The sequence below is a fragment of the uncultured Limosilactobacillus sp. genome, assembly GCF_934202705.1.
GTDB lineage: Bacteria > Bacillota > Bacilli > Lactobacillales > Lactobacillaceae > Limosilactobacillus.
Map to the genome: position 1 here is coordinate 1 of NZ_CAKPYE010000003.1, position 57,671 is coordinate 57,671.

31 protein-coding genes, 2 tRNA genes and 1 other annotated feature (1 of these 34 running past the window's edge) are annotated in these 57,671 nt (G+C 43.4%); of the genes, 5 read left to right on the top strand and 28 right to left on the bottom strand.

Features of this window, described 5'->3' with window-relative positions; translation table 11 throughout:
- Window positions 1-84 precede the first annotated feature (84 nt).
- The 4 genes from Q0C76_RS02420 to Q0C76_RS02435 form a co-directional block, all read right to left on the bottom strand.
- The gene (locus tag Q0C76_RS02420) at window positions 85-954 is read right to left on the bottom strand and encodes an alpha/beta hydrolase (RefSeq protein ID WP_295729279.1); all 870 of its coding nucleotides are present in this window, start codon (window positions 952-954) and stop codon (window positions 85-87) included.
- A 1-nt stretch (window position 955) separates the two neighbouring features.
- Window positions 956-2,116, bottom strand: coding sequence for a cation:proton antiporter (locus Q0C76_RS02425; RefSeq protein WP_295729282.1), 1,161 nt, complete (start codon window positions 2,114-2,116; stop codon window positions 956-958).
- A 24-nt stretch (window positions 2,117-2,140) separates the two neighbouring features.
- Window positions 2,141-3,031, bottom strand: a complete 891-nt coding sequence (locus Q0C76_RS02430; protein ID WP_295729549.1) for an aldo/keto reductase — start codon at window positions 3,029-3,031, stop codon at window positions 2,141-2,143.
- Between the two features lie 94 nt (window positions 3,032-3,125).
- Window positions 3,126-3,214, bottom strand: a tRNA-Ser gene (locus tag Q0C76_RS02435).
- 153 nt (window positions 3,215-3,367) lie between these two features.
- On the opposite strand from Q0C76_RS02435, the gene Q0C76_RS02440 reads away from it, so the two are divergent.
- The 4 genes from Q0C76_RS02440 (at window position 3,368) to Q0C76_RS02455 (ending at window position 7,835) form a co-directional block, all read left to right on the top strand.
- Window positions 3,368-3,955 (top strand): hypothetical protein, encoded by a 588-nt coding sequence (locus Q0C76_RS02440; protein ID WP_295729285.1) that lies wholly within the window; start codon window positions 3,368-3,370, stop codon window positions 3,953-3,955.
- Window positions 3,956-4,065: 110 nt separating this feature from the next.
- Window positions 4,066-5,310 (top strand): glycosyltransferase family 8 protein, encoded by a 1,245-nt coding sequence (locus Q0C76_RS02445; RefSeq protein WP_295729288.1) that lies wholly within the window; start codon window positions 4,066-4,068, stop codon window positions 5,308-5,310.
- Window positions 5,311-5,332: 22 nt separating this feature from the next.
- Complete coding sequence (locus tag Q0C76_RS02450; RefSeq protein ID WP_295729290.1) at window positions 5,333-6,586, top strand: glycosyltransferase family 8 protein; 1,254 nt, start codon at window positions 5,333-5,335, stop codon at window positions 6,584-6,586.
- 4 nt (window positions 6,587-6,590) lie between these two features.
- On the top strand, window positions 6,591-7,835 hold the full coding sequence (locus tag Q0C76_RS02455; protein WP_295729292.1) for a glycosyltransferase family 8 protein: 1,245 nt from the start codon (window positions 6,591-6,593) through the stop codon (window positions 7,833-7,835).
- Between the two features lie 68 nt (window positions 7,836-7,903).
- On the opposite strand, the gene Q0C76_RS02460 is transcribed toward Q0C76_RS02455, so the two are convergent.
- The 19 genes from Q0C76_RS02460 to Q0C76_RS02550 all read right to left on the bottom strand — a co-directional run bounded on the left by Q0C76_RS02460 (window position 7,904) and on the right by Q0C76_RS02550 (window position 51,805).
- Window positions 7,904-8,518: a DUF1919 domain-containing protein gene (locus tag Q0C76_RS02460; RefSeq protein ID WP_295729294.1), complete on the bottom strand. Its 615-nt coding sequence runs from the start codon at window positions 8,516-8,518 to the stop codon at window positions 7,904-7,906.
- Window positions 8,508-9,374: a glycosyltransferase family A protein gene (locus Q0C76_RS02465; protein ID WP_295729297.1), complete on the bottom strand. Its 867-nt coding sequence runs from the start codon at window positions 9,372-9,374 to the stop codon at window positions 8,508-8,510. Before Q0C76_RS02465 ends, Q0C76_RS02460 begins: the two co-directional genes overlap by 11 nt.
- A gap of 13 nt (window positions 9,375-9,387) precedes the next feature.
- A complete protein-coding gene (locus Q0C76_RS02470) occupies window positions 9,388-10,398 on the bottom strand; it encodes a sugar transferase (protein WP_295729300.1) in 1,011 nt (336 codons plus the stop codon).
- Between the two features lie 11 nt (window positions 10,399-10,409).
- On the bottom strand, window positions 10,410-10,595 hold the full coding sequence (locus tag Q0C76_RS02475; RefSeq protein ID WP_295729303.1) for a hypothetical protein: 186 nt from the start codon (window positions 10,593-10,595) through the stop codon (window positions 10,410-10,412).
- Window positions 10,588-11,931: an accessory Sec system glycosylation chaperone GtfB gene (gtfB, locus tag Q0C76_RS02480; RefSeq protein WP_295729306.1), complete on the bottom strand. Its 1,344-nt coding sequence runs from the start codon at window positions 11,929-11,931 to the stop codon at window positions 10,588-10,590. Before gtfB ends, Q0C76_RS02475 begins: the two co-directional genes overlap by 8 nt.
- Window positions 11,924-13,459, bottom strand: a complete 1,536-nt coding sequence (gene gtfA, locus Q0C76_RS02485) for an accessory Sec system glycosyltransferase GtfA (RefSeq protein ID WP_295729309.1) — start codon at window positions 13,457-13,459, stop codon at window positions 11,924-11,926. Before gtfA ends, gtfB begins: the two co-directional genes overlap by 8 nt.
- Before the next feature lie 31 nt (window positions 13,460-13,490).
- Window positions 13,491-15,857, bottom strand: a complete 2,367-nt coding sequence (secA2, locus tag Q0C76_RS02490; protein ID WP_295729312.1) for an accessory Sec system translocase SecA2 — start codon at window positions 15,855-15,857, stop codon at window positions 13,491-13,493.
- Entirely contained in the window at window positions 15,850-16,761 is a 912-nt protein-coding gene (gene asp3 / locus Q0C76_RS02495) for an accessory Sec system protein Asp3 (protein ID WP_295729314.1), read from the bottom strand. The genes secA2 and asp3 overlap by 8 nt, the downstream gene beginning before the upstream one ends.
- Before the next feature lies 1 nt (window position 16,762).
- On the bottom strand, window positions 16,763-18,307 hold the full coding sequence (gene asp2, locus Q0C76_RS02500) for an accessory Sec system protein Asp2 (RefSeq protein ID WP_295729316.1): 1,545 nt from the start codon (window positions 18,305-18,307) through the stop codon (window positions 16,763-16,765).
- Entirely contained in the window at window positions 18,304-19,830 is a 1,527-nt protein-coding gene (gene asp1 / locus Q0C76_RS02505) for an accessory Sec system protein Asp1 (RefSeq protein WP_295729319.1), read from the bottom strand. The genes asp2 and asp1 overlap by 4 nt, the downstream gene beginning before the upstream one ends.
- 2 nt (window positions 19,831-19,832) lie before the next feature.
- Window positions 19,833-21,029, bottom strand: coding sequence for an accessory Sec system protein translocase subunit SecY2 (gene secY2 / locus Q0C76_RS02510; RefSeq protein WP_295729321.1), 1,197 nt, complete (start codon window positions 21,027-21,029; stop codon window positions 19,833-19,835).
- A 182-nt stretch (window positions 21,030-21,211) separates the two neighbouring features.
- Window positions 21,212-22,330 (bottom strand): mucin-binding protein, encoded by a 1,119-nt coding sequence (locus Q0C76_RS02515; RefSeq protein ID WP_295729324.1) that lies wholly within the window; start codon window positions 22,328-22,330, stop codon window positions 21,212-21,214.
- A gap of 161 nt (window positions 22,331-22,491) precedes the next feature.
- Complete coding sequence (locus tag Q0C76_RS02520; RefSeq protein WP_295729327.1) at window positions 22,492-41,565, bottom strand: serine-rich glycoprotein adhesin; 19,074 nt, start codon at window positions 41,563-41,565, stop codon at window positions 22,492-22,494.
- 503 nt (window positions 41,566-42,068) lie between these two features.
- On the bottom strand, window positions 42,069-47,831 hold the full coding sequence (locus Q0C76_RS02525; RefSeq protein ID WP_295729330.1) for a YSIRK-type signal peptide-containing protein: 5,763 nt from the start codon (window positions 47,829-47,831) through the stop codon (window positions 42,069-42,071).
- Between the two features lie 192 nt (window positions 47,832-48,023).
- A tRNA-Thr gene (locus Q0C76_RS02530) sits at window positions 48,024-48,097 on the bottom strand.
- A 96-nt stretch (window positions 48,098-48,193) separates the two neighbouring features.
- Window positions 48,194-49,327 carry an Rpn family recombination-promoting nuclease/putative transposase gene (locus Q0C76_RS02535; protein ID WP_295729332.1) on the bottom strand — a complete coding sequence of 378 codons (1,134 nt, stop codon included), beginning with the start codon at window positions 49,325-49,327 and terminating at the stop codon, window positions 48,194-48,196.
- Between the two features lie 91 nt (window positions 49,328-49,418).
- Entirely contained in the window at window positions 49,419-50,672 is a 1,254-nt protein-coding gene (locus Q0C76_RS02540; protein WP_295729334.1) for a D-alanyl-D-alanine carboxypeptidase family protein, read from the bottom strand.
- Between the two features lie 16 nt (window positions 50,673-50,688).
- A complete protein-coding gene (locus Q0C76_RS02545; protein WP_295729337.1) occupies window positions 50,689-51,198 on the bottom strand; it encodes a hypothetical protein in 510 nt (169 codons plus the stop codon).
- Window positions 51,199-51,202: 4 nt separating this feature from the next.
- Window positions 51,203-51,805, bottom strand: a complete 603-nt coding sequence (locus Q0C76_RS02550) for a phosphatase PAP2 family protein (protein WP_295729338.1) — start codon at window positions 51,803-51,805, stop codon at window positions 51,203-51,205.
- Between the two features lie 118 nt (window positions 51,806-51,923).
- Here Q0C76_RS02550 and Q0C76_RS02555 point away from each other — a divergent pair, with 118 nt between their 5' ends.
- A complete protein-coding gene (locus Q0C76_RS02555) occupies window positions 51,924-52,658 on the top strand; it encodes a gamma-glutamyl-gamma-aminobutyrate hydrolase family protein (RefSeq protein ID WP_295729341.1) in 735 nt (244 codons plus the stop codon).
- Window positions 52,659-52,698: 40 nt separating this feature from the next.
- On the opposite strand, the gene Q0C76_RS02560 is transcribed toward Q0C76_RS02555, so the two are convergent.
- From Q0C76_RS02560 to Q0C76_RS02580, 5 genes are all read right to left on the bottom strand, one after another.
- Window positions 52,699-54,039 (bottom strand): glutamate--cysteine ligase, encoded by a 1,341-nt coding sequence (locus tag Q0C76_RS02560; RefSeq protein ID WP_295729344.1) that lies wholly within the window; start codon window positions 54,037-54,039, stop codon window positions 52,699-52,701.
- A 208-nt stretch (window positions 54,040-54,247) separates the two neighbouring features.
- Window positions 54,248-55,261 (bottom strand): aspartate--ammonia ligase, encoded by a 1,014-nt coding sequence (gene asnA, locus Q0C76_RS02565; RefSeq protein WP_295729347.1) that lies wholly within the window; start codon window positions 55,259-55,261, stop codon window positions 54,248-54,250.
- Between the two features lie 62 nt (window positions 55,262-55,323).
- Window positions 55,324-55,571: a binding site (T-box leader), on the bottom strand.
- A 53-nt stretch (window positions 55,572-55,624) separates the two neighbouring features.
- Complete coding sequence (locus Q0C76_RS02570) at window positions 55,625-56,158, bottom strand: nucleoside 2-deoxyribosyltransferase (RefSeq protein WP_295729349.1); 534 nt, start codon at window positions 56,156-56,158, stop codon at window positions 55,625-55,627.
- A 78-nt stretch (window positions 56,159-56,236) separates the two neighbouring features.
- Window positions 56,237-57,406 (bottom strand): MFS transporter, encoded by a 1,170-nt coding sequence (locus Q0C76_RS02575; protein WP_295729352.1) that lies wholly within the window; start codon window positions 57,404-57,406, stop codon window positions 56,237-56,239.
- A 142-nt stretch (window positions 57,407-57,548) separates the two neighbouring features.
- Window positions 57,549-57,671, bottom strand: the 3' end of a protein-coding gene (locus tag Q0C76_RS02580) for an alpha/beta hydrolase (protein ID WP_295729354.1). The gene runs 738 nt beyond the window's last position; 123 of the gene's 861 nt are visible here — the last part of the coding sequence; its start codon lies beyond the right edge, outside the window — the gene reads right to left on this strand; the stop codon is at window positions 57,549-57,551.

Genomic DNA, 57,671 nt, shown 5'->3' on the forward strand with positions numbered 1-57,671 from the left:
AAAGGAAAATGGAGCTCAACGAAATCCGAAGATTTCATTGAACTCCATTCTTTATAAGAGACTTATGTCACAGCCCCCTTTTTATTAGACTGTTCGGTTCCACAGGAAACTATTGAGTAAGGCATTAACATCCGGATTCGAATGCAATCGGCTGTGGGAAGCCATCTTCCCTTTCATTTCCTGTTCTTGATAAGATTTCGCCCGTGGAGCAACTAGATACTTCAGCGATTGCGCAGACTGGATGGTCAGATCACCATCCGTTCCCTGACCTTTATTCCCATAAATATTAAGCACTGCTGCCGACCGAGGATAGGTTCTTCTCAACCGCTCTAAGTACCGGTATTGTTTCGTCACGTTATTCAACGGGCGACCATTTTTAGCTAACCGATCATGATTTTTATTTGTGTCCGCCATTACTAAGCCATTAAAATGACCAGCAATTGCGACTTGCTTATTGAGAATCGGCAATTGTCGATCATTGCCATACTGCCGCAGGTAATACATTATCGCCATATTTCCCATTGAATGACCAACTAAGTTAATTCGTTTAAAACGATAATGATTTTGCAAGGTCACAATGACGTTCCGCACCCAACGACCGTCAGTCCGGTAATTACCATTACGCGAATTATCAAAATTAACCTCCACGATTGGATTCTGACTGGCCGCCTTAATCTTGCCAGTTAATTTAACCTGCCCATTGGGCCGGACATTGGCGCGAATTACCGCATTGTTACTTGTGATGCCCTCTTTAACCGCACCATTAACCATGTATTCTTCAGCATGATAACTGCTGCCGTAACCATGAAAAAGGAAAGTTGGCGTTCCAATCTTGGGACGATGTTCTTGTGGTTGATAGGTCACCGTTCGGGCAAATAAGTGTCCGGTATAATAACTGACCCCAAGACTAGCAACCAGTAAAATGATGATTAACCACCACCAGCGTTTACGCATCTTAAACCTCCTCTGCTCGATGAACCCGATGTAGTGAATGCTTCAAAATAAATGGTGCTAAGATCGTAGCTAACACAATTACTGTGATGATATCCGAATAATATTTTTCGGAAAGTAAATGTGCTTGAAAGCCAATCTGAGCGGTAATTAAGGACATCTCACCACGAGCAATCATGCCGCTTCCAATAATGTAGCTGCTGTCCAGATTAAAACCAGTCAGCTTAGCTCCGCCACCACAACCAAGCAGTTTCGTTAAGCAAGCCAGTACCGTCATCATCAGAATAAACCATAGTGAATCAATGAAGTGGTCAAATCGCATGCTAAGACCGACGTTAACGAAGAAAATCGGAATAAACATCGCATACCCAATTGGCACGAAACTCCGGTTAATCACTTCCCTTTTCTGAGTATTAGCAATTGCGATCCCCGCGAAAAACGAGCCCACTGCGCCGCTTAAATGGACCGCATCAGCCAACGCCGCCATGCCCAGACAGAGAATCATGGCAACCACGCTCGGTGCAGCCGTTGTCAACAGGTCAGAACTGATTTCCATTAAGTACGGTGCTAACCACCGCACTAGTAGATAGGTTCCACCAAAGAAAACGACCTGTAAGAGAATCACCAGTGGCAAACTCAGCCGTTGACCAGATTGACCATTCATCATGCTGATCAAAATACTAAGGAGGAAGACACCACCAATATCATCGGCCACTGCAGCTCCTAAGATGGTAGCTCCTTCTTTGCTACCCAATTGATTATAATCGCGTAATACCGCAACCGAAATACTGACCGAAGTGGCTGAAAAAATCACCCCAATAAACAGGGATTCAAACCACTGCATTCCGTAAAGATCGGAGGCAATTCCCATGATGACAATCGGTAACAGCATGCCCATCAAAGCAACCACCACCGCTGGTTTCAAGTACCTCTTCAATAAACTCAGGTCACTTTCCAACCCCGCAATAAACATCAGGATAATGACCCCAATTTCTTGAAATTCGTTAATCATGTGGGTTTGGGTAATCCAGCCCAAAACTGCTGGCCCCATCACAATACCCACAACAATTTGCCCAATGACGTCAGGAACCCCAATGCGCATACTAAAATGCGCAACAATTTGGGTAATTAATAAAATAATGGCTAGCGTGGCGATAAAGTTCATAAAATCCTCCGTTGACTGATTAGCTTACCAGTTATCTGGCGTGGCGACATAGTCATCAACCCCATTTGGATTGCCTGACCATTTGAATTTGTCGTACCAAATTGCGTGTTGCTTCTGATCTAAAGCATCAATCATTAACATTTCCGTTGGGGTTAACGCAAAGTCAAAGACCGCCGCATTTTCTTGCATCCGTTGCTCATGGGTCGTCTTTGGAATCACCACCAACCCGTGTTGCAGACTCCAGCGGAGCTCAATTTGGGCCGTTGTTTTACCATGATGATCCGCAATCTTTTGAATTGTAGCATTCTTTAATAGTTTACCATTACCCAGCGGTGACCAGGCTTCCAGCTGAATTCCCTGTTGCTGGCAAAAGTCAACAATTGGCCGTTGTAAAATGCCTGGATTAAATTCGATCTGATTAATTGCTGGGACCACTTGAGCATGATCAATTAAATTGATCATCCGTCCATTATCAAAATTACAAACCCCGATTGCGCGTGCTTGACCATCTTGTAAAATGGCTTCCATTGCCCGCCAAGTTTCATTGAACTTACCATCAACCGGCCAGTGTTCCAGCAATAAGTCAACATGGTCAGTTTGCAGATTCTTCAGTTGGCCTTCAAAGCCACGGCGAACCCGGTCATAATCGCCTTGATCACCGTTAAAAATTTTCGTGGTTAAAAAGATCTGGTCGCGAGTGGTGATACCGTCTTGAATGGCCTCATGGATTCCTTGGCCAACCCCGGCTTCATTACCGTACTGTTTTGCAGTATCGATTAAAACATAACCATTGGCAAGCGCCGTCTTAACCATGGCTGTCGTCTGTTGTAACGGCGTCTTCCAAACTCCTAAACCTAGTTGGGGCATCTTAACCCCATTATTTAAATTGATTGTTGGTTGTAAATTTGCATTCATCATCGACACCTCCTTTATTTATTATATGATGAAATCATCTCAGTAACGAAAAAACTCAGGATAAGTTGATCACTTAACCTGAGTTTTTTGACAACGGAGAAGGAGGGATTTGAACCCTCGCGCCGCTTGTCGCGACCTACACCCTTAGCAGGGGCGCCTCTTCAGCCACTTGAGTACTTCCCCAAAATTTATATGATGTAGTGAGTATAACACATTTAATAGTTCTGATGTTAATTTTATTTTTCAAATAATCATTTAATAACAAAATATGAAAATCAGCATAAAATGAGTTAAAATGAAATAGTTTAGTTTAACTTTAATATTGGGAGCCATCTTATGATTTATCTAATTGTCTGTGCTTTTGCTAGTTTTATTCTCTTCGCCATTTTATTAATCCATCGTGCCCGTCAAATCACGAAAACTCAAAGTCTTAAAAATGCCGGTCACTTTACAGTCATCTTAAGCTGGCTATTATTAATCATTTTTTTTGCTAGCATTTCTGGGATTGCGTATGGTGCTACCTATCCAGCAACATTCGCTAAATTAGAACATCAAATTACTGGGCAAAAACTAGCCTCCCCCAAACCTCAGCGGTCAGCTAAAAAAGCTCACTATTCGCAGAGAAACCAGCAATCAGCTAAGCACGAAAGCACCAACTCCCATCGTCAAAAGTCTGACAACAGTGAAGTAACTTGGGATCCCACGGCACCAAAAATTAGCGGATCATACGTCAACATTCTTTTCAATGTCCCCAAAAATACCTCGGTGGTGATTCGCGGTCATGTCTATCATCAAAAATACGGTGAGATTTTAGCGGATCCCCAAACACAACGAGTAAGCATCCAGTTTAACTATACTGGAACTTATGACGTGATCATTAACCACAATGGTCAAGAAACAACGAAGATTCTTAAAATTAATTAATCAGCAGGCAGGTGGTCAAAGCACCTGCCTATTTTTTCAGCAATTATTTGTTATTCGGTGTAAAATAAAAATGTTTATTTAATCATTTTAGTCAAAGGAGCCTAACGACCTTGCTTCATCATTACCCTCATCAGCGTCTTAATATTGCTTTGGTAGCTGACTGGCAATATCAAATGCCCATGGAAACCACCATTAAGTCCATTGCATGTCACAATCGCAATTTTAGTATTTATATCCTGAATCCCGATATTCCCCGCGAATGGTTCCAGTCTACCAACACTCATTTAGCTCCTTTCAATAGTCAGGTTGTCGACATTAAGATCGATCCTGATCAGCTATCTAACCAACACTTGAGCCAACCGCATCTTAACCTCATGTCCAATGCGCGGTTACTAATCCCTGATTTGCTACCGGTTGATCGAGTCCTCTTTATGGACTGCGACCTCATTGTCCAACGATCATTATTACCACTATTCAATACAGACCTGCAGGATCACGCAGTGGCTGCGGTTCAAGAAGCAGACGGCGATAACTTCAATGCTGGTGTAATGCTGCTCAACTTGACGAAAATTCGCCAGCTCCCTAATATCGTCCAACGCCTCTTAAACTATGGCGAACGACCTGATCTTGACAATGGCGATGAAACAGTCATGAATCACTTCTTCCGTGATGATTTGGTAAAATTACCTGCAATTAATAATATGCAAGTTGGTTTAGAGAAACCGTGGGAAATTGCCGTGATGAATCAACAACCGGGCGCCCAGGAAAAGCTTAACCACCAACGTCAATTACTTGAACAATTGGATCAAGCGGTCATCGTCCATTACCTAACAAGTGTTAAGCCGTGGGCCACCGTCTCATACAGTCGGTGTCGTCAATTGTGGTGGCAATACCATGATCTCACTTGGTCGACCATTATTAACAGCGTTCCGGTTCCAAAATTGCAAAGTAGCTACCCACAATTACTGACTTGGACCGATACGGATAATTTACCAGCTTTAGAGCAGCTCATCAAAGCCATGCCGTCAACCACAATTGCCTTATGTGCAGGCGGTGAAGTTAGTCACTATTTAATTGGATTATTACGCTACCCCAATTTTCAGCTGTTTCCGGGGGTTTTAGACCATTTCTTGGATCAATTTGCGGATCACTGCCTAGCTTATCTAGATTTGAACGTTGGCAACAAAAATTATCGGCTTCTCCAAACACTAGTCGATCGTGGCTGCCCAATTTATAGTTTTGATAATGTTCAAACTGATCAGTTAAAAACATACTTTAATTACCATGTCTTTGCTGACCAAGATATTACCGCAGTTGTCAATGACCTTAATCACTTGCGCCATCCGCAACCATAATTTGGCGAAAGGAGAAGAAACTTTGTCAAAACATGACTACTCAGACATTCCGCTAACCATCGCCATGGTGGCTGACTGGCAATATGCGGTTCCTGTGGAAACGACCCTTAAATCAATTGCCTTTCACAACCGAAACGCCACCATTTACATTGTCAATCCGGACTTTCCTCGTGAATGGTTTCAACGAATCAATGCGAACCTCGCACCGCTCAATTTACAAGTAATTGACACCAAAATTAGTTTAGATCTTTTAAAGAATCAACACGTTAGTCAAATCCATATTGATGTCATGTCCAGTGCTCGTTTACTACTGCCCAATCTGTTGAGCTGCTCGCGCGTCCTTTACCTGGACTCAGATATCCTTGTTCACCAGTCATTAGCGCCACTTTTCAATGTTAATTTAAATGGCCATCTCATCGGTGCCGTTCCGGACATCTTTGATCATAGTATTTTTAATTCTGGGGTAATGGTGATGGATTTAGCGGGCCTGCGTAAATACCCCAGCCTTGTTAAACAAATGCTTGATTTTGGCACTAACCCTGATTTACCTGATGGCGACCAAACCGTGCTTAACCACTTTTTCGGTCAGGACTACCAACCATTGGCCGATCAATTTAATCTCCAAGTTGGTCTCGAATCGAACTGGGACTATGAATGGCACTACGCTCATGATCCTAACATTAAGTCTAACTATCAACGAATGGAAAAAGCTCTTGGTAATTTTGCTGATGCCGTGATTATCCATTACGTTTGCCCTGACAAACCATGGTCACTAGTTTCAACACCACGGTATCGCCAAAATTGGTGGCAATATTACCAACTGTCCTGGCACCAAATTGCGACCCAGCAACTGCCAGCCATCCAGAGCGAACTAGCGCCAGCTTTAATCTATACCCAAACTGACACTATCTACCATTGGGATCAGCTGGCACGCGACCTTCCCCAACTGGACATTAACATTTGTGCTCCAACCCCCGTCAGCAAACAAGCCGAATTGATGACCCGTTACCCGAATGTTCACGTTTTCCCACGAATTATCAGTTACCGGCTCTATCAATTTGTCAAAACTTGTTCATTTTACCTCGACCTGAATCTTGGCCCAAAGAACATTCCGTTAATGCGCCAACTGCTGGACCGTGGCTGCCCAATCTATGCAACCGAGTCCACCGTTACCAGAGAAATCCAAGACGCGGCGAATTACCATGTTTTCGCTGATCATGAAATTGATCATCTTATCCAAACCATCCAGCAACATTTAGCTAGTTCAAAGGAGTAACCTCATGAGTCTGATTAATATCGCTATGGTTGCAGATTGGCAATATAAAATGCCACTGGAAACCACTATTAAGTCAATCTTCTATCATAATCAACATGTTAACTTATACATCATTAATCCCGATATTCCCCAAGAATGGTTTCGCACCCTAAATCATTTTGCTGATCAACTTCATAGCCACCTGATCGATTGCAAATACGATCCCGCAACGCTGAAGAGCCAAACGATTAGCCTGGATCATGTTGACAGCACCTCTAGTGCACGCCTATTAATCCCTGATTTAGTCAAAGCTGATCGTGTCTTATACTTGGATGCAGACCTCATCGTCTGTCAAGACTTAACAACTTTATACCAGACAGAATTGGAGGATCATGCCGTTGCTGCCGTCACTGATTGGGGACAGCCAAGCGACTTTAACGCCGGAGTAATGCTCCTTAACCTCAAAAAGATTCGGGAAACAGCTAATATTACTCAGCAGATGCTCGATTTTGGGGCGCAACCAAATTTGCCCACCGGTGACCAAAGTGTTTATAATCACTTTTTTGGTGGTGATCGATACCTTCGCCTGCCTGCCGAGGATAATCTGCAAATGGGTCAAGAACAAAAAATTGCTAACTGGATTGCGAATGGCGTACCAAATGCTGATCACCTCATGGCGGAGATTCAAGATCACCTGAAATCAATGCCTGACGCGGTAATCGTACATTACCTTGGAGCAGCAAAACCCTGGAACATTATCTCCGTTTGTCGCCATCGGGATTTATGGTGGCAATATCATGACCTCGACTGGAACGAAGTCAGCCACCACGTTACTTTACCGGTCCCATTCAACAAGCAACAGCCTCAGTTACTGATCTATACCTATACTGATCAGTTAGCTCACCTGGATGAATTCATTCAGCATCTGCCAAATATTACTTTTAACATTTGTACTCCAGGCCTATTTAATGATCACTGGAATAAGCTCCTGCAGTACAGTAACGTTAATTTGTATTCGGTCGTGATGGATGATCAGCTAACCCAATTAAAGCATGATTGCCAGGCTTACTTAGATATTACTAAGGTGCCAGAAGAATACAAGGGAACTGCACTTTTAAAAGAACTGTTGGAACATGGCGTCCCGGTGTATAGCTTCAATGCTACCCAAACGCCAAGTTTGGTTGACCATGATCACTACCATGTCTTTGGTGATGATCAAGTCCACGAGTTAGAAACGGCACTGTTTAGTCAGTTAGTGCTAAATGATTAAGTAAAAGGAATAATTAAAGGTCTTCAATGTCCCGACTTTGCGCTGGACATTGAAGACCTTTTGATTATTTATTGATTTAAGAAATCAACGTAATTAAACTGTTCAAATTTTCGCTTTCCTAAGTAGTTATCGCTCAGGTACCAATCGGCCAGCCGACCTTGATCATTACAATTAGTAATGCAGAAAGCAGAATCAATTTCTGGATATGGTTGTCCCGTTAAAATAACCTTATGTGAATTCGTTAATTGATCAAATCGTTGTAAATCTGCCAAACTCGTACCATCGCAATCCGCTAAAATAAAATACAGATTATTATAATTAACTCGCTGGCTGCGCTCTTGCCACTTCAGCTTAGCAGTTTGAAAATCTGCATAATGAATAAAAAACAATCTGATTGCCTGAGTGCCTGCCCCTAACTGACCAACTGGATAGGGATATCCCGAATTACTAATTTCTACCAATTCAGCTTCAGTTAAGTAGTAACGCAAGTTAGTCACCAACTTTAAAAAATCGTGCGGTTGGATATCGAGATTGATCGTCGGTGATAAAAATCGTTGGTTGAGTTCATGGTAAATCAGCCCCGCCACACAATTCGAAGAAATAATCGAAAAATTCCGATTGTTAAGCTCCCGTTGGCGAATAATATTGGGTTGTTCAAAAAATTTAACTGGATTATTGATCATGAGCTTGTTCCTGACTCGCGGTCATTAATGACAGCGTTAATTTAGCAGTATGAAGGACTGCATACTGACCGGTCTGTTGTGCAAGTTGAACTGAACTGGTTAAGGTACGTTGAACCTCAGCTCTTAAAAATTCAATCGGTTGCTTCTTAAGAGTTAATAAACAGATTTCTTCCTGGAGATTTTGCAAATGATTGGTCAATTGAGCAAGCGACGGCTGATCGACCTTGAGTCGTGCGTAGTAGTAATTCATCGCTACAAAGCCGATTCGTTCGGCTTGCAGATAAACTTTCCACATCACCCGCTCATCATGATTCAAGTGTGAACGATCAAAAATGATGTTTTTAAATAGCCGGCGCTTGTATAGCGCACCCCATGAACGATTAAAATTAATCGGTAAGTTCTGTGAACCAATCTCGAGCCACTGCTGACTAGTATAAACTCCGTTGTATTGATTATAGTTATAATCAAGTTGTGGTCCTTGCTGATCACCGTCCACTTTAGTATATGAAGATTCAATAATATCACAGTGATTGCCCGTCATCGTTTGTTCAAGAACGAGTAAGTAATTGGGATCCAAATAGTGGTTAGCATTGACAAAAGTTAAATATGAACCACGAGCGACTTCTAGCCCGCGGTTTTTAGCATTGCCAACTCCAGCGTGATCTTCATGTAAAAGAATGATGCGTTGATCACGTTCCTTAAATTGTTCAGCAATGGCCAACGACCCATCGTCTGAACCATCATCAACAATAATGATTTCTATATCCCGATACGACTGGTTAACAATGCTTTGCAAACATTGTTTCAAATGTTTTTCTTCATTGTAAACAGGAATGATTACCGAGATCGTTGCCATAGATCCAACTCCCTTATTCATACAAAACCTTGAACACCGCTTCAATCAACAGCCGCTTGGTAAAGTACCCCTGACGAATCAAGTCTGCAAACTTATCCACTGACTGTTGCATCTCGGTATATTGATCCGCCGTTGTGGCTTTCACTTTCGCGACGGCCTCATCTAAACTATCGGCAACCAAGCCGAGGTTCTTGCGGCGAATCGTGTCAATTTCTGGAGTATCAGAGTTTACGATAATTGGAATCCCCGCAGCCAGGTAAGTACTAAGCTTATAAGAAGCATTGAGTTTCATGTACTCTTTCCAATATGGCTCTTCGCCCCAAACTAAGCCAAAGCCACCACTTTCACGAAGGGTTTGTAGAAGCCGCGGGTCGCCTTGCCAGCCGACAAAGTTAATATTCCGGTCTTTACCCCAATCTTGTTTGCTTTCAAATAACTGTAACTTCACATCATCGTGCGACCATTGTTTAACAAAATCAAATTTGTTGACGTCTCCCGCAAACTGAATCAGTGGTTTATACTCCGGCGTCACTGTCGGGTCAATGCTGCATGGATGATCCCACATATGTTGAATGACCGTTCGCTTGACCGTTAATCCATGATCACGCAGTACTTTCAATAATTTTTCAGAAGCGACAATCACCAAATCTGCTTGGTTATAGAAATTAATATAGCGATCAAATAGGTAACGATTGCCTTCAAACATCAATGGCACAAAGTCATGGATGAACATCACCTTTTTGACCCCTTGGTAGATATTGACCCGTTGCATGAATTGTTCATCCCATTCCAACGAATTCCATGATGGACTCTGGAAAACAACCACATCACCATAACCGAGCTTGGCAAGAATCCCATCAAAACGGGATGATAATGAATCCTGCGGTTCATTCGGGTAATTATAAAAGTAGATGCTGAGTTCATCAAAACCTAAGTCCTTGGCATAGGATGCTGAGACCTGCTGAGCAATCTGCGCAACACTTGCGTATGACATTCCATATAAATTCGTAATTAATGCCTTCACTATTTAACCTCCTAGAAAAGCGTGTAGACCATGGTTGCTAACACGATTGCTAACAAGATCAACATGATTAATTGTTGCCAAGCAAACGGTTGGCGTTCTTTTTTGTACGCCCGACGCTGTTCTTTTTCGACCTTGGCGAGACGTTGAAAAGCATGCTGGTGCACCAAATTATTTTCGTTTTTTGAATCTTTAGACATTGAATAATTCCTCAAACGCTTTTTGGTAATCTTCGGCATAGACGTCACTGGCTTCTTGACGTTGTTGATCAATCTTTTGCTTCATCAGATCAGGACTCACTAGTGAACCCTTAATTTGTCCGGCCATCGCTTGTGCACCTTCAGGGTTACTGTCAAAGATATTTTCTTGGGCCACGAACTTTGGCTCATGGATCGTATCTTTAAACCCGAGAATCAACATATTTTGTTCAAAGGCTCCCCGAACGGCATCTAAAATTTCATTTCCATGATTGATGTCTAAGTAAATATCACAATCTGCCACTAATTCTTTAATCTTATCAGGTAAGATTCCTGGATACATATGTGCGTTCGGATATTTGCCAATCGTCAACAGTTTTGATGACATTTCAGTAATGGCGGCCACATGGAACTGAATATTCGGCATCAGTTTCACTAGATTTTCCAGTTGTTCCACTTGATCTGTATTAGTGAATACTAAGGCATTTGGACGTAACTTATTTCCCCGCGGGTGCGGATAAATCATTCCTAAGTAACGAACATTGATGGAACTATCCTGTGGAATAATAGCTTGTTTGCTCGTCCAGTCACGATAGTCTTGGAAGACGATGTTTTTCGTCCGCAATGGATCCTTACTGTCAAACATCATCTTCATATTGCCTGGTAAATCATCACCCAATTTTTCATGCCAAAACAGGACATCAGTTCCCTCAGTTGCTGGTAATTGGAAGGACGTCCCAAATGATTTATCGAGAGTATTGTATAAGATATGATCTAATTTGTAGTGCTTTTCTTCCAAATAAAACTTAGTAAATGCTGACATATTCGGGAAGTGGCGCCGCCGTCCATTCACATCCATAAAGACGTCACCAGCGCGAAGGTTATTTGATAATACTTCGTTGCCATGCCGATCATAATAATTGGTCGTCACTGGTTGTCCATTATCGTAATAGGTTTTAGAAAACAGTTGTCCATGTTGACTGTAATGATCAACCCAGGTAATCTTGCCAAATTCATCAAACCATTGAACATCACGCACAAACCGGGTGTTGTTTCCTGCCGCATAGAGAATTCGCCCGCGGATCCGATCTAGGTCATAGATTGTGGCGTGGTCTGCTTTTCCCTCGTTCCGCCAGAAACGGGGAATTTTCACTTCATCAAAATACACTGGTTTCCGGTTCGACACCAAACCACAATACTCTTTCATTGGTGAATCAATTTCGTCCGGGGTGTAACCATCGTCATTAATGACCACCGTTGGGATTTGCAACTTAGCTACGCGCTCCGAAAAAAGTAAATCCCGTGACGGGCTATCAAACTTGTCAAATAAATTAATCATTACTCATTTTCTCCACTAAATTTTGCCATTCATGTGTAATATTATCGTCTAAGTATGGGGTTGCTAAATCATAGGAATGCTGACTATATGCATCCAGGTCTGCCTCCGTAAACATTTTGACAATGGCTGCTGCCAATTGATCAACCTTGGCATCTTCACTGGCTTTTTCATCATACGGAATCAGATAACCATTTTGCTGATCATCAATAAAGGTTGGGTTCCCATATGGAACATCAAAACCAATCATTGGCAGCCCTGAACCGACCGCTTCCATCAAACTGAGCCCAAACCCTTCGCTGGTTGAGGCAGCGATATAAGCACTGTATTTCACATAAATCTGGTCAAGGTTTTGCTGCCCCATCAGATGAATATAATCACCAGCATGGTTAAAATCGATCACATCTTGAATCCGTTTTTGGTCGCCACCTTGTCCGTAAATATCTAACGAAACATCCGGAACCTGCTCGTGGGCTTTTACCACCGCTTTGGCCAACCAATCAACGTGCTTTTCCGGTGCTAAACGAGAGGCCGTAATTAGTGAATGCGGCTTCCGTGGTGCCGTCGGCTTGGTTAATTGCTTTAAACTCCCCACTGGAATGGTAACGACTTTAGTGGTGGAATCTTCATAGCGCTTGAGCTGTTTCTGTAACATTTCCCGCTGTTGATCAGTAGAAACGATAAAGCAATCAACGTCATCACTGTACGTAAATTGATATTCGTAGAAGTTATTCCACAGGACATTACGATTATTTGTGAAGTGCTTGTCATAATGATCCGCGTGCACCACAATAATCAGCTTGGCTGGTCCGTGGTGTTCAAATAATAGCTGACCATTGATCAGTACGCCGCCATCATCTTGGCGGTCGATGATCAAAATGTCACCCTTCTGGAAGTTTAAGCGTTTGATAAATTCTTCATATAGTTCATTTTTGGAATAGTACAATTTATTCGGAAATTGGAACATTTCCCGATTGCCTTTAACGTACTGGGTGTAGGCTTTACTACCATCTTCATTATAAAATTCACGATAACTAACGTGATTTTGCTGACCATCACCGGAGTAGAACTCTGTAGCGTACTTGACATATGAGTATGCGGAGCGGCGAACTAATTGACCATTGGCAAAGTAGTTGGCCTGATCAATCGTTTGCTGTTCAGGATTACTAAAGCGAACGTTAATTACTAAACCCTCTTCTTGTGAAACGTATTGAACCGTTTTATGGTCATCCGCCACTTTTTTAGTAAAGTTCCGCTGATCAATCTGTTCATCCGCTTCAAACTTTGCTAGCGGATAAGTGGATGGTGCAATCTTCACATCCGTGAAAAATTGATAAAACCAGATAATTTGGTCATCCGCAAAACCGATATTCTTGGTTAACGCTTCAATATTGTCTTGCAAAATACAGTCAGAGAAAATAAATTTCGAATCAATCTTTGAGTTTCGAAAAACCTTCCCCCGATATGCTTGGGCATACTCAACCCCACTGGAGGCCCAACCAATCCCTAAATTGACACTATAAACAGTCATATCTAATTACTACTCCTTATAAACCTTATTACTAAAATAATACCACTAGTCGACCCTTGGAATCATGAGTAATTTTACACAATAACAAATTTTTAATAGCTAAGCGTCGGGCCTGGTGCAACATTTGGACATATGATCGCATGGCTGCTTGTTGCTCCAAGTAGCCAGGATCACGCCCCATCATTTGGAATGGTTGCAGGCGCGTGTGCAAATTCTCTAAATAATCAACTTCGTCAATCCAGCAACGATCCAACGCTGCCAATAATGATTTCCGATAAAACTGATTAATTTGTTTTGAATCATTATTGAGTTGACGACCCTTATCAGCTAAGATTTTATGACTTAATAGCTTTAAATAACGTTTGAAGACCGCTGTATTTTGGACCGCAACCGTTGGTACTTGCGTGATTTCATAAGAGAAATTATGGTTAACTAATTGTTGCGCCGCTTCTAACGTCCACTCATCTCGTTGCTCAATAAATGAATCAATTCCCCGGGATACCCAATCCTCAACGACCGCTTCCAGGTGCGCCGCTGACATTAACTTTTGACGCTCTGCATACAAATGATTTCTTTGAATTCGGATTCCAAAATCTGATTTATTCATTTGCTCACGACTCGCCGTTTCATTACCAGCTCGCCGTGCTTTTAACTCATGAAGGATCCAACGTAACCGTGGGCTGCGTAACTCTTTTTCCTTACCGTTGCGTTCGCGCTTCTTTAACAAGTGTCGATAGTACTTTTTAAAACGACCGGTACTGCCACCAGAAATGTAAGAGTCTTCTAGTGAAATAAAGTACTCACTCGTTCCCGGATCACCCTGTCGACCAGCACGACCCGATAATTGTTGTTCGACCCGATCAGGTAACATCTCAGTCCCAATCACTGCCAAACCGCCTAAGTCCGCAACTCCAGGTCCTAACTTGATGTCAGTTCCCCGACCGGCCATATTCGTGGCGACTGTAACAGCGCCCCGTTGACCAGCGTCCTTGACAATGGCCGCTTCTTGAACAGAGTTAAAGGCATTTAATACATTATGCGCGATCCCTTCATTCAACAAGATTTCCGAAAGAATTTCGGAATTTTCAACGGAACCAGCAACTAACAAGATTGGCCGTCCCTGTTCGTGCAACGCCTTGACTAACCCAATAGCATGGAGTAATTTCTCACGGGTCGTCAAGTAAATTTTCGGGCGATAGTCTTTCCGAATCGTGGGCTTATTAGTTGGAATCTGCACCACTTTTAATTTATAGATGTTCATAAATTCCGTGGCGTCACTTTTCGCGGTCCCGCTCATTCCAGCAATTTTATTAAACATTCCAAACAAGCTAGCGGCCGTTACTGAGGCAGAGGTCTTTTGGTTATCCGTAATTTGGACCCCTTCTTTTTGTTCCACTGCCTGGTGGAGACCAGTATTAACCTTAATTCCATGCTTTAGTCGGCCATCCGCTTCATCCAGTAAGACCACTTCACCATCAACGACGAGGTAGTCTTTGCCTTTGATCATGAAATAGTGTGCCCGTAAGGCGAGTGCAATATGCCGATAAAGTTCACGGTTAGCCGTAGAATACAAATCCTGAACACGGAAGTATTCTTCTGCCCGTTTCACACCATAGTAGGTGAGCCAGACCGCTTGCTCACTTCTCTTAACTTTAAAGTCATGGCCCTTTTGCAAAGTATTCACAAAGTTATCCGCAATCTCATAGATATTGGATTGTAGCTGTGGTGCACCGGCCACCACAAACGGTGTCGAAGCTCCATCCAATAGTACAGCATCCACTTCATCCACAATTGCGTAGTTAAACGGTCGCAAAAATTGGTCATCAAGACTGTTGGCTAGATTATTGAATAAATAATCAAATGCCACCGTACTTCCCGTGGAGTATAAAATGTCACTCTGGTACCACTTTCGTTTATGTTTAGGATCGGCCTTGCCCTTTTTACTATGTTCTGGAACAAAGCCAAGACTCACCGTTAACCCTAGCCACTCATAAACTGGTTTTAACTGTTTCTCATCTCGTTCAGCTAAATATTCACTTGTGGTTAAAAGAAAGGCGCCCTTTCCCGTCAGCGCATTTAAATATAAAGGCATCGTCGCGGTTAATGTCTTTCCTTCACCGGTCTTCATTTCGGCAATATTACCCTCATGCAAGACGACGGCACCCATTACTTGAACATCGTATGGATACATACCCAGAATCCGCCGGTCAGCCTCCCGCACTGTCGCAAAGGCCCGCGGTAAAATGGCATCCAGGCTTTTTCCTGCCGCTAATTGTTGTTTCAGGATGGCAGTCTGACTTTGTAATTCTTCATCACTCATCTTTGCCATCTTTTTCGACCAGCGATTGACCTTATGTAAGACATGGCGGACGTGCGCTAGTTTCATCTGGTTAACCATTCTTGCCACCCCAATTACGATTAATAGCCGAAAAAATTAGTTCCCAATCTGGTTCAAGCGCATTGGTCTTAATGATTGACGAAACTTGTCGCTGAACATATTGAAAAACATTTGCTGGCATACTGGCTTGTGAACGTTGGACCGCAGTAATGAAGGCGGTCTTAGGATGTTCCTCAATGCACGTTTTCAACTGCTCGCTAATTTTGGCATCAGTAACCACCACCCTGGCATTTTTTAATACCGGTTGGTCTAATAACTTGCTAAGGTAGCGACTTAACTGCTGCTGATTCAAATTATCTACCATGATTGGTAATAACGACAGGCCACGTGCGTACCGTACCAAGTCGGGAAAGTTGCTTTTATAACGCCGACCAGCTGGAAGCAACAGGATGGTTACTTGTTCACCCTCCTGACCAACTTGTTCCTGAATCCAAAAGCGCGAATTCGCCGCTGCAGGAACGGTCGCTAATGATAACTCCAAATCCGTAAAGTAGTAGTCGGTGGCCCCAGCATTCACAATCGTCAATTCATAGTTAGTCGCTGTCGACGGATAAACAAATGTAAAGGTCGTGTTCCGATAGTACTGCTCAAACACTTGATGTCCCTGCGGTCCAAAACAACGCACCCGATATAAAACGGTTTGCTCAGGAAACGCAGATCCATGAATTACAAACCGGTATTTGGCCCCTTGCTGAAGGAGCGGTAATTGTGGAACTGTCTTGGCGAATTGATAATTTTCGTGTGAATGCCAAAACATAATTGGATCACCCGGCGCCATTAAATCATTGTGCTGATGAACTTCACCATTGGCTTGAATTTGAACTTGTGACCCTGAAGCACCAAGTGTAAAGGCATTTGAATATTCAGGTGCCCAATAAATTTTATTAACTAACTGCTTCGTCACCTTACTTCACCTCACGTCCAAAATCATCATGCAGTACTTGATCCAGGCGGCGTTTAAACCAATTTGAAATTGCATAGGAATTATCGTTGTGTCGGCCAGGATAACCTTGATAAGCAAATTCTTCACTCGCTTTCACCGCTGGGGTTTGTGCAAATCTAGCAAATGATTGATCATCAAAATTATCACTCTTCATGTACGTTACAAATAATTTTGTCTGACTCAAGTCACACTCGCTTAACACGCGCCAATATGTATCATTCAACTGCTGCAGATCATGAATGTTCGATTCGTTGTTCATAATCCGCGTCACAATATCATAACTAGCTTGAAAATCATCGGGACGATGGAGTCGCCCACGCGCAGCAATATGCCCCAAATTAGCCAATAATTTTCCAACAATAATCGCTTTCGGTTGTAATGGTGCTCCTAACTTTACCGCCGCGTAGGATCCTGCTGAAATCCCCATCACAACCAGTTGTTGATGATTAAAGCCAAGGTTAGCGAGCGTTTGCTGAATGAGCTGCGTAATCCGTTTTTCTAAATTTGCGGAAAAATAAAATTGACCTAATGACAGCCGTGGATCAAAAATGGCTAATGACGGTGCTTGGGCCCGCCGTAACATATTTTTACCTTCGTAGGCCTCCACCATACTAACCCCTGAAAAATACACGTTTAACGGTGGCTGCCCATCGCCTGGGTTAAAGTAATACGGAATCTCTTCATTATTCTCCGGATCAATCAACCGTTGACCACCTGGAATATAATGACCAACGCCATACCTGGACCAACGCCCGTGGACATAGCCAATCGTCAAATCTCCCAAGCCGCGAACTTCCACTGCGACACTAATAAATTGACCATAGTCTTGGACAGCAAGCGGGATTACCGGTTCACGGCGACTATCCAAATCTAAAATAAACTGGCGTCGCTGACCATCTTGCGTGGCAAAAACCCGCAAACGAACAACAACGTTCACGTTTTGGCTAAACTCCAGCCAGACCTTCATTTGACGGTGCGGTGCAATGTACCAGTCCTCACGATAATTACCAAGGGTTTGCCAGTCCTCCGCATTCACGTGAACCGTTACATGTCCCGGATCAGGATAGGTAATTCCATCCTGAATCAACGTCCGATTGATGATTAAATGGTGCGGTGGCATTTTAAAGCCACCATGCTCCGCAGTGAAATATTTCTTATCCAAATCAGCAATGGTTTCCTGCGGTGTCTGTTGAACTAGCTTGGCCCGATTTTGTAGTAAAAATGATTGTCCTGCTGGGCTTAAATGATCGTAAACTCCTGGTGTATAAAGCACTCGGTATGGGTCAATCTTCCATTGTAATCTTGCCCACTCATCATCGGTTAAATTAACGGGGGCCGTCACCAGGACCATATTAAAAAACTTTTGCCGCTTCTTTGGTTTCCCGTTTTTACGCTTTGGCTTTGGCAATTTAGCAAAATAATCAGGTTGGTTGTAGACCCACTTAATTGCTTGCGGAATGTCAAACTGATCCTGCCAATTTTGATTGCCTAATTGTAGAACGATCACTTCTCCATCCCTCCAAAAAACTGCTCCCAAGCTACATCCCAATGGCTTAACGTTTGCTCACCAGAATGCGCATTCATTACTTGGACGTCATAAGCCAGGGCAATATTCCAATGCTTCAAGTTGTCGAGATAGTAATCTAAGCTCGATCGCAGATGGCTTAAATCATCAACAATCAACCCGTTTTTATGGTCGACCACTTCCGTAGTTGGCACTCGTTGAATTCGTGGAATCCCCACGCTAACACTAGTTGTGCGTAGATAATTGTCCGGTTTCTGACCCCAGTCGACTAATAACCGGGTTTTATCTAAAATTTCCAACACATCATTATTGGCGGTACACTGTTGTGCCTTAATCACTAATGACACTTTTTCATCATTGTCCACCAGTTCTTGTTTGGCATCGTCATCGTCTGGATCAAACAGTTGGAATTCGTCATCATGGTTATTTTGGAGCATTTGAATCACTTGATTTGCGATATCCAGCCCTTGGCGGGTATATGACATCAAATACAGTTCGTCATCACCTTTGGCCGTCAATAACCGTTGAAAAATAATTTCCGCTAATGACATTAGTTCATTCGGATCAATATCATCCGCAAACAACAAAATCCGTTGCCGCTCTTGTCGTTGACTATGCCCAAGCAGAAACTGCGTTGGCAATGGTGAAATCACGGTTGGCTGCATCGCTCCCAAACGATTAGCTAAATCCTTGGTATCGAAAACACAGTGAAAATCAGCTAATGACCGTAGATGTTGGTAGGCCTGTGCCGTTGGGTGCCAAGAACTCGCGTAATAAATCGTGGCTAGTTTTAAATATTCAGTTTGTGGAATCACTGCCTGATCATCTAATGACACTACAAAGCGGTCTTCTGGATTAGCTTTTACCGCCACCTGTTCCTTGAAAACTGCTAATAAACAATCTTGTAAATGGTCATAATGCAGCGGTAGCTGTAAATCATTATTCAAAGGGTTTACATCTACGGCATCGTCCTGAAGCGAATGCTTAAAACGCCAATTGCCAGATTCATCATAGTAGGTCCGCAAAATCTCTTGATGCTGGTCATCATATTGTTCAATACGGGAAACAAATCCCCGACTGTCAAACACTAACCGTTGCTGGGTCTGATCACGATGATATTGCTCGATATAAATGATCCGCGAATTACCGTCAAAAATGACCCGCGCATACAGCCGTTGTTCTACATAGACGTTTAAGTGAAAAGCCGAATATTCAAAGTAAGCCCCTGCTGGCCACTGTAAATCCTCATAAGTCAATGCTTTCGTTTGGTAATGATGGATTCCCTGAAGCAGATCATAAATAGAAATGATGCGGGTCGGAACAATAGCATGGTCGCTGAGTCGGGTCATCAAATGCGGTTGATAATCCGTCACAATTAAGCCCGCCTGCTGGTCTGCACTTTTCAGCAAGTTAAAAAGGCTAATTGCATCATCAAAATGCATCTGTGGCGTCGTCATCGCATTATCAACTGGCAAATCGTGCCACGCTGGAATCAGGTAATCCATTCCTACCCTTCTTTCTTCATCATTTCTTCGTATTCGTGGGGAACTAACATGATTAAGATCATGTCCTTAATCCCAAACATGAACATCACGAGCATTACAATAATCATTGGCAAAAAAGCAATTGAGCCTAATGAGCCTAAATAACGGACCCCGACAATTCCAAATACCATTTGAAACGTATTCAGGATTGCCCCCGGTAAGCTCACCCAAATTAAACGCTTCGTCAGGTACTTTTGGGTCGGTAGCCCTGGACGCACATCTAGCAGATAGTTATTTTGATTCCGCATCATTTTAGCTTGTTCCTTGGGGTTAAATTGCATAAAGGTAAAAAAGTAAAACAACGCAAATGTGACGACTGAACTGTAAATCACATTGAACCACGGATTTAGTAGCCATGAGATCTGCAGAATTTGTCCCGCCATCATTGGCAACGTGATCAAAGCCATTCCCATCATAAATGTCATCATTGCACCGCTATTCAGACCAATTGGCAACGTCAGCGGTTTGGAATAGCTAGGTAACGTCATTTGAATTAGCGGAATTGGATAATAAGCATAAGAGAAGGCAATCCAAAAGTATACTAAGGCTAGCGAGAGGACTAGTAATCCAACAATTAAGAACACCGGATGACTCATTTTACTCATGGCTTGAACCGCGCTTTGAATTCTTGGCACCATCCCTACAGAAATATTAATTAGGATTAACGTAATCATGCCGCCAATGCCCTTTTTCGAGTTCATCGAGCCTAACCACGTTACAAACATGGCACCAGTCGTCAAGATCAGTACGGCACTCACAATCTTTTCAATGTCATGGTGGGGAATTAAATGCAGCCCCCAAACAATCGTTACGCCTTGAATGGCCGCAAAAATGAGCGTCAAAAACTGTTGAAGCCAATTAATCTGGCGTTGGCTTAATGCATCAAAGCCTAAGATGCCCCCCATTTGTAACAGCTGGACTAAAATCATACTGATCATCATGGGATTGATCCCAATGGAGAACAAAGTAATTTGATTGTAGTTGGACCCGCCCATTAGCGAAAGCAGTCCTAATGAGGAGTTTTGTAATACGTGTGTGTAACGAGCAGTCACGCGAACAAAGGGTAGCGGAATCGCCATTCCTAAGCAATAGATAAACATAATTAGTAATAACCATCCCACCCGATGGCGTAAATTTTTTAACTGCGGACTGCCCTTCATGATTGAATACTCGCTTTCACTGATTAATTCATATAAATATAATTTTATATCTTTTTTACATAAATTTAAACACATTCTTACAATCGCTATTTATCACTAGTTAAAGCAAATTGAACCTTGCTAATAAAAAAGGACTAACGTTCGACTTTTGTCGAACCTTGGTCCTCTTCGTTTTTTAAGACTTAAGATGCCGAAGCATTCCCCATACATCCTAATAGTGTTGCAAAGGCGGCTGCAAAAACAGAGAATCCAGTAATCCTGAGTTGTTGCCGCGTCACGCCATTGGCAACCTTCAGTTTACCTTGTTGCTCATCTTCATTAATCACTTGTTGAAGTTCTTGAGCACTGACCGTAATTGGTTGTTGCTTAACCGCAGGAGCTGTCTGCTGATCCTTAGTCATTGGTTGCTGAACTGGTTTGACAACCGGTTTCAGCCGATAGATCACTTGGACAACCGAATCTTGGCTATCCGGCCGGACAATCATTGACGGAATTGCTTTTGGTTGCCGGGTATAGCCAGTGATATTTTCCACCACGTAGGCTGGTATAATTGCCTGTTTTTCTGTCCATTTATCCCAACGAACCGCGCCGGTTTGAAAATCTTTATAACCCACTCGTTTGAACGTATGGGACTGCACATGACGTTGCTTCTCACCGCTTGGCATGTTCAAAATAATTGTCCGCCGCACCGTTTGTTGACCTTCAATTTGAACATCATCCAATGAGTGATGAGCAATCGGCGCATCAGGACCGTTGACCACTTTTTGGAATGTTCCAGATTGCTCTTGATTATTGGTTGATCCTGAGTGATCTGGTTCAGCGTTAACGCTTGGGTCAAGGCTTGTGACATTTTGCTTCATTGGCTGTCTTGTCGCTAATGATGTTCCATTAGCCAGGTATTGGTTAGCAATGCTTTCTTGCGTTTGGATAGCATCCTGCATCCGTTGTTCAAGTGATTGCTGGGTCTTCATCAAACTCGCATTTTGTTCCATTACCCCGCTCATCAGATTAAAGAGGTGGTCATACAGTTGGCTAGTCATCCCCATTTCCGGCGATAAACTATTATTTTGCGTTACTGATTCAATCACTGATGATGACTGCGTTTTGCCTGCTTGGAGCTCTTCAATGGCGCATGATAAATGCGTTGCGATCGATTGACTCGCATACATCTTCATAATTGCTTCCTTATCCATACTTTGTGAAACCAAAGAAGCAGATTTATTGCGCATACTATTGGGCGTGGCTGTTGGCCAAGCATTTAACTGAGATTCACTTGACACAAAATCCCGTGTTTTTTCCATATGTTCTGGTTCACCCCGCAATCTCATTTATCCTTTTCATTTTATAACTTTCATTGAAATATTAATAGTAATTTTTCAGCCCTTTGACAACCAAAGGGCGATTATCATCCCAACCATTCAGATTGGTCTAATAATCACCCTTGATTGAAGCGGTTTACGCTTTAATTACGCTTATGCCGACGACTAGCAGCACCGAGACCAAACAAACCGAGAACCGCACCAATGAGACCGAATTTCGTCGTTGAATCATCAGCATTTCCGGTTTGTGGCAATGCGCCATTGCCACCGTTGGTTCCGCCATTGGCACCATTGACACCGGTTTGAGCAGCGTTTCCGCCAACTCCACCAGCAACTGATGGGGCAATTTGCTGACTGTCCTGGCCATGGTTACCAGTAATGGTACCAGACTGGTTGCCATTATTGTGACCACCATTAGATGTAGATCCTGGCATAATTGAGGATCCATGATCATTGGCGTCACTATTGCTATTGCTTCCTGGCTGATGGTTGTCGCTAGCACTGCCCTGTTGACCATTCACACTGACGTAGCTAATCGAGATGGATACCGAGATACTCATACTGTTCATGCTATCCATGCTCAAGTGGCTAAGATAACTCAAACTAAAGGCACTGTTTTCACTAGCCGTACTCATGCTCAAGTAGCTAAAGCTTGCTTGGCTTAGACTAGCTTGACTCCAGCTATCCGCACTCATATGACTTGCATAACTCATGCTATGCCGACTGTTTAGACTTGCCAACTGACTAGCTGCACTCAGACTTGCCATGCTGTAGCTAATCATGCTTTCGTGGCTTGCGAAGCTTTGACTATCAACACTCTGTTGACTTGCCAAACTTTGTTGTTCTGCACTGAGAATGCTGATGCTCAAGTAGCTGAAGCTGATCATGCTTTGATGGCTTGCCCAACTCATGCTCTCTGCACTCCGAATACTATCGGATTGACTAGCCACACTTTGACTAGCAGCACTGTAACTAGCAATGCTCATACTAAAGGCAATGCTCCGGCTGATGCTAAACATGTAACTGTCTTGGCTTAGGTGACTAGCATAGCTCAGACTATTTTCACTGTATTGGCTGGCCGCAGATTGACTAGCAACCGAGTTGAGTGATGCTTGAGCTGATTCACTATAACTGTACATACTTACCAAACTTCTGAAGATTGCAGCGTAGCTAATGCTCAAGCTGATTTCCCGCAGACTATCAGCACTGAGATGACTCAAGTAGCTAGTACTGTCAACACTTTGCAAGCTATGGAGACTAGCTTGTTCAGCACTAACAATGCTCATGCTCAAGTAGCTAAAGCTAATCATGCTTTCATGGCTTGCCCAACTCATGCTTTGTGCAATTGATAGACTTGCCAGTTGACTAACCGCACTCAGGCTTGCTTCACTCATGCTCTTCACACTCAGACTCGTCATTACGCTAGTACTGATGCTGAAGAAGTAACTGTCCCGACTTAACTGACTAGCAAAGCTGTTACTGTACATACTATCCTGACTAGCTAAGCTCATGCTAATCATGCTCCAGCTGTCATTCATGCTGCCCAGCCAGCTCGTGAAGATACTGATGCTTAAGCTATCTTTATAGCTATCCTGGCTTAAGTGACTCAAGTAGCTGAGACTATTAGCACTCAGGCTGTGGTCATAGCTATTAAAGATGCTGAGTTGACTGTAGCTTGCAACGCTTAAGCTAATCATGCTTTCGTGACTAGCTAATTGACTAGCAACACTCATGCTATCCGCACTCCGTTGACTAGCAATGCTCCAACTTTGTGCACTGTAGGAAACCACGCTCAGGCTGTTGTCGTAGCTGACACTGACAGAAACACTCAAACTGTTTTCATAACTGTCTTGACTCAAATGACTTAAGTAGCTTAATGCTTCATCACTATTTTGACTCAACAGACTTTGTTCAATTTGACTGTGTTGACTCATCAGACTAGCAACACTATAGCTCAAGATGCTGAGACTTGTTTGAACGCTAATGCTCAAGCTCTGAGCACTCAGACTAGCTTCACTGTAGCTGACGGCACTTTCATGACTGGCAATTTGACTAGCCATGCTCCAGCTATCAGCACTCCGTTGACTAGCGATACTCCAGCTTTGCGCACTGTAGGAAACCACGCTAATACTGTTGTCATAGCTGACACTGAGCGAGATACTCAAGCTCTGCTTGTAACTATCCTGACTCAAGTGACTCAGGTAACTCAGGCTATTGTTGCTAAAGATGCTGTCTAGACTAGCTTCACTAGCACTTGCGTAACTCAGTTGACTCAATTGACTGTAGCTAATGACGCTTAAGCTAAGTGAAATGCTGTTCAAAATACTCAAGCTGAGACTGTTGTCATAACTATCCTGGCTGAGGTGACTGAAGTAACTCATGCTATTAGCGCTCAAGCTATGGTCATAACTGATTGAAAGACTCAAGTTACTCTGGCTAACTACGCTCAGACTCTCGGCACTCCGGTAACTAGCGAATTGGCTATCAATACTCATGCTATGAGCACTCATTGAAACCACGCTAATACTGTTTGCATAGCTGGTGCTAATCGAAATGCTGAGGGAGTGATCGTAACTATCCTGACTCAAGTGACTCAGGTAGCTCAGGCTGTTATTGCTGAAGAGACTATCAAGACTAGCCGTACTATCAGCAAGGGAATCAAACTGACTAAGCTGACTGTAACTGATGATACTCAAGCTGGTTGAGATACTCTTCCAGAGGCTGAGACTCAAGCTATTGTCATAGCTGTTTTGGCTCAACTGGCTAGCGTAGCTCATTGAATTGTCGTAACTCAGCACGCTGAAGCTGCGTTGAATACTAATGCTCAAGCTCTGAATGCTTTGGCTGAGCTGACTGTAACTTAACCGGCTTTGCTGACTAGCAAGCTGACTGACTACACTCAGGCTATCAGCACTCCGTTGACTTTCTACGCTCCAGCTTTGGGCACTGTAGGAAACAACGCTCAGGCTGTTAGCGTAGCTGACGCTGACGGAAACGCTCAGGCTTTGATCATAGCTATCCTGACTCAAGTGACTCAAGTAACTCGTACTATTGTCGCTATTGACACTCAGTAAGCTGAGGTAGCTCAGGCTGTTAGCGGAATTAATGCTTGCTTGACTATTAGCAATAATGCTCAAGCTGGTTGAGATGGAAAGGCTCCAACTGTCTTGGTAGCTTTCTTGACTCAACTGACTCTGGTAACTAATGCTATTTGCAGAATCAAGACTTGCATGACTCTCACTAAGGATGCTCCAGCTCCGTTGAATGCTGATGCTCAAGCTTTGGATACTTTGACTGAGCTGACTGTAACTCAACCGACTTTGCTGACTAGCAATTTGGCTAACCACGCTCAGGCTATCGGCACTCCGTTGACTAGCGATACTCCAGCTTTCAGCACTGTAAGATACCACGCTGATGCTATTTGCATAGCTGACACTGACGGAAATACTCAAGCTTTGGTTATAACTGTCTTGACTCAGGTGACTCAAGTAACTCATCGAGTTAGCTGAGAAGATACTGTCCGCGCTGTGACTATTTGCACTCGCTTGACTAAGCTGACTGAGTTGACTGTAGCTGATGATACTCAAGCTGGTTGAAATACTCTTCCAGAGGCTCAAACTAATTTGATTATCATAGCTCGTCTGGCTCAGTTGACTCTCATAACTGAAACTATTTTGACTTAACTGACTTTGAACGCTGTAGCTCAAAATGCTGAAGCTGCGTTGAATGCTAATGCTGAGGCTCTGAACACTTTGACTCATTGCACTTTCGCTTAGCATGCTCTGGTAGCTAGCAAACTGGCTGACTACACTCAGACTAGCATTACTCATTGAAACAACACTAATGCTATTTGCGTAACTAGTGCTGATCGAGATACTCAAGGAGTGATCGTAGCTATCCTGGCTCAAGTGACTCAAGTAACTCATTGAGTTAGCTGAGAAGATTGAAGCTTGGCTGTAATCATTAGCACTGGCCTGACTTAATTGACTCAGTTGACTGTAGCTGATAACGCTCAAGCTGGTTGAAATGCTCTTCCAAATACTCAAACTCATTGAGTCGTTGTAACTAACTTGACTGACGTAGCTTCGGAAGCTTTGACTATCATTCAAGCTCAGAACACTCAGACTAGCCGAGATACTTGTTAAGATGCTCAAGCTTAATGAATTATCGTAGCTCATCAAACTCTTGTAGCTAGCAAAGCTGTAACTGTTGTCATAACTCAGCACACTCAAGCTCTTTTGGAGACTAATTGACAGGCTCTGAATGCTTTGACTCAGTTGACTGTAACTTAACCGACTTTGCTGACTAGCAAGCTGGCTGACTACGCTCAGGCTATCCGCACTCCGTTGACTTTCTGCACTCCAACTTTGAGCACTGTAGGAAACCACGCTCAGGCTGTTTGCATAGCTGACACTGACTGAGATGCTCAAGCTGTTATCGTAGCTGTCTTGGCTCAGGTGACTCAAGTAGCTCAAACTATTGTTAGAATTAATGCTATCTTGACTCAAGCTCAGAACACTGACACTTGCTGAAACTGAGCGAAGAACGCTGATACTCATGCTCTCGTCGCTAAGCTGACTAGCAAAGCTCCAACTGTTGGCATAACTAAGAACGCTCAGACTCCGTTGAACACTGATGCTGAGGCTTTGAAGACTTTGACTCCGTGCACTCAGACTTTCAGCGCTGCGGTAGCTAGCCCACTGACTAACCACGCTCAGACTAGCATTGCTCATTGAAACAACGCTGATGCTATTTGCGTAGCTGACACTCGTCGAGATGCTAAGGCTGATGACGCTTTGTTGTGAAGCGTAACTCCAGCTGGTGAGGTAGCTATCCTGACTCAGATGACTCAGGTAACTCAAACTATTAGCGGAATCAAGGCTTGCTTGACTGTAGCTAATTGCGCTCAGGCTAAGCGAAATGCTATTCAACCAACTAGTGCTGATTGAGTTTTCTGCGCTTACCTGGCTGACGTAGCTCCGGAAGCTTTGACTGTCGTTCAAGCTTAGGACACTCAGACTAGCCGAAATGGAGAATAACAGACTGTTGCTGTATGAATCCTGGCTCAAGTGACTGAGGTAACTCAAGCTGTTAGCTGAGGCAACACTAGCAAGGCTTTCACTCAAGACGCTAATGCTAATTGAGTAGCTTGCCGCACTCTGACTTGCATAGCTGTAGCTAATTGCGCTTTGTTGACTTGCGTATTGACTAGCTACACTCAGGCTCATTGCACTTTGTTGACTAGCAATGCTCCAGCTTTGAGCACTGTATGAAACCACGCTCAGGCTATTAGCATAGCTGACGCTGACTGAAATGCTGAGACTGTTGTCATAGCTATCCTGACTCAAGTGACTCAGGTAACTCAGACTATTAGCGGAATCGAGACTCGCTGCACTGTAGCTATTAGCGCTTGCTTGACTCAGTTGACTCAATTGACTGTAGCTGATGACGCTCAAGCTCGTTGATAATGAACGAAGAATACTGATGCTCAAGCTATTGTCATAACTATCTTGACTGAGGTGACTCAGGTAGCTGTTGCTGTTAGCAGAAGCCACACTAGCTTGACTCAGGCTAGCACCGCTCAAACTATTTTCAAGACTAGTCAAGAGACTAGTGGAAACGCTCCAGCTGGTAGAGTTTTCTGCACTGACGAAGCTCTTATAACTTGCAAAGCTATAGCTATCGTTTTGACTCAGAACACTCAAGCTGACTGACAGACTAGCGAAGCTATCGTTGAACTGACTCAGTTGACTGTAACTAGCGATACTCAAACTCGTTGAAATGCTCCGCATAATGCTAATGCTCAAAGAGTTGTCGTAACTCATCAAGCTTTGGTAACTAGCAAAGCTGTAACTGTCATTTTGACTGATAATACTCAAGCTCAGTGAGATACTTGCAAAACTTTCAGCAATGTTCTGACTGAAGGTACTCAAACTAATAAGCTGACTATCACGAATGCTAGTGCTGAGCTGACTCAAACTCATCGCACTGATTTGACTAATGTAGCTGAGGCTCATTTCTTGCTGACTCAGAACACTGTAGCTGTGATCCTGACTAGTACTGATCGACAAGCTGTAACTTGCATTCGAACGGTCAGTGCTCAAGTGACTTGCGTAGCTAATGCTATTTGCGGAATCAAGACTAGCTTGACTGTAGCTGATGATACTCAAGCTGGTTGAAACTGACCGCAAAATGCTGATACTCAAGCTCTTCTCGTAACTGTCCTGACTCAGGTGGCTCAGGTAACTGTTGCTGTTAGCAGAAGCTACACTAGCTTGGCTCTGACTCAATTGACTAAGCTCGCTGGCTTGGCTAAGACTAGCACCACTCAAGCTATTTTCAAGGCTGGTCAAGAGACTCGTCGATACGCTCCAACTCATTGAGTTTTCACCGCTTACCATGCTCTTGTAACTAGCGAAGCTGTAGCTGTCGTTTTGGCTCAGCACACTCAGGCTGATTGATACACTAGCAAACATTTCATTAAACTGGCTCAGTTGTGAGTAGCTAATAATACTCAAGCTTGCTGATACTGACCGCAGAATGCTAATGCTCAAACTATTGTCATAGCTGTCAAGGCTGAGGTGACTCAAGTAAGACAAACTATTTGCGGATGCTTGACTAGCAGCACTAATGCTGGTGTTTTGCAACTCACTAATACTATAGGAAGCAACACTCATCATAGAATTATGCACGCTTGTGCTAATTGAGTTCTCATAACTGACCAAACTCTTGTAACTAGCAAAGCTGTAACTATCGTTTTGACTAATGATACTCAAGCTCAGTGAAATGCTTGCAAAACTATTCGCAATATTTTGACTGAAGGCACTCAAACTGGTGAGCTGACTGTCGCGAATGCTGGTGCTCAACTGACTCAAGCTCATGGCACTAAGTTGACTAATGTAGCTCATGCTCATCTCTTGCTGGCTCAAGATACTGTAACTGTGATCCTGACTAATGCTAATCGACAAGCTGTAGCTGGCATTTGAACGATCGGTGCTCAAGCTTTGGTTACTCATCATTGAAGCCGCACTCAAACTGTATGCACTGACACTCGCACTAACCGTGCTATTTTCACTGATGCTCAAGCTGCGTAGCAGACTCGTATTTTGACTCAGGTTACTCATCAGACTGTAGCTTAAGCTTTGAAGTCCGCTAATGCTCTGACTAGCAAAGCTCATTACTGACAAGTAACTATTGTTTTGAATGCTAATGCTGATTGAGTTGTCATAGCTGGTCTGACTCAGGTAGCTAATGTAGCTGTTGTGATCATCCATGCTGATTTGACTCAAGCTCATGGAGTAAGACAGAACACTGTAACTATTAGCACTATTCTGACTTTGCGCACTAATGCTTACACTCCGTAACGTGCTGATACTCAAGCTTGCAAAACTCATCATCGATGCAAAGCTATTTGCAAGATCTTGACTAAGAATACTGTAGCTCGTATCTTGACTTCTCATGACGCTCAGTAGGCTGTAACTCGTATCGCTTAAGCTCCGGTCAATACTGAGGCTAACGACACTCAGGCTTTGAGCGCTTTGGTAGCTAGCGTTTTGACTAACGACGCTTAGACTAGCCTCTTGTAAACTGAGAACACTGTAGCTGGTGTCTTGGCTGACACTAATGGAGACGCTCAAACTGTTCTTGTAGCTGTCCAGACTTAAGTGACTTGCGTAACTCATGCTTGCGGCGCTAAAGGCATTATCCTCGCTGATACTCAAGCTCCGTAACATGCTGATGCTTTGACTAGCATAACTCATTACTGATGCGTAACTAGCATTTTGAACGCTAATACTAATTGAGTTGTCATAACTCATCAAGCTCTTGTAGCTAGCAAAACTGTAACTATCGTTTTCACTTAGGACACTCAGACTAACTGATACGCTAGCAAAACTATCATTGAACTGACTCAGCTCACTGTAGCTCAAAATACTTAAGCTTGCCGAGATTGAACGGACAATGCTCATGCTCAAACTCTGGTTGCTAAGCATTGAGGCGGTGCTTTCGCTGACCATGCTTCGGTAACTAGCGAAGCTCGTGCTATCGTTCAGGCTTTGATCACTCAAGCTGATGGAGAGCGAACGAACACTGTAGCTCGTTGCGCTTTGTACACTAACGCTGACACTCCGCAGAATGCTAATACTCAAGCTTTGGTTACTCATCATTGAGGCCGCACTGTAACTGTGGTCGCTATTTGTTGAAGCCGCGCTTTGGCTAATCATGCTCCGATAGCTTGCAAAGCTGGTGCTATCGTTAAGGCTCTGGTTGCTCAAGCTGATGGAAAGTGAACGAACACTGTAGCTCGTTGCACTTTGGACACTAACGCTGACACTCCGGAAGACACTGATGCTGGTGCTCAGCTGACTCATCACACTAATGCTTCGGCTATCAAAGACGCTAATACTCAAGCTTTGGTTGCTAAGCATTGAAGCGGCACTATAGCTAGCTTGGCTCTCATAACTCTTCAAGCTGTAACTATCGTTTTGGCTAATGATACTCAAGCTGAGTGAAATGCTTGCGAAACTGTTAGCAATGTTTTGACTTAAGTTACTTAAGCTGGTGAGCTGGCTATCGCGAATACTGGTGCTGAGCTGACTCAAGCTCATCGCACTGATCTGGCTAATGTAGCTCATGCTCATCTCTTGCTGACTCAGGACACTGTAGCTGTGATCCTGGCTGACACTGATTGACAAGCTGTAGCTGGCATTCGAACGATCCATGCTCAGGTGACTAGCGTAGCTCAGGCTAAGTTCACTTGTAGCACTGACACTAATGCTCCGGAAGAAGCTGATGCTCATACTCTGGTTGCTCAGCATTGAAGCGGTGCTCTCACTAATCATGCTTTGGTAGCTAGCAAAGCTATTACTATCATTCAAGCTCTGATCGCTTAGACTGATCGAGAGTGAACGAACACTGTAGCTCATTGCGCTTTGGGCACTAACGCTGACGCTCCGGAAGATGCTGATGCTCGTACTTAGCTGGCTCATCACACTGATGCTTCGGCTATCAAAGACGCTAATACTCAAACTTTGGTTACTGAGTAATGATGCGGTGCTCTCACTAACCATGCTTTGGTAACTGGCAAAGCTGGTACTGTCGTTCAAGCTCTGATCGCTCAAGCTGATGGAAAGTGAACGAACACTGTAGCTCGTTGCGCTTTCAGTACTTACGCTGATGCTCCGCAGAATGCTGATGCTTAGGCTTTGGTCGCTAAGAATCGAAGCTGCACTATAGCTAGCTTGACTTTCGTAACTCTTCAAACTGTAGCTATCGTTTTGGCTAATGATACTCAAGCTGAATGAAATGCTTGCGAAACTATTAGCAATGTTTTGACTTAAGTTACTTAAGCTGGTGAGCTGGCTATCGCGAATACTGGTGCTGAGCTGACTCAAGCTCATCGCACTGATCTGGCTAATGTAGCTCATGCTCATCTCTTGCTGACTCAGAACACTGTAACTGTGGTCCTGACTAACACTAATCGACAAGCTGTAACTAGCATTGGAGCGATCCATGCTCAAGTGACTTGCATAGCTCAAGCTCAGGTTACTCGTGGCACTGACGCTAACACTTCGGAAGATACTAATACTCAAGCTTTGGTTACTGAGAATGGAAGCAACACTGTAGCTATGATCACTATTCGCCGAAGCAGCACTCTCACTGATCATACTCCGGTAACTGGCAAAGCTGGTACTGTCATTCAAACTGTTATTGCTCAAGCTGATAGAAAGTGACCGGACGCTGTAACTCGTTGCACTTTCCGCACTCACGCTGACACTCCGGAAAACGCTAATGCTCGTACTGAGTTGACTCATCACGCTAATGCTCCGACTGTCAAAAATGCTAATACTCAAGCTTTGGTTACTCAAAATCGAAGCAACACTGTAGCTATGGTCACTATTCGTCGATGCCGCACTTTCGCTAATCATGCTCTTATAGCTGGCAAAGCTATCACTATCGTTCAGGCTCTGGTTACTCAAGCTAATGGAAAGCGAACGGACACTGTAGCTCGTTGCACTCTGTGTACTTACACTAACACTACGGAAAATACTGATACTTAAGCTCTGATCACTCATCAACGATGCAGTGCTCTCGCTGACCATGCTCTGATAGCTAGCAAAGCTCGTACTGTCGTTCAAACTATTGTTGCTCAAGCTGATCGACAATGAACGAACACTGTAACTGGCTGCACTTTCAGTGCTTACACTCGTGCTTCGCAGAATGCTAATGCTGGTGCTCAACTGACTCATTACGCTGATGCTCCGGCTATCAAAAATGCTAATGCTCAAGCTTTGGTTGCTCAAAATCGAAGCAATACTGTAGCTATGATCACTATTCGTTGATGCCGCACTTTCACTAATCATGCTCTTGTAACTAGCAAAGCTCGTACTGTCGTTTAGACTGTTGTCGCTCAAACTAATGGACAATGAACGAACGCTGTAGCTGGCTGCACTTTCGGTACTTACACTAACGCTCCGGAAGATACTGATGCTCCGACTGAGCTGACTCATTACACTAACACTTCGGCTTGCAAATGTGCTGATGCTCCGACTCAATTGACTCATCACACTAATGCTGCGACTATCCAGAACACTAATACTCAAGCTTTGGTTGCTCAAAATCGAAGCAGCACTGTAACTATGATCACTATTCGTTGATGCCGCACTTTCGCTAATCATGCTCTTGTAACTAGCAAGGCTGGTACTGTCGTTCAGACTCTGGTTGCTCAAGCTGATTGAAAGTGACCGGACGCTGTAACTCGTTGCACTTTCTGCACTCACGCTAACACTCCGGAAGACGCTAATGCTCGTGCTGAGTTGACTCATCACGCTAATGCTCCGGCTGTCAAAGATGCTAATGCTTAAGCTTTGGTTGCTCAAGATTGAAGCAACGCTGTAGCTATGGTCGCTATTAGTGGAAGCAGTCCTTTCACTAATCATGCTTTGGTAACTAGCGAAGCTCGTACTGTCATTCAGGCTGTTGTCACTCAAACTGATTGACAATGAACGAACACTATAGCTCGTTGCACTTTGAACACTGACGCTGACACTCCGATAAATACTGATACTTAAGCTCTGGTCACTCATCAATGATGCGGTGCTCTCGCTGACCATACTCTGATAGCTAGCAAAGCTATTGCTATCGTTCAAACTGTTGTTGCTCAAACTGATAGAAAGTGAACGTACGCTGTAACTTGCGGCACTTTGCGTACTTACGCTGACACTTCTGAAGATACTGATACTTAAACTTTCGTTACTTAATAAGGAAGCAACGCTATAGCTATTTTCACTATTTGCGGAAGCTGTGCTTTCACTGATCATGCTCCGGTAACTGGCGAAGCTCGTACTGTCATTCAAGCTGTTGTCACTCAAACTAATGGACAGTGAACGAACACTGTAGCTGGCAGCACTTTCCACACTGACACTCGTACTCCGCAGAATACTGATGCTCGTGCTTAGCTGACTCATCACACTGACGCTTCGACTATCAAAAATGCTAATACTCAAGCTTTGGTTGCTGAGTAAGGAAGCAGTGCTTTCGCTGACCATGCTCTGGTAACTTGCGAAACTATTACTGTCGTCCAAGCTGTTGTTACTCAAGCTGATGGAAAGTGAACGAACGCTGTAACTTGCGGCACTCTGTGTACTTACACTGACGCTCCGGAAGATACTGATACTTAAGCTTTCGTTACTTAATAAGGAAGCAGCACTTTCACTAATCATACTTTGATAACTGGCAAAGCTATTGCTGCCATTCAAGCTATTATTGCTCAAACTAATTGACAAGGACTTAACACTATAGCTGGCAGCACTTTCCGCACTTACGCTGACACTCCGGAAGGCGCTAATGCTTAAGCTTTGGTTGCTCATCAGTGAAGCCGTACTCTCGCTGACCATGCTCTGATAGCTAGCAAAACTATTACTATCGTTCAAACTGTTGTTGCTTAAACTGATAGAAAGTGAACGAACGCTGTAACTCGTTGCGCTCTGCGTACTTACACTGACACTCCGGAAAATGCTAATGCTCTGGCTAAAGTCACTCATCAAGCTGATGCTGCGACTGTCAAAGACACTGATACTCAAGCTCTGGTTACTTAATAAGGAAGCCACGCTATAGCTATTTTCACTATTTGTGGAAGCAGTGCTTTCGCTGATCATGCTCTGGTAACTGGCGAAGCTCGTACTGTCATTCAAGCTGTTGTCACTCAAACTAATGGACAGTGAACGAACACTGTAGCTAGCAGCACTTTCCGCACTGACACTCGTGCTTCGCAGAATGCTAATGCTGGTGCTCAACTGACTCATTACGCTGATGCTACGGCTATCAAAAATGCTAATGCTCAAGCTTTGGTTGCTCAAGATGGAAGCAACGCTATAGCTATGATCGCTGTTAGTAGAAGCTTCACTTTCGCTGATCATACTCCGATAACTAGCAAAGCTGGTACTGTCGTTCAGACTATTTGCACTTAAGCTGATGGATAATGAACGAACACTGTAGCTAGCAGCACTCTCAGCACTGACACTCGTGCTTCGCATAATACTGATGCTTCGGCTCAGTTGGCTCATCACACTAATGCTACGACTTACAAATGCACTAATACTCTGGCTGAGCTGACTCATTACACTAATGCTTCGACTATCCAGAATACTGATACTCAAACTCTGGTTGCTGAGTAATGATGCGGTGCTTTCACTGATCATGCTCCGGTAGCTGGCGAAACTGGTACTATCATCCAAACTATTGTTACTCAAACTGATGGATAATGACTTGACACTGTAGCTCACTGCACTTTGGGCACTGACACTAACGCTTTGGAAAATGCTGATGCTCGTGCTGAGTTGACTCATCAAGCTAACGCTACGGCTATCAAAGACGCTAATACTCAAACTTTGATTACTTAAGATCGAAGCGACACTGTAACTGTGATCACTATTCGTGGAGGCCGCACTTGCACTGATCATGCTCTTGTAGCTGGCAAAACTACTATCATCGTTTAAGCTATTTTTGCTTAGACTGATTGAAATAGATTGAACACTATAACTAGTGGCACTTGCAGCGCTAACACTTGTACTCCGTAGAGTACTAATGCTCAAGCTTTGATCGCTCAAGATTGAAGCCACGCTGTAGCTAGTAGCACTTGTGGCACTCACACTAACGCTCCGGAGAATGCTGATGCTCAAGCTTTGGTTACTTAACAGTGAAGCTGTGCTCTCACTGATCATACTCTTGTAACTAGCAAAGCTGGTACTGTCGTTTAAACTATTGTCGCTCAAGCTGATCGACAATGACTTAACGCTGTAACTGGCTGCACTGGCTGCACTTACACTTGTACTTCGAAAAATACTAATGCTCGTGCTGAATTGACTCATCAAGCTGACGCTACGACTATCAAAGACGCTAATGCTCAAACTTTGATTACTCAAGATCGAGGCAATACTATAGCTGTGGTCACTATTCGTGGAGGCCGCGCTTTCGCTAATCATGCTTCGGTAACTAGCAAAACTATTACTGTCGTTCAGACTGTTATTACTCAAGCTAATGGATAACGAACGAACACTGTAACTGGCTGCACTCTCCGCACTAACGCTGACACTCCGCAGAATACTAATGCTGAGACTTTGGTCACTCAACATTGAAGCGGCACTCATGCTGTACGCACTCACACTCTGGCTAACCGTACTTTGTTCGCTGGTGCTCAAGCTTTGCATGGAGGCAATTTGCTGGCTAACCGTACTCATTACACTAACGCTGACGCTTTGTTGAACACTGGTGCTTAAGCTAATCACACTCTGGTAAGAAGCAAAGCTGTGGTTAACTGCACTGGCCACACTGTGGTCGACAACGCTGACACTAGCCGAGAAGCTTACTAATGATCGTTGGTTAGACAGGATTTGCTGACTGATGAGACTTTCGTAACTATTAAACTGACTAATAAAGCTGTCTTGGTTGCTACCGCCCATGATGCTTATGCTGGCTGAAATGCTGAGCAGTGAATGTTCACTAATTGAGTTGAGTGAACGAACTTGGCTTTGGTAGCTAAGATAACTCTGGTAGTTGTCACTAACTGTACTATTAACACTAACACTTAGGCTCCGCATGATGCTTAAGCTCAGGCTTTGATCACTCATCATTGAAGCGGCACTCATGCTATAAACGCTAACACTTTGACTAATTGTACTGTTAACACTAACACTTAAACTCCGCATGATGCTTAAGCTCAAGCTTTGGTCACTCATCATCGAAGCAGCACTCATGCTGTGATCACTGTTCGTGGAAGCCGCGCTTTCACTAATCATGCTCCGGTAGCTGGCAAAGCTCGTACTGTCATTCAAGCTGTTATTGCTCAAACTAATGGAAAGTGAACGAATACTGTAGCTAGTGGCACTAGCAGCGCTAATACTTGTACTTTGGAAAATACTAATGCTTCGGCTAAGTTGACTAACTGCACTAATGCTTTGGCTCTTGTAGATACTTGTTTCACGACTCAGTTGACTAACCACACTAGCACTATAGCTCTTAACTAAACTCATGCTTACGCTTTGGTTACTCAGCATTGAAGCCACACTCAAACTATTATCACTGTTTTGTGAAGCAATGCTTTGACTGATCATGCTTCGGTAGCTAGCAAAGCTGTTGCTGTCATTTAAGCTATTGTTGCTCAAACTGATTGAGAGCGAACGAACACTGTAGCTGGCCGCACTTTCGGCACTGACACTGGTACTCCGTAGAACACTAATGCTTCGGCTGAGGACACTCATTGCACTAACACTCGTACTTTGCATCAAACTAATGCTGAGGCTTTGGTTGCTCAACATTGAAGCGGCACTCATGCTGTAGACACTCACGCTCTGACTAACCGTACTTTGTTCGCTGATGCTCAAACTTTGCATGGAAGCGATTTGCTGGCTGACCGTGCTCATCGTGCTAATGCTCAAACTCTGCTGAACACTAGTACTTAAACTAATCACACTTTGATAAGAAGTGAAACTATGGTTAACTGCACTGGCCACACTGTGGTCAACAACGCTGACACTGGCTGAGAAGCTCAGGAGTGACTGTTCGTTAGACAAGATCTGCTGACTGATGAGACTTTCATAGCTGTTGAACTGACTAATGAAGCTGTCTTGGTTGCTACCGCCCATAATACTCAAGCTGGCTGAAATGCTGAGCAGTGATTGTTCACTAATTGAATTCAACGAGCGAACTTGACTTTGGTAGCTGAGATAGCTTTGGTAGTTGTCACTAACCGTGCTATTAACGCTAACACTCAAACTCCGCATGATACTCAAGCTTAAGCTTTGGTCACTCAGAATTGAGTTAACACTCATACTGTGGTCGCTGTTCGTAGAAGCCGCGCTTTCGCTAATCATGCTTTGATAGCTAGCAAAGCTCTTGCTGTCATTCAAACTATTCTCTCTCAAGCTAATAGAAAGCGAACGAACACTGTAGCTAGCTGCACTGGCTGCACTAACACTGGTACTTTGGAAAATGCTAATGCTTCGACTGAGCTGACTTACCGCACTAATACTTTGACTCTTGTAGATGCTGGTTTCACGGCTCAGTTGACTAACTACACTAGTACTGTAGCTCTTCACTAAGCTCAAACTTACGCTTTGATTGCTGAGCAAGGAAGCCACGCTTAGACTGTAATCACTGTTTTGTGAAGCCGTGCTTTGACTAATCATACTCTTGTAGCTAGCGAAGCTCGTACTATCGTTCAAGCTAATCTTGCTCAAACTTGCTGAAATGCTTGCAAAGCTATTGTTAAGTTCGCTAACCGTACTGTGTTCACTAACACTCAAGCTCCGCAGCAAACTAATGCTAAGACTTTGATCACTCATCATGGAAGCAACACTTTGGCTAGTTTCACTTTGACCAGAGGCCATGCTTTGGCTGTAAACACTAACATTTTGACTAATGTAGCTATTTTCACTCGTAATCAAGCTCCGCATAATACTAATGCTTAAGCTCTGTTCACTTTGCATCGACCGGACGCTGTTACTATTAGCACTTTCCTGGCTCTGTGCACTAATGCTCTGCCGGGTCAAAATACTGATGCTGGCGCTGGCCTGACTCAAGATGTTATTAACACTTGCACTGATGCTAGCGTAAATGCTCAAGCTAACACTCTGATTACTGTATACCGATTGAACGCTTTGACTAGCGTGACTACTCGCATTTTCTACGCTGGTACTGATGCTGCGAATGAAGCTAACCCGTTGGCTCTGATAGCTAACCATGGAGGCCAAGCTCAAACTGACCTGACTAGTATCAAGGATGCCCGAGCTGACGCTACGTAAAATACTGATGCTTAAGCTTTGGGCACTCAATAATGACTGAATGCTTCGGCTGTACATGCTTTGGGCGCTCACACTCAGGCTAGCCATCAAGCTCAAACTAGCACTAGCAGCACTCGTGGCACTAACCGCAGATACACTGGTGCTCCGTAAGTAGCTGACTTGCAGACTATTTTGGCTAATTTGACTTTGGGCACTAATGCTTTGCCGCGTCAAGATACTGATGCTGGCACTCGCTTGGCTCAAAACGTTTTCAGCACTAATACTTACACTCTTATAAAGGCTGACGCTCAGACTTTGGTTGCTGTAAATCGACCGAACACTTTGACTGTCATGACTCGCCACATTTCGGATACTTGTACTAATGCTTTGAATATAGCTCAGTTTCTGACTCTGTACGCTATTCATTGAGGCCAGGCTCAAGCTGGTCCCGCTATCCTGAGTATTCTTGAGACTAGTACTGATACTGCGGAGGACACTCACACTGACGCTTTGCGCACTCAGCATCGATTGAATACTCCGGCTGTACATACTCTGGGCACTGACGCTCAAGCTAGTCATCCGACTTAAGCTGACACTGGCAGTGCTAGCGGCACTGGCAGTTGATACGCTGATACTCCGCAAGTAACTAATGTGTAAACTATCCTGACTGGCTTGACTTTGGGCACTAATGCTCTTTTGCGTCAAGATACTGATGCTGGCACTGGCCTGACTTAAGATATTCTCTGCACTAATACTCAAACTAGCGTAAAGACTCAAACTCAAGCTTTGGTTACTATAAATTGACCGGACACTTTGGCTGTCACGGCTCGTCACATTCCGGATACTTGTGCTGACACTTTGAATCAAGCTGAGCTTTTGGCTTTGCACGCTATTCATCGAAGCAATGCTTAAACTCGTCCGGCTATCATTTGTACTTGGCTTAAAGCTCTTGAGGCTGGTACTCCAGCTGTTCAGCAGACTAATGCTAAGGCTTTGGTTGCTTAACATCGATCGGATGCTCATGCTGTACATACTCTGGGCACTGACACTCAAACTAGCAGCTTGACTTAAGCTAACACTCATCGCGCTAGCGGCACTAGCTGCAGAAACACTGACGCTTTGTAGATAACTGACATGCAGACTGCCAGCACTAGCTTGACTAGCTGCGGAAATACTTGTACTCCGCATTAAACTAATACTGAGACTAGCCTCTTGGCTAGTTTGACTAATATAGTGGCTAACACTCAAGCTGCCGCTCTGGAGACTAGTAACGACACTAACCTGACTATCGGTGCTGGCTTGGTAACTGACACTGATTGCGGTACTGCTGATCGTAGCAGTAACATCAGTTGAACCATTTTGCCAACCGGCCTTACCATCCTGTCCTTGAATCTTAAATTGATAGGTACCAGCAAATGAACCTGGGTCTTGTAAATTTTCAAACTGATTTTCGGGATCCTCCTGAAATTGCGAATACGTAACACGTCCTTCACCATCATAATCAGGAGTATCAAATGCAATTGGCGAAACATCTTTGGCCGCTACAGAAGTCATTTCTGCACTAATTGAATTAAACGTAACTCCAGAATTATATTCTGTATAATCACTACCAGTAGTTGATGCAATCGATGCCCGCCAGCTAGCGTATTGGCTGCTAAAAATTTTATTTAAATTACCAGTATTAACTTCACTACCTTGTTTCTGCAATAAGCTGATTGCATTAGCTCCACTAGCTTTAAATGTATAGGACGCTGAGGTACCATCTAAAGAGCCACCCTGATAATTAACGGTTACGGTTTGGGTATTTTCACCAATACCAATAACTGTTGGTGATCCTTTAATGACTAGTACTGGATCACTAGAAATTGTTTTGACAAAAGTTGGTCCACCAATTTGATTACCCTGTGCATCAAATGTTAGACGATAAATATCGGTTTTACCATAGATATAAGTATCAGCCGTTCCAGGACGAATAACCGAAACACCTTGTGAATTTGGTACGTAAGAATAACTAATTGCCTGGTTAGAATAACTCTGTTGGTATTTAATGCCAAATTTGGGATCATTACCATTAGAATTCTTTACCGGAACATCATAAGTAGAGCCACCATCAGCAGTTGAATTAGTACTCATTTCCGGCTGGACCTTATTGCTCCACCAATCATACATGTTAACCTCACTGGTAACAAAAGAATATGACCAAGAAGTTGAATTATCCGTTGAACCTCCAGGGTTAACAACAGCAAAGTTAACTAGTGGGTTCATGTCCCTTAACTGTTGAAAAGTTTTTGCAATATCATTTGAAGTAACAGCAGACATGGAGGTACTTACAATGCTGACAGATACCTGTGACGTACTGTTATTAACTGCAGATAAGGAGCCATTTACACTAAGCATTGATTTAACAACAGAAGTGGAAGCTGTTTGGTTGCTAAATGAAACGCTAACTGTGCTTTGGCTAGTCTGACCACTGTTGGCCTTTGATTGGGTTGATGTGGAATTAGAAGCAACACTTGTAGCGGCACTATTCTGTGTCGCTGAAACCGTATTTGAATGTACACTATTAGTAGACGCTTGCTTTTGTGGTGCTGCACTTGTTGACAGGCTTTCAGAATTAATCGTAATCCCCGATTGCGTATTAGCCGTTTGTTGCTGTTGAACCGTTGCCGCCATTGCAGTACCGCCCATTGCGGCACCACCTGCAACGATTGTTGACATTGTTGAAAGCCCCTTTAGATAGGCTTTAGTTGTATCACTAAGGCCATTATCTTTTAGTGCATCTGGATCAACTTCTGGCACTTCAATGTCTTTTTTCTCACCGACTGAGAAAATTTTTAAAAGATTACCCAAAGCAGACATCCAGCCGCGGTGAGTCTTATACAACTTAACATGACTCTTATTTTCCGCTTCAAACTGGCGCTTCTTACTCCATTTTTCCATAACGTTTACTCCTCCCACAGTTTCCACTTCATTTATCAAACGAGAAACGTATTTATTTATACCGATATTTATATTACTACTAATTATTATTAATAATCAATTTTTATTATTAAACACTATAAATCCAATTATTATATTTATTCAGAGAATTCAGAAAATCCATGCCATATTAATCAATTTGTAACCAAACTCATTTGTAAATCCATTAATTATCCTTTGATTGGTTCACATTACTTTTATCGTTTAATTAGTGTTAATATCAGTATTTACTGCTTGTTTTGAAATATTTTTTATAATTGGTCTACCGTATTTTTTCGATTGATTAAATTTACTTACAAAAAGTATTTGTTAGCTCTTACGAAGTTAATATACAAAATCAATCAATTAGTTCGGTTATTGAGACAAATAATCGAACTTTTTTCTTCTAATAAATATGTTTTTTCATTCATATAAAAAAGTAATGCAAAATTTGTAATGGACCTTTAATAATTACGAGATATTAATTAACGTTGATGTCTTTTGTCAGTAATTCCCACTGCCAATAAAATCGCTGATAAGCTAATCATTAACACCATTAATCTTGTCATATTTTGCCGTTGATTACCCGTTTGTGGTAATTGCTTTACCTTTGATACACGATAATGAGCGGTTAATTCGTCATCATGGAGATCATCTATAGTCCCAACTCCCGTCACAAAGTTAGCTTTATCCATTGATTGGCTAATTGGCTCCTCAATTACTATTGTATTTCCAGTTGCTGACTCTTTTCTAGAGAATTGTGAAGAATTATTAATCGGTTTTTTTACTTGATCAGCCGTCAGTCCATTATTAGAACTATCATGGTGATTAATTGTAGATTGACCCGGCCTCACAGCATCAGTTGAAAGTTGATCCGGAAGATCAGTTTCAGGATGATCAGCAGTTGGCCCATCTGGGCTCGTCGGTTTAACTGTTGGCTGATCAGTTTCAGTTCTGTGACTGCCACCCAGATCATGGGTTGGTTGATGATCGTCTGACAGATCAGTTGATGGTTGGCTATTAGCTACTAATTGTACTGGAGCCATTACTGGTAAAGCTATCTTTAACCGATTGCCAAAGTCATCAGCTAACTGAACGGTTGCGTTACCTGTAGCAGTATGGTCACCTAATTGTAAATTAGTATTCAGTACTGCTAAGTTTAATCCATATTGATCCAAAAGTGATGTATTAATAATCGCTTGTAGTCGGGCTGGTGAAATCATTTGGTCATTTGTGCTGATCTTCAATGGTTGATTATTAACCGCTAATAATTGATGATTTGTTTCGGAGACAAAATGGCCTTCTTGATTAAGTCGATAATCAGCTAGTCGGTGGCCATTTTGATTACTATAAACTGTCAATTTATTAACCTGGCCATCCTTTGATCGATCATAGGTTACAGTTGCTTTCGTACCATGTAAAACTCCTGGCATGAAGTCACCTGCACTCGCTGGGGCAATTTCCATGTTATTAACACTAATCGGATAATGTGATAATTGATAAAGTGCCTGGTCACTAAGCTTCGGGTGTTTAATCTCCGTCCAGACTGGCTTACCATTTTGTTTTTGGAATTTGTAGTCAGCAATCTGAAAGGCTAGTTCTGCCAATCCATAATTGGGACCGCTAATTGCGGTATAGGGCTGTTGAATCCATTTGAATCCGCCATCGCCAACAACAGTTTGTTTGCCATTAACTTCTTTCAGCTTATAGCGGCCTGGATGTCCTGCGCCTGCACCATAATCGGCAAACAACAAATCGCCGTCTCCATCAGTTGGCATGTAGCCCACTGGTACATATAGCGGTAGTACAACTGGTTTGGCGACAATCAAAACGTCCAACTCAAAAACAGCTGAAGAGCCATCTGTAAAGGTGATCTTCATGTTACCAGACTGCTTAGACCAACCCGGCGTTGTGTCATCAGTAAAGTTACCACCTAACCAGGTATAGGACTGCACGTCCTTTAAAGTAACCGGCTTGGAAACCGTACCATCATCCTTCTTAATACCATTATCCTTATTCAATCCGCCAACTCGCATGGCCCGAGTCAATTTCTTAAAGGAATTACTATTAGTCAAAACATCATTTAACTGGTTATCACCACTCCAAATCCAGATACTCTTCCCGCCGGCGAAGTTATACGATTGAGCCTTAGTAACGGTCATTGCGTTGTCTGGCGCCTTTTCAGCAGTATGTGAAATGAAAGTCGTCCAAAATGCGTTATAAGTCGTAGTTGTACCGTGAATATCTGTAGTTTTAACCAATACCTCAGGAAGATCCTCTAAGGCCTTTTGCAATTTTGCGTTACCAACATTGGCCCCGTAGTAATTACCCTTTTGAATCCGAGCTGCCATATCTTGATCATAGGAAGAAACCCCGTGTGGCAATTCAATATCACCAAGTTTATCGGTGTTAGCCGTGACGGTTACCAGTGAAATTCCGCCTTCAATATCATACTGTTTAGCAAATTTAATGTGGTAGATGTACGTGTTCGGGTCATTCTTGTCCTGTTCACGAATTACCGAAACGTCGCTTTCTTGAGCATTGTCTTGAATGCCGCCCTTCTTAGTGGTGGCAACCAAGTAATTGGCTTGGTTATCAGTTAACTCGTTCGATAATTTCCGCTCCTGACTCTTTGCAATAATATTGTAGAGTTCCTTGGCTACCTCATCGCCTGACTTTGCGCTAATAGTAAATTCGTTATTTGGATTAGCCGGTAACTGCAAAACCAGATCAAATGACTTGCTGGTTTCTTTTAAGTCTGGCATGTAAGTAGTAACATTTTGCCACAACTTCGAACACGTCCAGCTACCAGAATTACCATACCAAGTCCGGGTTGGTCCTGTTGTTGAAGTACTCTGGGTTTTATTATTCTTATAAGTAGAACCTTGGTAGACGTATTCCTGCTGGAGTTTAATCCCACTGGTTAACTGCTGTGAATTACTCTGGTCAGCAGTTGAACCAATTAAAACATCATTCTTAGGAATGAAGTTCTTATCAATCGTCCCATCCTTGCTTTGGTCATCAGTATACGTGTAAACAAATGGGCCGTTATTCACTGTTGCAGTGTGACCATCATTGTTTGTTGTAAAGCCACCCGCATATTGAGGCGTCGTTGCCCAGTTGAGTTCGAAGCTATTAGCAATCAGCTTGCCGTCAGAGTTTTCTTCCTGCGCTTTTTTATTAAAGACCAGTCGGTAAAAATCACCCATGTTGTAGACGTGACCAATGACTGTTCTCTGTCCATCATTCGACAGGATCACCCCAACCGTGGACGAGAGAACTTTATCATAGAGCTTGCGTTTGACAGTCCCATTGTCGTTGTACAAGACACCCCAGTGAACATCAACATAGTTGCCATCCTCAGCAATGGCACCAGGGTTGAAAGTCATCCCTTCAATCGTTAGTTGTTCATAACCAGCCACATTGCTGGCCACTGGTGTATTGACCGCAATGCCCTTCGTGCCGCTGACGACATAGCCGCCCTTATTCAGTAGAGTCGTCCCAATGTCAATCGTGTAGCCGTAAGAATCATCGCTGCCGTCAGCTGCTACAACTTGATATTCAGTCTTATTGGCACCCTCGCCTAGCGTCACGGTAGTTGTCTGGTCAGAGAATTGCTTTTCCCCGTCAACCGTCGCATTAACTGCCTTAAGAAGGGCACCAGTGCTCGTGCTGTAGTAGCCACCATACGGCTGAGCAGCACCGTTTTCATCCTTAGTTGTATGTGTGGTTAGGACCAGGTTAGTTTTGATTTGGAGTGGGTTACTGTCACTCGGCCGGGTCGGCGCCGTGACTTCCCAAACTTGTTGTTCGTCAGGACCGCCAACAAAGCCGAGGTTCTTGAAGGTGACATCGCCAGTCCGTCCATAGCTGCCAGTAGCCGTTGGCGTGCCATTAACTTCAAAACCGGCCGGAATATAAATCAGATACTTGCTTTCACCATTGAAGCCGTCTTGGCCGCCAGTAGCTTGCTTGCTGTTACTCTTAATGTTGTAAGTGATAGTCGCGCTAGAGACGTCGCCCGGCTTCTTACCGTACATCTCAGTCGCCGGTTTCCAGTCAACGGAACCATTAAAGTTAACCGCTAATTGGGCATCTCCCATTAGGTAAGAAATACTGTTGTTAAAGGCGGTACTCTTAACGATTGTGTAGGTCTTACCCCCCAGAGTAATCGTCGCCTCACCACCAGTGATCCCGTTATCGTTAATCACCTTGGTCGAAAAGTTACCGTTAGCGATTGGGTGGAGCAGATCATTCGCTGAGAATGTGTAAACACCATTGATGCCGCCCTGGGCCGTTAACTTAGCATTGACCCGCAATGAGTAAGAATCACTATTATCCGAACTATAGCCAGGCGTGTACGGTACCGAAACCAGGAAGACTTGTTCACCATGAGGGCCAACCATGCCGAGATCTTCATAGGTGGCGTCCTTTCCACTAATCCCGTTTGCAAAAGTCAGACCATCCGTCTTGAAACCGTACGGAATCATCACTAAGTACTGGGTTGGCCCAATTCCTCGGTCATTAAGCTGCGGTCCACTACCATAGCTCGACAGCCGGTAGCTAATCGTGGCCGTCTTGGTTTGGCTACTGCCCGTTCCGTAGTTTTTTGCTGGGCTCAAGGTCGTGTTATCGTGGCTCCATGAAGAATTATCGTTGGTCCAAATCGTCCCGGACCAGTTGGCTGGCGTGGTGTTCTTCGGGTTTACCACATAGGTAATGCTGTTGTTTTCGGATGAAGCAGTGCTCTTGATAATTTGGTAAGTCTGACCGCCAATAGTAATTGTAGATGTTCCACCACCAATATTACTGCTAACCGCTCCTGTTGCAAAATTACCGTTATTGATCGGATGTAACAAATCATTAACTGTTTCCGTAAATACCCCGCTGACATTATCTCGAACCGTTAACTTAGCATTAACTAATAGACAATTAGTCTCTAAACTATATCCAGGCGTGTATGGAACTTTAACTAAGAAAACTTGTTCACCATTAGGGCCAACCATGCCGAGGTTTTGGGCGGTTGGCCCTTGGCCATTAATCGTAACACCATTAATAATGTTCAGTTTATCTGTTGTAAAGCCCCGCGGAATAACTACCAGGTACTCAGTTTTGCCGACACCCTTGTTATTTATTTGTGGCGCGCTGTTCCAACTGGAAAGGCGGTAGCTAATATCTGCCGTATCACCAGTTTTATAATTTACCGTTTGGGTAATATTGGTTTTATCTGAATTAATAGTCCCGGTCCAGTTACCTGGTGTTGTGTTGACTGGGTCACCAACAACGTATTGATTATTCTTAGATGTTACTGCAGAATTAGCAGTCAGTTCGCTATAAGTAGTTGAAGTACCATCACTAGTAAATGTGACATTTTGTGTCGGGCCACTCTTAAAACTACCATCATTATTGTCGATTAAGCGAATAAGATCACCACCAGCGGTATAAGTACCTGCCTTGGCATTAGCCTGTAATTTCAAGTCAGCAAGCACAGTCACCCCGTCCCCGTAATAAGGGATAAAATCCAGAGTTACTAAAATGGCCTCCTTGCCATTAACGGTACCCAGCTGATACTTGTACTGGTCAGCGCTAACAGCCTCGCGTTGATCACCATGAAGAATACTCAGCCAACCGGTTTGGCTTGTATTAAATTCAAAACCAGTTGGCGCATAAAGCATAAATTCACCCTTGCCAGGCCATCCCCAGACGTTGCCATATTTATAGGTGCTTGACATACCACTATTCGTCTGTAAGCGATAAGCAATCTTGGTGGTCGATGTTTGACCGGCACCATTCCCAAATCGGATATCACTTGTCCCATTGAGATCTGGTTCAGTTTGTCCATAAGGTTTTAACTGGCTGCCCATACTAACAATGGTTGAGTTAGTAGCATTAGTTGCATTCTGCTGATTAGATGCACTACTATCATCAGCCTGTGGCTTTACCGCAACTGGTGCTTTCATTTGCTGGCTACTTGCGGTACCACTGGTTTGCTGATTGTTATTTTCTTTGGCAATTGCTGACTGATGGTCAGTAACAACTTTGGTCACCGGTGTCGATACTTCAGTTGTCTTGTCAGTTTCAGTTTGACTTGGCACTGCAGTATCGGCGTGGACAGCTGTTCCCAAGCCCATCAAAGTAAACCCAATGAGTACAGAAGCGACCCCTACGGTTAGCTTCCGCAACGCAAAGCGTTGCTTCTTGGCCTCATGCTTTTGCAATTGAGCTTGCCAATTATTTTTAGAAAGCATTCCAATCCTCCCTATCATGGATAATAATTTCAATTATAGTCATACAGGTTAAGTGTACTACTTTCTCTAGTAATTGATAAATAATCTTAATAATAAGAAAAGTATTGCATAACAAATAAACTGGCCATCAGATTTTTAATCTGATAACCAGTTTTTAATTCAATGGAAATCTATTCCAGCATCATAATCATAAGCCATCTATCGGGTTCGAACCGACGACCTCATCCTTACCATGGATGTGCTCTACCTAGCTGAGCTAAGATGGCAATGCTAGTATAACTGATTTAATAGCTATGCATCAAGGATTCCCGACTAATAACAAAACGTCCTGGACGCTTTGTTAATTATCCAGGACGTTTGATTTAGTTATTGAAATATTTTTCGGCTTCTTGCTGTGTCAAATTAAACTGGGTCATCAACTCTTTAACAGCTTGCGGCCGGTCTGGTTCGTACTTTTGTAATAATTTAGCTACTTTAGGAATCGATTCGGCTAAGGCTTTTTTACGACCCTCTGCTAAACCTTGCTTATGTCCTTCCGCGAGTCCTTGTTTATGCCCTTCCGTAAGCCCTTGTTCATGTCCTTCGACCAAGCCCTTTTTACGACCTTCGACCAAGCCTTGCTCATGACCTTCTATGAGTCCTTTTTTACGACCCTCTGCTAAACCTTGCTTATGACCTTCTGTGAGTCCTTCTTTATGACCTTCTGCTAAGCCTTCTTTACGACCTTCTGCTAAACCCTCCTCGCGACCTTCTGCTAAGCCTTCTTCGCGACCTTCTGCTAAACCTCTTTTACGTCCCGCCGAGCGAGCATCCATTAGATTCATTTCATATGTCATGAAGTTCCGTCTCCTTTCGGGGTTTGCCTTAATTTGCTTCATTGTTTCCATGATTTGCGTTACAAATTGATCTTGTGAATCAACTTGATTTTCCATCAATTGTAGGAAACTTTTTATCTTCATATTATCATGAATCGTTGATGCTTTGGCATTGAAAATGATTTCATGCAAACCATCGCCAGCCGTTAAATCATGATCTTGATAATCCCGATTTTCAAATTCGTATTGAACGCGCCCTTTGCCATAATAATCAAAATCACAGAAAATAATCACGTAAGTTGGACAAGTTGCCAGTTTTTCAAAGCCTTCGCCTGGTCCTAAAATATCAAAATCCAATTGACTTTGATAGTAACGTAATCGATATGGTAAATTATGACGATTGGCGACCTGCATTTCAATCACAAAAATATGGCCCTGATCATCCTGGGCATAGACATCAAATCTTGAACCACGGGCATCAATTGGCCCGTCTACTGTGTACTGGTGCTGGTGAAATTTAATTTCTTGCACATTCAGCTGCGGTACCGCTCGTCGAATTAATTCCAAACATAACTCTCGCTTCTCCATCACCATCCCAAACATTATGTCACTAGCAATTCCAAGTGATTCCCATTTCTTTTGAAGCAATGCATATTGCCTCTGTTTTGCATCTTTTACCATTTCGTCCTCCAAATTATTAGTGCAGATAATTGCCTGCCTATTATCTAAATACGTAAAAATGGGAACCAATCACTTTGGTTCCCATTAATTTTTAATGCATTAAAGATTTTTTACCCACATTCTGCTGACTAACAACTGGCAAGTTTAAGCTTGGTAAGTTTTGAATTGGCGTGGTCTTAACGGTACCAACTGTCTCTCCCTTTTTCAGCGGTGCCCGTAATTTGTGTCGACCAATGGTCCGCTTAACCGGAATTAAGCTTAGTTCTCCATGGAGATTCTTCACATTACTGTTCTTGGGCAGCCACAATGCCAGTCCCGATGAAAGACTCACTGGTACCTTTGAGCGTTTACCATGGGTAACTCGCACCTGGTTTGGCAATCCCTTAAAAGCACTTAGCTGTTTGACTGCTTCCGGTTGGTAAGCTGCCTGAACGGCCTCTAACATCTTATTAGTTTCTTTAAATTGTTTACTGTAGTCGTGAATATCAGTTCCTAACACGACCGTAATCAGCCGTCGATTATCAAAAATCCCCGTTCCCACAAAACAATTGCCGGCTTTATCAGTGGATCCTGTTTTCAAGCCATCCATTGTTCCATTCTTGGGTGCATTACCATTATTCGGTAACATTCCATTAATGTTCTGCATCTTATAGCTCTGCTTAGCATCAACTTTAAATTCAACATTGGTGGCTTTGGTAATGTTGAGCGCATCCGGATAATGATTAACCAGATAACGACTAATGAGCGCCATGTCCTTCGCAGAAAAGGCATTTTCTGCTTTTTTTGGTACACCCTTCAAACCGTTGGAACCCAGTTCGCCATTGGAAAGCCCAATCATATTATAAATATTGGCATCGTTAACCCCGGCCTTGTGGGCAACTGCCTGCATTTTCTTATTAAATGCTGCCGTACTCCCCGCGGAAGCAAGCGCTAACGCCTCAGCACTGCCATCCGCGGACACAATCATCATTGATTCGCATAATGATTTGACCGTGTAACTATGACCAGCCTTCAATTCCACGTTGGAGAAGTGCCAATCAGTGGACGTTTTGGCCACCTTTTTACTAATTTTAATTTTCTGGTTCCAGCTTAGTTTTCCCTGCGCAATGTCCTGCTCGATCACTGCAAGTGTCAGGATTTTGGTACAAGAGGCCACTGCGAGCTTCTGATTGGCATTTTGTTGATAAAGAATTTGACCAGTCTGCGCATCCATCGTAATCGCTGCTTTGGCTGCTAACTTAGTTTGGTCTGCACTTCCGGTCATCGTTAACGCTTCCGTCAGGCAGCTCACGATCATTAACACTGCTAAGCCTAATCTAACCAGCTGTTTTAAGTGCTTCTTCAAAGTTATCCTCCTCTTATTAACGCGGGTTCATCATCATTGGGCCAGGCATCGGTTGCGGTTGTTGATGAGTCCGAAATTGTTGAATGGATTGTTCACGAATTTTGGTCGCGTTCTTTTTTAATTCAGTATTATTTCCCGGGTAATAGACATTAAAGTCGCCAACCAAGTGAATCGCCGTTAATTCTAACTCGTTGGGAACTAGAAAATCGTTTTTCAATAAACTAACGAGATACTTCGCCGAATCGTTAAGGTTTTCCAGCGCCCCAAAGTTTTCAACATTTCCTTCCATCTCCGCTGTTTTATCAATATTCCATTGATAATATTCATTAAATTGGTCAACAATATGTTGCATTTTGTGGCGTAATTCCCGTCGAAATTGGGGAACACCACGCATATCCTCAGAAATATACTTATTTTTAGCCACAAATTCTAAATTAAAACCATTTTGCGGTGTGGTTGAGTTTTTATCATCAGTCGCTGGTTTAACTTGTGGACTAATATGGAATTGGATTAATCTTGCATCCATGTTTTCACCTCATTATTAAAAGATAAATTAAATCGCCGCCAATCCACCAACTAACCGCTAGTAAAACAGCTCCGCCAACATCCGCCGGGTAGTGAGCCCGCAAGGTTAACCGGCAAATAATCACCAGCCCCCAAGCGATCCAGACTAAACTAATCATCACCGGCTGGGAAAATAACTGGCTCATCATCAAGGCCATCATCGTAGTGCCTAGGGTATGGCCGCTCGGAAAACTATACGTTTGAGTGAGTTGGTTAAACGTGATGGGTCGCTGACGCTTGATCATATGTTTAATTAAGATGCCAAAAGCATCAACGGTCGCTAACATTGCAAGGACATAAACTGCACGTTCCACACGACCATGGACAAGTAAATAAGCAGCCAGCAAGAAATCCCACCCAACGATTGTTTTCGGATCAAAAACAACCGCAATGCTCCGCCACCACCAGTGATTCTGTTGGTGAATTAAGCGTTCTTGAATTTGTTGTTCCACTAAATTGAAGCGGGGACTAGATTGAACCAGCCAACACAGAATGCCAAACCCAGTTGCAGTGATTATGAAAAACGTGAGCCACGTTAAATTGAATTGGGGTTGAATACTTGCCACCACCTTTACTGTAACCTCCTAAGTGTACCAAAGTTTTAGGAATTTGAGTATTGATTCTATACAAAGTCGTTGCTTTTATGGTATTTTATTATTATTAAATTTAGATGAGAGGATGAGGTGAATGATTCCACGAATTGCAATTTCTGCTGATACATTAACTGAGGCAACTAACATCATTAACGAACGTGATGCCTCATTTGCACCACGCCCGATTATTGAAGCACTAATTAAATCACACGCCTTACCCATCATTATCCCGAGCGTGCCGCCGAAACTGGCAAAATATTACGTGAACCAATTTGACGGGATTATTTTTGCCGGTGGCGAGGATATCGACCCCACCTTTTATGGCGAAGAACCCCACCCTGGACTAGGAATGACCTACCGGAAGCGCGACCTTTCCGAATTGCAACTATTAAAGGAGACGGTCAAAGCTGGCAAAGCCATCATGGGAATTTGTCGAGGCATGCAACTCATTAATATCGGTTTGGGCGGAACCGTTTATCAAGACGTAGCGGAGAATCCGCACGCCAAACTCCTGCATTCACAAAAGGCGCCTGGTAATTTACCCACTCATCACGTTACCACAGTTTCTGACAGTCGCATCCGAACGTTGGCTGGCGAACGACCATACGTTAACTCTCGTCACCACCAAAGTCTCCATACTGTGGCTCCATCATTAAAGGTGACCGCTATGGCTGATGACCAGGTCATCGAAGCCGTTGAGTCCGTCAACAGTGACCAGATTTTGGCGGTTCAATGGCATCCTGAAAACATGTATAAACATGATCCAGTCGCTCAGCATATTTTCCATGATTTAGTTGCTCGGGCCACCAAAGTTGCTGAACAACAATAAAAAGCTGGTAGTTCCACACTCTTGAACCACCAGCTTTTTATTATGCATCTAGTGCTGCCTTTAATTCTTTGGTTGAATAAATCTTGCCATCCTCAAAACCGTGAAAGGGATGCAAGCTTTCCAGGGCAGCTGCTTGGTACCGCTTAGCTCGTTGCAAAGCGTATTCCGTCAGCGAGCCATCATGGGCATAGTTCATTAACTGACCACTCGGCGTCATTAACGGATTAAGAATACGATCTTCCAGTTCATCCAGCATTTCCGTATATTCCGGTCCCAATTGGATTTGGTTGGCGTATTGCGCTAACCGTTTAACCATCGCTAACGCCATCTCTTGAAACTTGGTTTTCCCCCGTGGATCTTCTTCAGCCACCAATCGGTTCCGCTCATCTGCTTGTTTTAAAACCGCATCCACTTCGCCCGTTGGCATTGCTGGGTGCATGATAAAGTAACTTGCTAGCAAACGGATAAACCGCAACGTCACTGTCTTAACTCCAACTGCTGTGGTTGGATCTAAGTCCAGCATCCGTAATTCAACGTACTTAATCCCTTCTTGATGGAGCTTTTTTAATTCGGGATTGCCCTTGAAACGAACGGGACCGTGAAATTCATAATCAGAAGTCAGAATGCCGTCTTTAACCCCTTCTTCGATGCGGGCTACATAGTGATCGAGGTCTGTGAAGTCGCCCCGAAATTTGGTTCCAAAACCATATGAACTTTGCCGCATACTCCGCATTGGGTGATTAACTTTCTGGTTCGGTTCTAGATAATTAGCTTCCGCAATCGGACTAGCACCAAATAAATACGTTAATAACCAGCGATAACGAACGAAACCTTGAGCTACGATGGTATAAAGATAATTCTTCGCTGAACGTTCATCCGGAAATTGCTCAGAAAGCTGGTTCCGCACCAAGTCAACAATATGCTGTTTAATACTTAGGTTAATATGCACTCCGCATGGTGTCCCTTGTGAGTAGCCATGCCGTTTGGCCCATTCATGAAGATAGGCTTCTTTTTTCGGCCCCATCTTTGCCAACACTAGTTTGGACTTATCCTTGGGCAAACGTGGCGGCATGGATAGTGGCCAGAGTAATTCACCGGGTGCTAAGGCATTCCGTAAAGTCGTATTAAGGGTATATAGATAGTGCATCGCTTCCAAGGCATAATCAGCTGCTGGCGTCACCGTTTCCGACATGACCTCCAAGAAGTCATTCGTCATCCACGGATTGGTCTTCTCATCCCCAATACTAGCAGGGTATGGCTCCTGACTAAGATTTCCTTGACTATCAATCCGATCCATTTCAATCTCAATGCCCATTGTAAAGTCTGCAGTCTGGGCAACGGCTTCATTTTGAAAAATCAATTTACCAACCTTGCTAAACATATCATCACCACTTTATTAGATTTTTTAATTTTTATAATTATACTCTAATTTTATGGTTTAGCAATTAAAAAAAGGCCGAGCAATCTGCTCAGTCTTCTCTGGTTTGATCATGCTAACTCACTGTGAAGTAGGATTGGTATAGTTTTCATTAGCATTAATCGTTAATTATTATTCTTCAAAAATTCTGTCCCGCCACCCAACCATCTTTTTACAAAAGTTGGATATCCGCGGTTGCGCATTGTTCACGCATGTCTGCTGGCCAAATACTTGCTTGGACTTCACCGACGTGAGCCTTCCCCAACAACAGCATACATAACCGGGATTGACCAATTCCACCACCGATGGTGTAAGGTAGCTCACCATTCAAAAGCATTTGGTGGAACGGCAGTTTTTCCCGATCAGTGGCGCCCGCCTGTTCTAGTTGGTACTTCATTGATTCTGGACTGACCCGAATTCCCATGCTTGAAATTTCTAATTTTCGTTGTAATGGTTCATACCAGAAAATAATATCACCGTTCAACGACCAATCATCATAATCAGGAGCCCGACCATCATGAGGCTTTCCTGAACGTTTCAGTTTGTCACCAATTTTCATGACGAAGACACAGCCTAATTCTTTAGCAATCTTGTCTTCCCGTTCCATTGGTGTAAGGTCTGGCCAACGGTCTTCCAGCTCCTGGGTGGTTACAAAGTGAATTTCGTCTGGCAAATGGTACACCGCTTGTGGGAACTTGTACCAAACTTCGTGTTCCATATGTTTAATCACCTTAAAGATCTTTTTAACAGTGGCCTTCAGAGTTGCTTCAGTCCGTTCCTCCTTGGCAATCACCTTTTCCCAATCCCATTGGTCAACATAAATGGAATGGAAGTTATCCAAGTCTTCATCTTTACGAATGGCGTTCATGTTGGTATACAGGCCCTCATGCATTCCAAAACCATACCGCTTTAATGCCAGTCGTTTCCACTTAGCAAGCGAGTGGACTACTTCAATCGTTTCATCTGGTAATGCCTTCATGGTAAAGGAAACCGGCTTTTCGACTCCATTCAAGTTATCGTTGAGCCCGGTGCTCTGTTCAACAAACATCGGTGCGGACATCCGTTGTAAGTTCAGTTCCTTACCAAACTCATCTTGAAACGTTTCCCGAATGTAGCGGATTGCTGCTTCGGTTTCACGAATTGAAAGTCGGGGATCATAATCTTTCGGGATAATTAACTCTGTCATTTGAATGCACTCCTTCATATTGCTTGATCGGGGCGCAAATAAAAAGCCTTCCGTCCCTGCAATCATGGGACGAAAGGCTTTTTTCCGCGGTGCCACCCAAGTTATCTAGTCTAACACTAGACCACTCAATTTGAGTACGAACATACTCAACCAGCGGTAACGTGCTGGGAACGACTAAGCCTACTTTGAAGACCATTTGGGTTAGCAACTTGGAAAGGGTTTTTCAATATTCCAGGGTCGGCTGAGTTTCCACTATCCTCAACTCACTAAACGAATGTGAATACTTACTCGTCTTTCTAATCGTTTTTTAATTAACTTGTTAGATAATACTATAAACCCTTTTTTTGAAAATGCAAGATCTTTTTAAAAAACTTTTCCGCGATATGGTTTAAATACCACATCATGAAAATTAAACGCGGTAACTTCGCTCATCTTAATAATCTGCGTGTTCCCACACCCCACCATCAGGTTTAATGGAATCGTCATCTCATCGTCTGGCACCACAACGACATTGGGCTTATGTAAAGCGTAAAGGACACCTTGCTCATAAGCTTGCCCTACGTCTGGCTTGCTTGGCATAAAGAAGCCGATTCCCATGTCGTTGCCATACATGGCGTGCATATCCATTTGATAGGTGTTTTGTTGCCAGGTCAGGTCATCCATCACTTCTGGATGTTCGTTGACATTAATATCGTTAAACTGATGACTCAACGGATGGTGACTATACTTTAACGAGACCGTTGGATTTTGACCGAGGGCCGTCAAACCCGTTTCCATAAATTTAATTTCTTCGGGACTAAACCATGAGCATTGAATATAAGCCCTAACCGGCGCAATTTCCTGATTCTCAGTCACATCAATGTACTGCTTACCCGCTAGCGTCACTGTTGTTTTCATGTATGATGCCTCCAATTCTTATGTCTGAATCACTATTTTAGCATACAAGAAAAGCCGACCACCATGGTCGACTCATCATTAATGTCGCATTCCTTGATAGTGACGACTGACAAACGTAATCAATAAGATCGCCAGCAACCCAAAAATGGCGCCGACATTACCAACATTCCCCAATGAGGAGAAGCGGACCGTTTCCGCCGCCGCCAAGGAACCTAATGAAATCCCAATATTGGCAAAAATCGAATTTAATGATGACGCCAAGTCTAATGACTGTGGATACTTCTTCTCAGCAATATCCAAAAACATCAGCTGGGTAGAAGCTCCATAACTAGCAAAGGTGACACAAAGAATCGCTACAATTGCAATTGCTAGCCACTTGAAATGAAAGGCTGGCGCTAGCCCCACTAATAAAATCGTCATTACAATATAGACCCATGGTAGCCGATGAACCCCACCATTATCAGCTAAATAGCCACCAAACTTATTACCAACAATAAAGAAGATGCCCATCATGAACAGCAACCAGTTGAGCCAGGTATCATCAAAGCCCATCAGGTTCGTAATGATTGGTCGAATATAGGTGTAGAAAGTATAGTCGGAAGCACAGACCGTAATCACAAATAGGGAACCAACCAGAACCCGCCGATCACGGAATAAGGAAAATTGATCGCCCAAGTGTCCGATCACTTGCGGCGTATTATGTGGTACCAACCACACTAGCAGGGCAAAAACCACCACGGTCAAGCCAGTAATCATCCAAAAGCTATCATGCCAAGAAAGCCGTTGGCTAATTACCGTTCCCAATGGTACCCCAATGACAGAAGCAATACTGAACCCAGCAAATACCCAAGAAACCAAGCTAGCCCGCTTTTCGCGTGGTGCAACGTAACTGGCCAGCACCAACACAATCGAGATAATCGCACCAGCTACTGTCGCGGTCAACATTCGGGAGAGTAGTAACGAAGCGTAATTCGTTGCCATCGCCGTCCACGTATTTCCGATAAAAAAGATCACCATTAGTGTTAATAAAACATGATGACGCTGCCAACGATTGGCCACCGAAGTAATGATTGGCGTAAAGATTGCATAAATGATCGCAAACATCGTTACTAAATAGCCAAGCGAAGACAATGAACTATGATACTCACTGGCAATATCGGGGAGCACCCCCACGATCATATACTCATTACAGCCCAGCATAAAAGCCACGAAAACAAATAAAATGGCTTGCATCCGATACTTCGACATTTTTTCACCTTCGTCTGGCGAACTAAACGCCCCTGACGTCCTTTCATTTTAGAATCACTCAATCCATTGTACGGGAAAACGAGGTTAATGAAAAGCAAATCCCGAACTTTCCGCTTGAGAAAATTCAGGATTAAATGAAGTTCTATTGATTTTGGCCTTTTCCCCATAAGAAATTGATCAACAGCTTGTCAACTTGCTTATTTTCATGAAGTTTACTATGTTGAGCCATTCGGCCATGAATCGTCTTTTCTTGATAAGAGCGCGC

Bases quoted from the DNA above. Each gene is read 5' to 3' on its own strand.
- Q0C76_RS02420 (WP_295729279.1), bottom strand. From the start codon at position 954: ATGCGTAAACGCTGGTGGTGGTTAATCATCATTTTACTGGTTGCTAGT.
- gtfB (WP_295729306.1), bottom strand. From the start codon at position 11,931: ATGATTAATTTATTTGACAAGTTTGATAGCCCGTCACGGGATTTACTT.
- Q0C76_RS02560 (WP_295729344.1), bottom strand. From the start codon at position 54,039: ATGTTTAGCAAGGTTGGTAAATTGATTTTTCAAAATGAAGCCGTTGCC.
- asnA (WP_295729347.1), bottom strand. From the start codon at position 55,261: ATGACAGAGTTAATTATCCCGAAAGATTATGATCCCCGACTTTCAATT.
- Q0C76_RS02425 (WP_295729282.1), bottom strand. From the start codon at position 2,116: ATGAACTTTATCGCCACGCTAGCCATTATTTTATTAATTACCCAAATT.
- Q0C76_RS02555 (WP_295729341.1), top strand. From the start codon at position 51,924: ATGATTCCACGAATTGCAATTTCTGCTGATACATTAACTGAGGCAACT.
- Q0C76_RS02575 (WP_295729352.1), bottom strand. From the start codon at position 57,406: ATGTCGAAGTATCGGATGCAAGCCATTTTATTTGTTTTCGTGGCTTTT.
- Q0C76_RS02465 (WP_295729297.1), bottom strand. From the start codon at position 9,374: ATGGCAACGATCTCGGTAATCATTCCTGTTTACAATGAAGAAAAACAT.
- Q0C76_RS02525 (WP_295729330.1), bottom strand. From the start codon at position 47,831: ATGCTTTCTAAAAATAATTGGCAAGCTCAATTGCAAAAGCATGAGGCC.
- Q0C76_RS02545 (WP_295729337.1), bottom strand. From the start codon at position 51,198: ATGGATGCAAGATTAATCCAATTCCATATTAGTCCACAAGTTAAACCA.
- Q0C76_RS02475 (WP_295729303.1), bottom strand. From the start codon at position 10,595: ATGTCTAAAGATTCAAAAAACGAAAATAATTTGGTGCACCAGCATGCT.
- Q0C76_RS02460 (WP_295729294.1), bottom strand. From the start codon at position 8,518: ATGATCAATAATCCAGTTAAATTTTTTGAACAACCCAATATTATTCGC.
- secA2 (WP_295729312.1), bottom strand. From the start codon at position 15,857: ATGGTTAACCAGATGAAACTAGCGCACGTCCGCCATGTCTTACATAAG.
- Q0C76_RS02515 (WP_295729324.1), bottom strand. From the start codon at position 22,330: ATGGAAAAAACACGGGATTTTGTGTCAAGTGAATCTCAGTTAAATGCT.
- Q0C76_RS02535 (WP_295729332.1), bottom strand. From the start codon at position 49,327: ATGGTAAAAGATGCAAAACAGAGGCAATATGCATTGCTTCAAAAGAAA.
- secY2 (WP_295729321.1), bottom strand. From the start codon at position 21,029: ATGAAGGGCAGTCCGCAGTTAAAAAATTTACGCCATCGGGTGGGATGG.
- gtfA (WP_295729309.1), bottom strand. From the start codon at position 13,459: ATGACTGTTTATAGTGTCAATTTAGGGATTGGTTGGGCCTCCAGTGGG.
- Q0C76_RS02440 (WP_295729285.1), top strand. From the start codon at position 3,368: ATGATTTATCTAATTGTCTGTGCTTTTGCTAGTTTTATTCTCTTCGCC.
- asp1 (WP_295729319.1), bottom strand. From the start codon at position 19,830: ATGGATTACCTGATTCCAGCGTGGCACGATTTGCCAGTTGATAATGCG.
- Q0C76_RS02430 (WP_295729549.1), bottom strand. From the start codon at position 3,031: ATGAATGCAAATTTACAACCAACAATCAATTTAAATAATGGGGTTAAG.
- Q0C76_RS02520 (WP_295729327.1), bottom strand. From the start codon at position 41,565: ATGGAAAAATGGAGTAAGAAGCGCCAGTTTGAAGCGGAAAATAAGAGT.
- Q0C76_RS02455 (WP_295729292.1), top strand. From the start codon at position 6,591: ATGAGTCTGATTAATATCGCTATGGTTGCAGATTGGCAATATAAAATG.
- Q0C76_RS02570 (WP_295729349.1), bottom strand. From the start codon at position 56,158: ATGAAAACAACAGTGACGCTAGCGGGTAAGCAGTACATTGATGTGACT.